This is a genomic window from Pikeienuella piscinae, assembly GCF_011044155.1.
In the GTDB taxonomy this organism is placed as follows: Bacteria; Pseudomonadota; Alphaproteobacteria; order Rhodobacterales; family Rhodobacteraceae; genus Pikeienuella; species Pikeienuella piscinae.
Genome location: NZ_CP049056.1, coordinates 1632638 through 1688579 on the forward strand (window position 1 = coordinate 1632638; position 55942 = coordinate 1688579).

54 protein-coding genes and 1 riboswitch (2 of these 55 cut by a window edge) are annotated in these 55942 nt (G+C 67.1%); of the genes, 19 read left to right on the forward strand and 35 right to left on the reverse strand.

Annotation, left to right across the window (positions count from 1 at the left end; all coding sequences use genetic code 11):
- On the reverse strand, positions 1-960 hold the 5' portion of the coding sequence (locus tag G5B40_RS07885) for a capsular polysaccharide export protein, LipB/KpsS family (RefSeq protein WP_165097223.1). The gene continues 549 nt to the left of window position 1, outside the view; 960 of the gene's 1509 nt are visible here — the first part of the coding sequence; its start codon is at positions 958-960; its stop codon lies off the left edge, out of view.
- Positions 961-1207: 247 nt separating this feature from the next.
- Between G5B40_RS07885 and fliF the strand changes: the two genes are divergently transcribed.
- The 5 genes from fliF (at position 1208) to G5B40_RS07910 (ending at position 5631) form a co-directional block, all read left to right on the forward strand.
- Entirely contained in the window at positions 1208-2767 is a 1560-nt protein-coding gene (gene fliF / locus G5B40_RS07890; RefSeq protein WP_246209755.1) for a flagellar basal-body MS-ring/collar protein FliF, read from the forward strand.
- Complete coding sequence (locus G5B40_RS07895) at positions 2764-3387, forward strand: hypothetical protein (protein WP_165097227.1); 624 nt, start codon at positions 2764-2766, stop codon at positions 3385-3387. Before fliF ends, G5B40_RS07895 begins: the two co-directional genes overlap by 4 nt.
- A gap of 149 nt (positions 3388-3536) precedes the next feature.
- Complete coding sequence (locus tag G5B40_RS21160) at positions 3537-3773, forward strand: FliM/FliN family flagellar motor switch protein (RefSeq protein ID WP_246209834.1); 237 nt, start codon at positions 3537-3539, stop codon at positions 3771-3773.
- 5 nt (positions 3774-3778) lie between these two features.
- Positions 3779-4525 (forward strand): flagellar type III secretion system pore protein FliP, encoded by a 747-nt coding sequence (gene fliP / locus G5B40_RS07905; RefSeq protein ID WP_165097231.1) that lies wholly within the window; start codon positions 3779-3781, stop codon positions 4523-4525.
- The gene (locus G5B40_RS07910; protein WP_165097233.1) at positions 4522-5631 is read left to right on the forward strand and encodes a FliG C-terminal domain-containing protein; all 1110 of its coding nucleotides are present in this window, start codon (positions 4522-4524) and stop codon (positions 5629-5631) included. Before fliP ends, G5B40_RS07910 begins: the two co-directional genes overlap by 4 nt.
- 160 nt (positions 5632-5791) lie before the next feature.
- Here the strand turns inward: G5B40_RS07910 and G5B40_RS07915 are convergent, their stop codons facing one another.
- The 5 genes from G5B40_RS07915 to G5B40_RS07935 form a co-directional block, all read right to left on the reverse strand.
- A complete protein-coding gene (locus G5B40_RS07915) occupies positions 5792-6856 on the reverse strand; it encodes a flagellar basal body P-ring protein FlgI (protein ID WP_165103389.1) in 1065 nt (354 codons plus the stop codon).
- A 41-nt stretch (positions 6857-6897) separates the two neighbouring features.
- Complete coding sequence (locus G5B40_RS07920) at positions 6898-7905, reverse strand: flagellin (RefSeq protein ID WP_165097235.1); 1008 nt, start codon at positions 7903-7905, stop codon at positions 6898-6900.
- A 26-nt stretch (positions 7906-7931) separates the two neighbouring features.
- Positions 7932-9386 carry a flagellar hook-associated protein FlgK gene (flgK, locus tag G5B40_RS07925; protein WP_165097237.1) on the reverse strand — a complete coding sequence of 485 codons (1455 nt, stop codon included), beginning with the start codon at positions 9384-9386 and terminating at the stop codon, positions 7932-7934.
- A 52-nt stretch (positions 9387-9438) separates the two neighbouring features.
- Entirely contained in the window at positions 9439-10749 is a 1311-nt protein-coding gene (locus G5B40_RS07930; RefSeq protein WP_165097239.1) for a flagellar hook protein FlgE, read from the reverse strand.
- Positions 10750-10915: 166 nt separating this feature from the next.
- Positions 10916-11773 (reverse strand): flagellar motor protein MotB, encoded by an 858-nt coding sequence (locus tag G5B40_RS07935; protein WP_246209757.1) that lies wholly within the window; start codon positions 11771-11773, stop codon positions 10916-10918.
- A gap of 134 nt (positions 11774-11907) precedes the next feature.
- Between G5B40_RS07935 and G5B40_RS07940 the strand changes: the two genes are divergently transcribed.
- From G5B40_RS07940 to pheS, 5 genes are all read left to right on the forward strand, one after another.
- Positions 11908-12888 carry a FliM/FliN family flagellar motor switch protein gene (locus G5B40_RS07940; RefSeq protein WP_165097241.1) on the forward strand — a complete coding sequence of 327 codons (981 nt, stop codon included), beginning with the start codon at positions 11908-11910 and terminating at the stop codon, positions 12886-12888.
- Positions 12889-13011: 123 nt separating this feature from the next.
- On the forward strand, positions 13012-13209 hold the full coding sequence (rpmI, locus tag G5B40_RS07945) for a 50S ribosomal protein L35 (protein ID WP_165097243.1): 198 nt from the start codon (positions 13012-13014) through the stop codon (positions 13207-13209).
- A gap of 17 nt (positions 13210-13226) precedes the next feature.
- Positions 13227-13589, forward strand: coding sequence for a 50S ribosomal protein L20 (rplT, locus tag G5B40_RS07950; protein ID WP_165097245.1), 363 nt, complete (start codon positions 13227-13229; stop codon positions 13587-13589).
- 113 nt (positions 13590-13702) lie between these two features.
- A complete protein-coding gene (locus tag G5B40_RS07955) occupies positions 13703-15145 on the forward strand; it encodes an NAD-dependent succinate-semialdehyde dehydrogenase (RefSeq protein ID WP_165097247.1) in 1443 nt (480 codons plus the stop codon).
- A gap of 86 nt (positions 15146-15231) precedes the next feature.
- Entirely contained in the window at positions 15232-16302 is a 1071-nt protein-coding gene (gene pheS / locus G5B40_RS07960) for a phenylalanine--tRNA ligase subunit alpha (protein ID WP_165103395.1), read from the forward strand.
- 28 nt (positions 16303-16330) lie between these two features.
- Here the strand turns inward: pheS and G5B40_RS07965 are convergent, their stop codons facing one another.
- On the reverse strand, positions 16331-17551 hold the full coding sequence (locus tag G5B40_RS07965) for a D-amino acid dehydrogenase (protein WP_165097249.1): 1221 nt from the start codon (positions 17549-17551) through the stop codon (positions 16331-16333).
- A gap of 35 nt (positions 17552-17586) precedes the next feature.
- Positions 17587-17692: riboswitch (glycine riboswitch) on the reverse strand.
- A 224-nt stretch (positions 17693-17916) separates the two neighbouring features.
- Between G5B40_RS07965 and leuB the strand changes: the two genes are divergently transcribed.
- Positions 17917-19020 (forward strand): 3-isopropylmalate dehydrogenase, encoded by a 1104-nt coding sequence (gene leuB, locus G5B40_RS07970; RefSeq protein ID WP_165097251.1) that lies wholly within the window; start codon positions 17917-17919, stop codon positions 19018-19020.
- 31 nt (positions 19021-19051) lie between these two features.
- Positions 19052-19609: a GNAT family N-acetyltransferase gene (locus G5B40_RS07975; protein WP_165097254.1), complete on the forward strand. Its 558-nt coding sequence runs from the start codon at positions 19052-19054 to the stop codon at positions 19607-19609.
- 36 nt (positions 19610-19645) lie between these two features.
- On the opposite strand, the gene G5B40_RS07980 is transcribed toward G5B40_RS07975, so the two are convergent.
- Positions 19646-20404, reverse strand: coding sequence for an SDR family NAD(P)-dependent oxidoreductase (locus G5B40_RS07980; protein ID WP_179961606.1), 759 nt, complete (start codon positions 20402-20404; stop codon positions 19646-19648).
- Positions 20405-20655: 251 nt separating this feature from the next.
- On the opposite strand from G5B40_RS07980, the gene G5B40_RS07985 reads away from it, so the two are divergent.
- Positions 20656-21534: an SMP-30/gluconolactonase/LRE family protein gene (locus tag G5B40_RS07985; protein ID WP_165097257.1), complete on the forward strand. Its 879-nt coding sequence runs from the start codon at positions 20656-20658 to the stop codon at positions 21532-21534.
- Between the two features lie 3 nt (positions 21535-21537).
- Here the strand turns inward: G5B40_RS07985 and G5B40_RS07990 are convergent, their stop codons facing one another.
- The 6 genes from G5B40_RS07990 to G5B40_RS08015 form a co-directional block, all read right to left on the reverse strand.
- Complete coding sequence (locus G5B40_RS07990) at positions 21538-22107, reverse strand: cytochrome b (protein WP_165097260.1); 570 nt, start codon at positions 22105-22107, stop codon at positions 21538-21540.
- 9 nt (positions 22108-22116) lie between these two features.
- Positions 22117-22686 carry a YceI family protein gene (locus G5B40_RS07995; RefSeq protein WP_165097263.1) on the reverse strand — a complete coding sequence of 190 codons (570 nt, stop codon included), beginning with the start codon at positions 22684-22686 and terminating at the stop codon, positions 22117-22119.
- 21 nt (positions 22687-22707) lie between these two features.
- Complete coding sequence (locus G5B40_RS08000) at positions 22708-23289, reverse strand: YceI family protein (protein WP_165097266.1); 582 nt, start codon at positions 23287-23289, stop codon at positions 22708-22710.
- 119 nt (positions 23290-23408) lie between these two features.
- Positions 23409-23987, reverse strand: a complete 579-nt coding sequence (locus G5B40_RS08005) for a YceI family protein (RefSeq protein WP_165097269.1) — start codon at positions 23985-23987, stop codon at positions 23409-23411.
- Between the two features lie 104 nt (positions 23988-24091).
- Complete coding sequence (locus G5B40_RS08010) at positions 24092-24967, reverse strand: 3-hydroxybutyryl-CoA dehydrogenase (RefSeq protein WP_165097271.1); 876 nt, start codon at positions 24965-24967, stop codon at positions 24092-24094.
- 106 nt (positions 24968-25073) lie between these two features.
- Positions 25074-25484, reverse strand: coding sequence for a DUF1330 domain-containing protein (locus G5B40_RS08015; protein WP_165097273.1), 411 nt, complete (start codon positions 25482-25484; stop codon positions 25074-25076).
- Between the two features lie 145 nt (positions 25485-25629).
- On the opposite strand from G5B40_RS08015, the gene G5B40_RS08020 reads away from it, so the two are divergent.
- A complete protein-coding gene (locus G5B40_RS08020; RefSeq protein ID WP_246209760.1) occupies positions 25630-26055 on the forward strand; it encodes a group III truncated hemoglobin in 426 nt (141 codons plus the stop codon).
- Between the two features lie 45 nt (positions 26056-26100).
- Here the strand turns inward: G5B40_RS08020 and G5B40_RS08025 are convergent, their stop codons facing one another.
- The 9 genes from G5B40_RS08025 to G5B40_RS08065 form a co-directional block, all read right to left on the reverse strand.
- Positions 26101-27030: an electron transfer flavoprotein subunit alpha/FixB family protein gene (locus G5B40_RS08025; protein ID WP_165097275.1), complete on the reverse strand. Its 930-nt coding sequence runs from the start codon at positions 27028-27030 to the stop codon at positions 26101-26103.
- Entirely contained in the window at positions 27030-27791 is a 762-nt protein-coding gene (locus G5B40_RS08030) for an electron transfer flavoprotein subunit beta/FixA family protein (protein WP_165097277.1), read from the reverse strand. The genes G5B40_RS08025 and G5B40_RS08030 overlap by 1 nt, the downstream gene beginning before the upstream one ends.
- Positions 27792-27976: 185 nt before the next feature.
- A complete protein-coding gene (locus tag G5B40_RS08035; RefSeq protein WP_165097280.1) occupies positions 27977-30298 on the reverse strand; it encodes a mechanosensitive ion channel domain-containing protein in 2322 nt (773 codons plus the stop codon).
- Between the two features lie 73 nt (positions 30299-30371).
- A complete protein-coding gene (locus G5B40_RS08040) occupies positions 30372-31313 on the reverse strand; it encodes a DMT family transporter (protein ID WP_165097283.1) in 942 nt (313 codons plus the stop codon).
- Positions 31310-32122: an alpha/beta fold hydrolase gene (locus tag G5B40_RS08045; RefSeq protein ID WP_165097287.1), complete on the reverse strand. Its 813-nt coding sequence runs from the start codon at positions 32120-32122 to the stop codon at positions 31310-31312. Before G5B40_RS08045 ends, G5B40_RS08040 begins: the two co-directional genes overlap by 4 nt.
- Positions 32123-32166: 44 nt before the next feature.
- Complete coding sequence (locus G5B40_RS08050; RefSeq protein ID WP_165097290.1) at positions 32167-32739, reverse strand: cob(I)yrinic acid a,c-diamide adenosyltransferase; 573 nt, start codon at positions 32737-32739, stop codon at positions 32167-32169.
- A 3-nt stretch (positions 32740-32742) separates the two neighbouring features.
- Positions 32743-32946, reverse strand: a complete 204-nt coding sequence (locus G5B40_RS08055) for a twin transmembrane helix small protein (protein WP_165097293.1) — start codon at positions 32944-32946, stop codon at positions 32743-32745.
- A 10-nt stretch (positions 32947-32956) separates the two neighbouring features.
- Positions 32957-33814, reverse strand: coding sequence for a transglutaminase-like domain-containing protein (locus G5B40_RS08060; RefSeq protein ID WP_165097296.1), 858 nt, complete (start codon positions 33812-33814; stop codon positions 32957-32959).
- Positions 33815-33919: 105 nt separating this feature from the next.
- Positions 33920-35335, reverse strand: coding sequence for a Glu/Leu/Phe/Val family dehydrogenase (locus G5B40_RS08065; RefSeq protein WP_165103404.1), 1416 nt, complete (start codon positions 35333-35335; stop codon positions 33920-33922).
- Positions 35336-35457: 122 nt separating this feature from the next.
- On the opposite strand from G5B40_RS08065, the gene G5B40_RS08070 reads away from it, so the two are divergent.
- Positions 35458-37743, forward strand: coding sequence for an adenylate/guanylate cyclase domain-containing protein (locus tag G5B40_RS08070; RefSeq protein WP_165097299.1), 2286 nt, complete (start codon positions 35458-35460; stop codon positions 37741-37743).
- A gap of 162 nt (positions 37744-37905) precedes the next feature.
- Here the strand turns inward: G5B40_RS08070 and yczE are convergent, their stop codons facing one another.
- The 7 genes from yczE to G5B40_RS08105 form a co-directional block, all read right to left on the reverse strand.
- On the reverse strand, positions 37906-38499 hold the full coding sequence (gene yczE, locus G5B40_RS08075) for a membrane protein YczE (RefSeq protein WP_246209761.1): 594 nt from the start codon (positions 38497-38499) through the stop codon (positions 37906-37908).
- Between the two features lie 408 nt (positions 38500-38907).
- Positions 38908-40089 (reverse strand): ABC transporter substrate binding protein, encoded by a 1182-nt coding sequence (locus G5B40_RS08080; RefSeq protein WP_165097305.1) that lies wholly within the window; start codon positions 40087-40089, stop codon positions 38908-38910.
- A 1-nt stretch (position 40090) separates the two neighbouring features.
- Positions 40091-42400: an MFS transporter gene (locus G5B40_RS08085; RefSeq protein WP_165097308.1), complete on the reverse strand. Its 2310-nt coding sequence runs from the start codon at positions 42398-42400 to the stop codon at positions 40091-40093.
- A gap of 41 nt (positions 42401-42441) precedes the next feature.
- Positions 42442-43611, reverse strand: coding sequence for a D-alanine--D-alanine ligase family protein (locus G5B40_RS08090; RefSeq protein ID WP_211907433.1), 1170 nt, complete (start codon positions 43609-43611; stop codon positions 42442-42444).
- 145 nt (positions 43612-43756) lie between these two features.
- Positions 43757-44920 carry an endonuclease/exonuclease/phosphatase family protein gene (locus tag G5B40_RS08095; RefSeq protein WP_165097311.1) on the reverse strand — a complete coding sequence of 388 codons (1164 nt, stop codon included), beginning with the start codon at positions 44918-44920 and terminating at the stop codon, positions 43757-43759.
- A 33-nt stretch (positions 44921-44953) separates the two neighbouring features.
- On the reverse strand, positions 44954-45568 hold the full coding sequence (gene leuD / locus G5B40_RS08100; protein ID WP_165097313.1) for a 3-isopropylmalate dehydratase small subunit: 615 nt from the start codon (positions 45566-45568) through the stop codon (positions 44954-44956).
- Positions 45569-45603: 35 nt separating this feature from the next.
- Positions 45604-46128 carry an HdeD family acid-resistance protein gene (locus G5B40_RS08105; RefSeq protein WP_165097315.1) on the reverse strand — a complete coding sequence of 175 codons (525 nt, stop codon included), beginning with the start codon at positions 46126-46128 and terminating at the stop codon, positions 45604-45606.
- Positions 46129-46306: 178 nt separating this feature from the next.
- On the opposite strand from G5B40_RS08105, the gene G5B40_RS08110 reads away from it, so the two are divergent.
- Together G5B40_RS08110 and G5B40_RS08115 are read left to right on the forward strand one after the other, a co-directional pair.
- Complete coding sequence (locus tag G5B40_RS08110) at positions 46307-46591, forward strand: hypothetical protein (RefSeq protein ID WP_165097317.1); 285 nt, start codon at positions 46307-46309, stop codon at positions 46589-46591.
- 87 nt (positions 46592-46678) lie between these two features.
- Positions 46679-47905, forward strand: coding sequence for an MFS transporter (locus G5B40_RS08115; RefSeq protein ID WP_165097320.1), 1227 nt, complete (start codon positions 46679-46681; stop codon positions 47903-47905).
- Positions 47906-47959: 54 nt separating this feature from the next.
- On the opposite strand, the gene leuC is transcribed toward G5B40_RS08115, so the two are convergent.
- The 4 genes from leuC to zapE all read right to left on the reverse strand — a co-directional run bounded on the left by leuC (position 47960) and on the right by zapE (position 52990).
- Positions 47960-49369: a 3-isopropylmalate dehydratase large subunit gene (gene leuC / locus G5B40_RS08120; protein WP_165097322.1), complete on the reverse strand. Its 1410-nt coding sequence runs from the start codon at positions 49367-49369 to the stop codon at positions 47960-47962.
- A gap of 282 nt (positions 49370-49651) precedes the next feature.
- Entirely contained in the window at positions 49652-50410 is a 759-nt protein-coding gene (locus tag G5B40_RS08125; RefSeq protein WP_165097324.1) for a sulfite exporter TauE/SafE family protein, read from the reverse strand.
- Between the two features lie 102 nt (positions 50411-50512).
- On the reverse strand, positions 50513-51748 hold the full coding sequence (locus G5B40_RS08130) for an MFS transporter (protein ID WP_246209762.1): 1236 nt from the start codon (positions 51746-51748) through the stop codon (positions 50513-50515).
- Positions 51749-51880: 132 nt separating this feature from the next.
- Positions 51881-52990, reverse strand: a complete 1110-nt coding sequence (gene zapE, locus G5B40_RS08135; protein ID WP_165097326.1) for a cell division protein ZapE — start codon at positions 52988-52990, stop codon at positions 51881-51883.
- 158 nt (positions 52991-53148) lie between these two features.
- Between zapE and G5B40_RS08140 the strand changes: the two genes are divergently transcribed.
- The gene (locus G5B40_RS08140) at positions 53149-54387 is read left to right on the forward strand and encodes an MFS transporter (protein WP_165097328.1); all 1239 of its coding nucleotides are present in this window, start codon (positions 53149-53151) and stop codon (positions 54385-54387) included.
- Here the strand turns inward: G5B40_RS08140 and G5B40_RS08145 are convergent.
- Entirely contained in the window at positions 54384-55082 is a 699-nt protein-coding gene (locus G5B40_RS08145) for an SDR family NAD(P)-dependent oxidoreductase (protein ID WP_165097330.1), read from the reverse strand. The genes G5B40_RS08140 and G5B40_RS08145 overlap by 4 nt on opposite strands.
- 238 nt (positions 55083-55320) lie before the next feature.
- Here G5B40_RS08145 and ffh point away from each other — a divergent pair, with 238 nt between their 5' ends.
- Positions 55321-55942, forward strand: partial view of a signal recognition particle protein gene (gene ffh, locus G5B40_RS08150; protein WP_165097332.1) — the beginning only. Its footprint extends 866 nt past the window's final position; 622 of the gene's 1488 nt are visible here — the first part of the coding sequence; it begins with the start codon at positions 55321-55323; the stop codon falls past the right edge of the window.

Sequence of the window (55942 nt, forward strand, 5' to 3'; positions counted from 1 at the left end):
CGCGTAGAACGGCGCGCCAAAACAGATCACTTTCTTGCCGGCAAACAGCGCCTCGAACCCGACCTGGCTGGAGCCGACATAGACGGTATCGACGAGATCGAAGAGCGCGAAAGGGTTGATCGCCTCGCGAATCACCCGAATCCGGCCCTCGTCGCGCAGTTGGGCGAAATACGCTGCGCGGCGCCGGTTCTTCGACCATATCGTGTCGGGATGTGTCTTCACGATGATCGCGGCGTCAGGGTTCTCGGCGCAGGCCGCCCGAAGCATGGCGTCGAACGAATCCGCGTCCAGCCGCCCGAAATGCACCGAGGCGTCGCCGACGGTCTGGTCCGCGACCAGGACGGCCCTCGCGTATCCCGTCGGCATGGACGGCCCCTTCAGCGACTGGGCGTTGTATTTGGTGATCCGCGACGAAACGATCCGCCGCATCGACGCGCGCGCCATCTCCCGCGCCGCGATCGAGAGGGTCTGACGCTCGTTCAGATGCGCGATCAGACGGCTCGGGTAATCCGTCATGTAGTAGAATGCGCGGTCGTCATAGACCGTTCCCAGGCAGCCCGCGACATCCGGCGCCTCGCTGAATTTCAGGTGGCTGTGGGTGGAGGCGATAAAGGCGGTTTCGGCAAAGAGGATTTCGCTTTCCCCAAGCCCGCGCTTCATCGCCAGCATGGCGCCGGGATGCGACATTTTCGGCTCAGGCAGAATGGCGCCGAAGAGGATCTTCGTCGCCGGCGCTGCGTATTCCCTGCTCTCCACCGACACGGCGCCGGGAAAGAGCGGCTGAACCGGCTGAATGAAGCCCCGCCGGAGCGCCGCCGTCCGCACGCAGAGCGTCATCGGCTCTCCACGGGCCGCCAGGACGCGCGCGCGCGGAGCAGCGTCCGCCAGGGGGCGCGCCTGCGCTGCGCTGAGGACCGACATGAAGCGGCCGTAGTATTCACGGCCTTCGTCGTCTTTCATCGCGCAGCCGCCTCCCGCCGCCATTCCACCCGCCGGCGCGAGTCCTGTTCCGGCGCGCCGCGACATCTCGCGCCAGGCGATCGACACCGACAGTTAGAGCAATGCGGCCCGCCGGTCCATCGGGGGGAGTCTCCGGCGGCGCGCGAAAACTCTCCGGCGCAATTCTTTGCGACTAACCTAAAATTAAGCGACAGCGGCGCATCGTCCCCCTGCTCCCAGAATGGCGAGTGGCGGGAATGGTCGCGACGTGAACACGATTCTATCCAGATTGACGCTGTCATGGGGGGCGATGGAGCCTCGTCGCCGCGCCATGCTGGCGGTTGGCGCGATCGCGCTCGTCATCGTGCTCGGGCTTTTCGCCCGCATCGTCTCGCAGCCGACCATGGCGCTTCTCTATTCCGGGCTCGACAGCGCGGCGGCGAGCGGCGTGATCGAGGGCTTGGAGCGGCAGGGCGTTTCCTACGAAGTGCGCGGCGATGCGATCTACGTCGCCTCCGACGTCCGGGACCGGGTGCGAATTACGCTTGCCGGCGAGGGCCTGCCGGCCGCCGGCGAGGCGGGCTACGAGCTTCTCGACGGGCTCTCGGGTTTCGGCACGACGGCTGAAATGTTCGACGCCGCCTATTGGCGCGCAAAGGAAGGAGAACTCGCGCGGACGATTCTCGCGTCGCACCGGGTGATCCGCGCCCGCGTCCATATCGCGCAAGCCAAGCGCCGCCCGTTCGAGCGCGAGAAACCGGTGACCGCCTCCGCCACCGTCACGACCTCCAGCGGCGCGCTCGGACGCAAGCAGGCGGAGGCGATCCGCTATCTCGTCGCTTCGGCCGTGTCCGGACTTTCGATCCAGAATGTCGCCGTGATCGACCAGGAGAACGGTGTGATCCTGCGCTCCGGAGAAACCGAATCCGACGCCGGGGACGATACCGACGCGCGCGCGCGCGCCCTGCAGGAAAGCGTCACAAGGTTGCTCGAAGCGCGCGTCGGGGCGGGCGGCGCCATCGTGGAGGTGGCGCTGGAGACCCAGCGCGCGAGCGAGACCCTGCGCGAACGGCTGCTCGACCCCGAGAGCCGGGTCGCGATCCACACGGACACCGAGGAGAGCACCGACAGCGCGAACGGCGCCGCCGGCGCGGTCACCGTCGCCTCCAACCTGCCGGACGGCGATGTCGAGGGGGGCGACGACAAATCGACGCGCGAATCGGCGAAAACCCGCGAGCGCGTGAATTTCGAGGTCTCAGAAACCGTGCGCGAAACCGTGCGCCCGGCGGGCGCCGTCAGCCGAATCACCGTCGCGGTCATGGTGGACGGGGTGCGCTCGGACGACGGTTGGGAGCCGCGCCCGGCCGAGGAGCTCGATGCGTTGCGCGATCTCGTCGAAAGCGCCGTCGGTTACGACGAGGCGCGCGGCGACCGGGTGACGATCGAAAGCATGGAGTTCGTCGAAACGGCGCCGCTTGGCACGGTCGCCGAGGCCGGGATCACCGACGTTCTGGCCGCGAACGCGATGTCGCTGATCCAGATCGCGACGCTCGCGCTCGTCGCCCTGATGCTCGGCCTGTTCGTCGTCAGGCCGATCCTCTCCGTCGCCGGCCCGGTGCGCGGCGAGGACGAGGACTTCCCGCTGCTCTCGGTCGGCCAGCCAGGCGAAGCCCTGTCGATTCCACCGGGTGAAATGATCGACGCCGACGCACTGAGCGTCGACGGGCGCGCGCTCCTCGAAAGCGTGGTCGCGGAAAAGCCTGAAGAAGCGATCCGGCTTCTCGGCCTATGGCTCGACGACGATTCGACCGCGACTGAGGGCGCATGAGCGCGCGCGCAGTCCGATACGAGGATTTCGCCGACGGCGCCGCCCTGCGGAAGCGCCGCGCAAGCGACCGACCGGAGGAGGCGGTGGAGATCATGCTCGCGCGCGCCCGCGGCCAGGCCCGCGCCGATGGTTTCGCCGATGGCGTGACGCAGACCGAAGCGCGGATCGACCGTGAACTTGAAGCCCGGATCGACGCGGTGCTGGCCGCGCTCGACGAAGCGCGCGCTGCGCGGGCCGCGGCGAAGCGGGAAGCCGCCGAAGAAGCGACGACGATCCTCAAGACCTTCCTCGACGCCGTCGCGCCGCGGCTCGCCGAGTTTAACCTCGCACGAGAGATCGTCGCCGCGCTGGACGCCGCGTTCGCCGCCGCGCCCGAAATCTGCCCCAAGGTCGAGATCGCGCCGGCGCGGCGCGATCAACTCACGGTCGAGCTCGGGCCCCGCGCGGCCGATATCGAAATCGTCGCCGCGCCCGATCTTGGCGAATCCGAAGCCAGGGTCTCATGGCGCGGCGGATTCGACCTGATCGACACCGCCGCCGCCATCCGCCGCGCGCTCGATGTTCTCGACGCCCATCTCGCCGCCGCTGAGCGGCCCTCGTCGGCCGAAACCATGGAGTAGAACCGATGAACGACCAGCCAGAACCACGGACCGAGGCCCCCCGGAAATCCGACGCGCGGACGCACTCCACCCCCGATGTCGGCGATCTCGTGCCGCTCGCCGAACCGGACGCCCCCGCCCCCCCCGCCGACCGGCGGCGCAAGGCGGTCCTGAGCGTCCCGATCGAGGTGGTGATCTCCGTCGGCAAGGCGCGCCCGCTCCTGAGCGATCTGGTCGCCCTGCGCCGCGACAGCGTCATCGCGCTGGACAGCAAGGTCGAGGACCCGGTCGAGATCATGATCGGCGATCGCGTCATCGCCCGCGGCGAGTTGCAGGAGATCGACGGGGAAACCGGCCGGCTCGGCGTCAGGCTGACCGAAGTCGCCGACCTCTCGCAATCGCTCTGAACGCGATGACCCTGCGCCGCCTCAGCATCTTCGCCACCGCCTTCCTCGGCGCGGCCGGCTTCGCCGGGGCGGCGGCGGCGCAGGCGCTGAGCGTCGATCTCGGCGGCGAAGGGGCGCTGACGCTCCAGGTCGTGCAACTCTTCCTGATGCTGACCGTGCTCAGCCTCGCGCCGGGCATCGCCATCATGGTGACGTGCTTTCCGTTCATGGTCACCGTGCTTTCGATCCTGCGCCAGGCGGTCGGCGTGCAGCAGGCGCCGCCGAACATGCTGATCGTCAGCCTCGCGCTCTTTCTCACCTATTTCGTCATGGCGCCGACATTCGACGCCGCCTGGCGCGGCGGCGTCGGCCCGTTTCTCGACGGCGAGCTGACCGCCGAAGCGGCCTTCACCGAGACGCTCACCCCGTTTCGCGGCTTCATGGAGGGCCGCGTCGACCCGATGACGATCGACGCGCTCCGCGAAGCGGCGCCGATGCGGGCCGAAACCGCGCCGCCGGAGACCGAAACGCCGCTCTCGCTCCTCATTCCGAGCTTCCTGCTGAGCGAGATTAAGCGTGCGTTCGAGATCGGCTTCCTCATCTTCATCCCTTTTCTCATCATCGACCTCGTCGTCGCCTCGATCCTCATGGCCATGGGCATGATGATGGTGCCGCCGGCGATCGTCTCGCTGCCATTCAAGCTCGCCTTCTTCGTCCTCGCCGATGGCTGGACGCTGCTGGCGGGCGCGCTCGTGAGGGGCTACGGAACATGACCGAAACGGAGACCGCGCTCGCGACAGTCGCGCCCGGCGCGATTGCGAAATCCACCGGGACCGCGCTTACCGCAGCGGGCGCCGATCACGCCGGCGCCCACCCGGCCGACCGGCTGGAGCAGGCGGAGAAAGCGGCGATCGTTCTCGTCGCGCTCGGCCCCGAGACCGCCGCGCGGCTTCTCGCCGGTATCGGCGAGCGCCGGCTCCACCGGTTCGCGCGCATCGTCAACGGGCTCTCCGAAGTGCCTGCGGACGTGGTCGAACGGGTGATCGCGGAGTTCCTGCACAAGATCGAGGACACGCGCTCGGTCGGCGGCGGCGCGGTCGAGGCGCGGCGCTTCCTTTCTGAAGTGCTGGACAAGGATCAGGTCAACCGGATCATGGGCGATCTCAACACGAAGGGCCGCTCTGTCTGGAGCATGCTCGGCGACGTGCCGGACGTGCGCATCGCGAACTGGCTCCGCTCGGAGCATCCCCAGGTGGCGGCGATCGCGCTCTCGCGGCTCTCACCGGTAAAGGCCGCGCGCGTGCTGGAGCGGCTCGGCCAGGCGGAGGCGGAGGATATCGTCATGCGGATGGGTCCGGCGGCGATCGCCGATCCCGGCGTCACGGCGCGGATCGGCGACGTGATCGCACGCGATTTCCTGCCTGCGGCGATCTCACAGCGGAACCGGCCGGAACCGGCCGACCTGATCGCCGGGGTGATGAACCATGTCTCCGCCGCGGTACGCGACCGGCTCCTGGCGGCGATGGTCGACGCCGCGCCAAAACTCGCGGAAGCGGTGAGAAAGGTGATGTTCACGTTCGAGCATATCCCAGAGCGGATCAATCCGCGCGATGTCGGCCTGATCACCAAGTCTGTCGATGAGGCGGTGCTTCTTCGCGCGTTGAAAGCCGGCGGCGAACGCGGCCGCGCGACCGCCGATTTCATCTTCGCCAATATTTCGAAACGCCTCGCAGAGCGCCTGCGTGAGGATCTGGAGGCGCTGCCGCAGCCCACCCGCAAGGAGGGCGAAGAGGCGCAGACCGCGCTGGTCGCCGCCATCGTCGATCTGCGCGAAAGCGGGGCGCTGAAGATAATCGTGACCGAGTCCGGCGAGGATTGACGCCGGCGCGCCCCGTCCCCCCCCCGATCGAGCGAAGGGCGCAACCCGCACGGCCATGCGATAGCTTGTCTGGTGCTCGTCGAACCGTCCTGCGCGCCGAAGCGTCTCGGCAAGGATCGCTTTCGCGCCGACCCTCGATGCGCAACCGGCGAAGCGCGCGCTATTGCAGCACGAACTCGGCGTGCAACGCGCCGGCGGCCTTCACGGCGCTCAGAATGTCGATCATCTGGCGCGTTGAGACGCCGAGCGCGTTAAGCCCCTCGACCAGGTTGGCGAGCGAGATCGATTCCGGCACGATCGCCATGCGATCGACCTGCTCCTCGATGCCGACCTCGGTGCGAGGAACCACCACCGTCTCGCCGTCGCCGAACGGGCTCGGCTGCGAGACGACAGGCGTCTCACGCACCCGGAGCGTCAGATCCCCCTGAGCGATGGCGACGCGGCTGATGCGCACGTCATCGCCAAGAACGATGGTGCCGGAGCGCTGGTCGATCACCACGCGGGCCTTCTGCTCCTTGTCGATGCGGATATTCTCGATCCGCGCGATGGTTTGCGCCGCGCCCGCAACCGCGACCTGCGAGGAGTCGATCAGCACGGTGCCGGAATCCTGCATCCGCGCCACATTGGCGCCGAGCTTGCGATTGATGCTCCGCGCGATGCGCGAGGCGGTGGTGAAATCCGGGTCGCGCAGTGCGAGGCGCAGGTCGTTCAACGCCTCCATCTCGAAATCGATCTCCAGTTCGACCCGCGCGCCATCGGGGATCACCCCGCCGGTTGGCACGCCGCGCGTGATCGAGGCGGCGTCGCCCTCGACGGTGACGCCGCCGGCCAGCACCGGCCCCTGAGCGACAGCGTAGATCCTGCCGTCGGCGGCGTTGAGCGGCGTCATGATCAGCGTGCCGCCCCTGAGCGACTCCGCGTCGCCGATGGCGGAGACGGAAACGTCGATCCGGCGTCCCGCGCGGGCGAAGGCCGGCAGTTCCGCCGTCACCAGCACCGCCGCCACGTTCTTCGGCCGGATCTGCTCGCCATTGATGTTGATGCCGAGCCGCTCGAGGAGGTTCGCCAGCGCCTCTTCCGTGAAGGGCGAGTTCCGGATGCCGTCGCCGGTACCCGGCAGGCCGACGACCAGCCCGTAACCCACCAGATCGTTGCCGCGCACGCCATCGAACTCCACCAGATCCTTGATCCGTACATCGGCGTTCGCGGCCTGCGCCGCCAGCATCAGTGCGGACAAGCCGGTGAGAATCGCGCGCACAAAGCCGCTCACAGGAAGTTCGTCAGATTGAGCGACGAGAGCCGCGCCGTGACCGACAGGATCGTCTCGAGCTGCGTCTCCAGCGAGGTGAAGGCGACCGCCGCCTCGAACGGATCCTTGGCGATGACCGCGTTGCGCGACTCCTGCAGAAAGGTCCGCTCCGAGGATATGCGGATCTTGGCGGTTTCGAGCCGCGCCTCCGCGATGCCGATCTCGCCCCTCAGGCTGACCACCTCGTCGATCGCAGAGAGACCGCGCTGCGCCGCCTCGCCCATCACGATCATCCGGTTCTCGTTCGTCGCGCCCGGGTATCCGCCCTCCACGCCGATCACGCCGAGCGCGAGCGCGGTCAGCGCCTGGACGATCTCCTCCCGGTCGGCCCGTAGCGCGAAATCGACGCGCTGGCCGGTTTCGACCTCGGCCGCGGCGGCGTCGGTGAGCGAGCCGAGATAACCCGTCGCGGCGAAACCGGCAGGGTCGCTGAAATAGTCGTCGACCGCGGCGATCGCGCCGGCCGCGTCGGTCGCCGGGGCCACGCGGGCGGCGATCTGAGCCAGAATTTCATCCCCCGGCGCCAGCGCCGCGCCATCGGTCGCGGCGCCGGAAAACAGCATCCTGTCGCCGAATCTCGTGTTGAGGGCGGACACGGCCTCTTCGAATGCGCCGCGCGCGGCCCCAGCCTCCTGCTCGGCCGAGGCCACATCGCCGATAGAGACCGCCGCCGCCAGACGCACGCCGACCGTGCCGGTGGCGTTCTGCAGCCGCTCCAGCGCGGTCTGCGTCGCCCCGATACGCCCGATCGCGACATCGATCGAGATCGCGCGCTCCGCGTTCAGCGCCAGTTCGCGCTCCAGCGCATAGAGCTTGATCGGATCGCCACCCGAAGCCTCGATGACATCGGCCTTCCGGCCGGTGGTCACCTCCTCGGAGGCGCGGGCGAAATCGGTCTGGACCTGCGCCAGAAGCCGCGCGCTTCTCAAATTCGACATCAGGTCGGGCGTTCCGGTGGCGTACATGGGCGGCGCTCCTTGCTGGAGGAAGGTCAGAGATTGATCAGGCGTGCGAGAAGCTCATCGACGACCGAGATCACCCGCGCATTGGCCGCGAACGCCTGCTCGACCACCAGAAGCCGCGCCAGTTCCTGATCGGTATCGACCCCGGTTCGCGCGAGCTGGGCGTCGGAGAATTCGTCCGCCCGACCGCGCTGATAGACGGCCTCGCTTTCGGCGGAGGCGGCGCGCGTGAGCAACTGCGCGCTGATCTCGGCGGCGAAACCGGCGGCGCTGCGCGAGCCGCTGAGCCCGGAACCCGACGGCGCCGCCACCTGAGCGACCAGCGCGTCCTGCAGGCCGCGCAGGACCGCCGACGCGCCGACGTCGCCCTCGGTCGCCGCGCCGATCCCGTCGCGGAGCCGAAAGAGCTCCCCGCCCCGATCGGGGTCGACCGCCGGATTGACGTCAAGACGCAGGGCTACACCGATCAGGTCGGCGGGGTCGTAGGCCGCGCCGCCATCGGTGAAGAGCCCCGCGTCGCCCGGCGCCAGCGTCGGATCGGCCGCCAGCCCCTGCGTCCGCTGGATCAGGTCGGCGGCCAGATCGTCCAACCCTGCGGCGATGCCCGGAATGATCCGGTCGCGCAGCTCGAACGCCGCGCTGAGCGTGCCGCCATCCATCAAGCCGGTTCCGTCGCCCTCGCCGATGCGCACCGGCAGGCCGTTGACGACCAGCCCGGAGACGCCGCCATTCGCGATGGTTCGGTCCGGCGTGACCAGCACCGTGGTCTGGAAGCTGAGTTCGAAAATCTTGCCGTCGAGCAGTTGCGCGCCGTTCCGCGCGAAAAGCGCGATGGCGCCGTTATCGCGTTGCACGACCTTCAGCGGCACCATGTCGGAAATGGTGCGGACCAGCCCGTCGCGCCGGTCTTCCAGCGTCGAGATGTCCCCACCGGCGACCACGCGTGAGCGGATCTCCTGGTTCAGCGCCTCGATCCGCCTGATTGCATCGTTGATCGCCGCCACCTGCCGGGCGATCGAGGCGTCGGCGTCGGTCCTGAGCGCCATCGTCTCGCCGGCGGTCTCGTTGATCTTTCCGGCGTATTCATCCGCGGCGACGAACGCGGCGGAGATCAGCTGGGCGCTCTCCGGCGTGTTGGCGGCGGCCGCGAACGCGGCGTCGAGCGCGTCGGCGGCGGTCGCCAGCGCGCCCTCGGCGCCCGGCTCGCCGATCGCGGCGGCGATCCGCGTCAGCGCGTCGGCGCGGCTGCCGGCGTCTCCGGCGACGGCTCCGGCAAGCCTGAGCGCGTCCGTGATCGCCGGCGCGATGGCGCGGGTCACGCCCTCCACCCGGACTCCGCCGATGGCGGAGGCGGAAACCGCGACATCGCGGCGCGCATAGTCTTCGCTCAGCGCGTTCGAGACATTGTTCGAGATCACCTCGGTCTGCGCGGTCGTCGCGCGCAGACCGGTCACCGCGTTCGAGAGAGCCAAAGAGAGGGTCATCGTTCCAGCTTCCCTTGTTCAGACCGCCGCGCTCATCCGCCGCCGGCGCGCCTCATCGCTTGATGTTCGTTGTTTCCTGCAACATCTCGTCCACAGTGCGGATCACCGTGGCGTTGGAGGAATAAGCGCGCTGCGTGGTGATTAGCGATGTCAGCTCCGCCGCGATGTCGGAGGCGGAGCCTTCCTGCGCGAAGCTCACCACCGAGCCGGTCGGCCCGTCGCCAGCGTCCCAGAGATACATCGCACCGCTTTCCAGCGAAGCGATGAAAGACTGCCCGTCAGCCGCCTTCAGCCCGTTGAGATTGGGGAAATCGGCCAGCGGAATCTGGTAGAGCGTTCGCGTGAATCCACCCTCGAACACGCCCTGGACGAGCCCGTTCTCATCTACGCTGACATCCGTGAGCACGCCGACGGGCGAGCCATTCTTGCTCACCCCGGTCGGCCCGAACGCGGTCGCCAATTGGGTGAGACCAGCGTTATCTCCCGGCGTCCCGATATCGAGATCGATCGGGCCTCCGCCGGTGCTGAAGGTGAAGATGCCGGTCGCCGCGTCATAGGCGCCGCCGGCCGCCCCCGTCACCGTGGCGATGGACCCGCCCGCAGCGGCGGTGGTGTCGAAGCCGACGACGAAGCTCGCCACAGGGTTGGACGCCGGATCGGTTTGCGAATCACTGATCTCCACCGTCCATTCGTTGGAGGCGCCCGCTGCGGGAATCGTCGGCGTGAAGGTGAGGTCGAGCGACTGCGACGCGCTCAGATTGTCGAAATACTCGATCGTGAGCGGAATTGGATCGCCGCTCGCCCCGGCCTGCGCCTCCGCCGCCGGGAGGTTGACGCCGAGGCCGATCTCAGTCGTCGGCGAGCCGAAGAGCGCACCGGTGTTGATCTGCACCGGCGACAGCGCGCTGGTCGAATCGCGCGGGAAACTCGGCACCGCTCCGTCGCGGTTCGCCGGCCAGCCGAGCAACGCGAACCCCGAGGCGGTGGTCATGAAGCCGTTCTCGTCCACCCGGAAAGAGCCGGTGGAGACGAACCGCGTCGGTGTCGCGCCATCGGGATTGTCGAGCGACGATATCGTCGTCACGGGTATCAGGCCGCGGCCGCCGATCGCAATGTCGGTGGCGTTGTCGGTGGAGATCAGCCCACCCTTCTCGTCCACCAGGCGAAACGAGGTCGAGGTGACGCCGCCAGCGGCGTATTTGCCGGCGCCCGATTCGGAGATGACGAGCGAAGCGAACTCGGTTCCGGCCCGCTTGTATCCGGCGGTCTGCGAATTCGCGATATTGTCGGAGATCGTGCCAAGCTTGCTCGCGTTGACATTGAGTCCCGCCACGCCGGCGTTCAGTGAGGATGAAAGCGTCATCGCCGTTCCTTCTTCGGTGAAGCGCCATGATGGCGCGCCGCGCTATCCGCCCATACGCGCCGTTCGGGCGCGGAGTGGGCCGGGGCCTTGCTGACCTCATCCGACTTTGCGCCCGGATTTCTTTCGCTCGCGTAAAGTGTTGCGTTCAATTTGAACGAATTGCGCGCTACCTGTCGGAGCGCAGAAGCGTCACCGTCACCCGGCGGTTTCGCGGGTCGAGCGGTGCGTTCGGCAGCGCCAGGTCGCGATCCGCCTCGCCGGTGATCCGCAGGAACCGCGCCGGCTCCACCTCCGCCGCCAGCAGCGCGCGCCGCGCCGAATCGGCGCGTGCGGAGGAAAGCCGCCAGTTGTCGTTGGCGGCGTCGGGGCCGGCGTCCGCAAACGGGGCGGCGTCGGTATGGCCGCTGATCGTGATGGCGTTCGAGACCAACCCGATCACGTCGCCGATCATCGCGAGAATCGCCCGCATCCGCGCCGTCGGCAGGTCGGAGCCGCTGGCGAAGAGCGGCCTCCCCTCCTTGGCGAAAATATCGATCACCAGCCCCTCGTCGGTCACGCGCGTGACGATATGGCTGAGCAGATCGTCCGCGACCTCGCTTTCGCCGGACTTGCCAAGAAGAAGCGATTCGAGCTCCGCCAGCGGTTTCTCGGCCTCGGCCGGCGCGCCGCCGGATTTCGTCTCGCGGCCCTTGTCGACGGGAACGACGCCCACCGCGCCGCCAAGCCCGTCCCGCGCCAGCGTATCCTTCGCGAGCATTGTATCGCCCTCCAGCACCCCGTCGCCGCCGCCGGAGATCGGGGAGATCGGGATGCTCGGGGTGAAATAGTCGGCGATGCCCTTGCGCTGGCTCTCCGTCGTCGCGTTGAGCAGCCACATCAACAGGAAGAACGCCATCATCGCGGTCACGAAATCGGCATAGGCGACCTTCCACGCCCCGCCGTGATGACCGTCGGCCGCGACAACCTTCTTGCGCTTGATGATCGGCCGCGCCTCTTTCGTACCGTCCGCCATCGCGTCCTCCATCGCCGTTCCTTCGTCTTATGGCCGGTTCACGCCTAAGAAAGGGTTTCGGTGGGACGCGGGCGGGCGCGGTTAAAGGAATGGCAATAAGCGGCGGCGATAGATCGCCCTGAACACGGCGACGGGAGCGGAACGAGATGCGCGGAGTTTCCCATGCAACCCTCAGACGGAAGATCGAGGAGGCGCGCGTCAGCCACCCGCCGCTTCGCGATCCGGAATTCGTCGGCGACCTTTTCGCGCGGCTGCTGGAGGAACGCCTGCGCGTCGCTTTTCGCAGCCCCGTCGCAGCCAGCGTCGGTGCGGCCCGGATGGCGAAACTCTCGGACGCGCTGAGAGAGGCCGAAAACCCGGCGCTTTACGGCGTGGCGGAGACTCCGGCCGGTCAACTGGGCGGCGTCCTGACGCTGACCGCGCCGCTCGTTCACGAATCGATAGAGGCGATGACCGGCGCGCACGGAGCCGAAGCAGCGCCTGACCGCATGCCGACCGCGATCGACGAGGCGCTTGTCGCCGGCTTCGCGGAGGATGTGATCGATTGTTTCGAGCACGCGGTGATCTCCGGGCCGCGGCCCGGGCGCGGCGTCGCCATGGGCTTCGCCCGGTTCACGCGCAAGGCCTCCGCGCTGGCGGAAGCGCCCGACGCGATCGATACGCTGGCGTTCCGGCTTTCGCTGAGCATCGGCGACGGCGGGCCCGCGCCGCTCTCCTTCATCGTTCCGCTCGGCGTACTCGACATGTATCGGGCGGCGGAAAAGGCGGAAAGCGCGAAACGGCCGCTGATCGCCGGGCCCTCGGCGCCGGAGGCGATCTGGACGTCGACCATGCTCGCCGCGGTGCAGATGGCGGAGTTCCGGCTTATCGCCGTCCTCAATGAAATGACCCTGACGGTGAGCGAGATCGGCGAACTGGTTCCCGGCTCGATCATCCCGCTGCCGGTCGAACAACGCATGGAGGTCGGCCTCCGGCTCGATACGCGCAAGGGCGTCGCCGGCGCGCCCGAGATCGCCGCCGGCGCGCTCGGCGTCGCAGGCGGACGGCGCGCGGTGAAGATCGGCACACCGCCGGAGCACGCCTTCATCGAAAACCTGCGGCCCTATGCGACCGCGCCTGCCAGCTGAGCCGCCGCCGCGAGACTTGCGCCCCGGCGCGCCTTCACCTATAGCCCCATCCTTCGAGCGGAACCGCCGGCGAAAGGGCTGCCGAGGGGTTCCTGAACGCTCTTCACCAGAGAGGAGACCGAAATGCCCAAGATGAAGACCAAGTCGAGCGTCAAGAAACGCTTCAGGCTCACGGCCAGCGGCCTCGTCCGCGGCCAGCAGGCGGGCAAACGCCACGGGATGATCAAGCGGACGAACAAGTTCCTCCGCAATGCGCGCGGAACGACGATCCTGTCGGAGCCGGATGCGAAGATCGTCAAGAAAATGATGCCCTACGGCTGACACGGGAGCGCTGAGACATGTCACGAGTAAAACGCGGCGTCACCACGCACGCCCGCCACGCCAAGATCCGCAAGGCCGCCGCCGGTTATTACGGTCGGCGCAGCAACGTCATCCGCGTCGCCAAGCAGGCGGTGGACAAGGCGCAGGAATACGCGACGCGCGACCGCAAGGTCCGCAAGCGGAACTTCCGCGCGCTCTGGATCCAGCGGATCAACGCCGCCGTCCGCGCGCATGACGACAGCTTGACCTATTCGCGCTTCATCAACGGCCTCGCGATCGCGGGGATCGAGGTGGACCGCAAGGTGCTTGCCGATCTCGCGGTGCACGAGCCGGCGGCGTTCAACACCATCGTCGATCAGGCGAAGGCCGCGCTGGCCTGACGTCTTTCGGAATCGCAGACAGGGCGCCCGCGACGGAACTCCGTCGCGGGCGTTTTCTTTTCCGGCGCGGCGGATAGGGTCAGGCGCAAACGATTCGGAAAAGGAGCCCCAACATGGCCTATGAAACAATCGAGATGCTGATCGACGGCGCCTGGCGGGGAAAGGATGGCGGCGACGGCGGCGGCGAAGACATCATCAACCCGGCGACCGGCGAAGTTCTCGGCGTCTGCCCGCACGCCTCCGCCGCCGAACTCGACATGGCGCTGGCGGCGGCCGAAAAAGGCTTCGAGATCTGGCGCAACACCAGCCCTCTCGCGCGGCAGAAGGTGATGGAGGGCGCGGCGCGCATCCTCGAGGACCGGATCGACGCGGTCGCCGAGACGCTGACCCGCGAACAGGGCAAACCCTTCGGCGAATCGAAGTTGGAGGTCGGCTTCGTTATCGACATGTTCCGCTGGTATGGGGAGGAGGGAAAGCGCGTCTACGGACGCATCGTTCCCAGTCGCGTCCCCGGCGCGCGGCAGATGGTGGTGAGGGAGCCCGTGGGCCCGGTGGCCGCATTCGTCGCCTGGAACTTCCCCGGCACCAATGTCATCCGCAAGATTTCCGGGGCGCTCGGCGCCGGCTGTTCGATCATCATCAAGCCCTCAGAGGAAACCCCCGGGACCGCCGTCGCCATCGCCCGCGCGCTGCAGGACGCGGGCCTGCCTGACGGCGTTCTCAACATGGTGTTCGGCGTTCCCGACACGGTCTCCCGGCATCTTCTGGCGTCCCCGGTCTGCAAGAAACTCTCCTTCACCGGCTCCGTTCCGGTCGGCAAACACCTGCAAAAGCTCGCCGCCGACACGCTGAAGCGCTGCACGATGGAACTCGGCGGCCACGCGCCGGTCGTGGTTTTCGACGACGCCGACGTGGAGAAGGCCGTGAAGACCATGGGCGGCTTCAAGTTCCGCAACGCCGGGCAGGTTTGCATCTCGCCGACCCGCTTCTTCGTGCAGGAGAAGGTCTATCCGCATTTCGTCGAAGGTCTGACCGAAGTCGCCAAATCACTGAAGGTCGGCAACGGCATGGACAAGGGCGTCGAGATGGGTCCGCTGATCGCCGAACGCCGGATCGAGGTGATGGAGACCTTCCTCAACGACGCGCGCGAGCACGGCGCCAGGATCACCACCGGCGCCGAACGGATCGGCAATGTCGGCTCCTTCTTCGCACCGACCGTGCTTTCCGATGTGCCGGACGACGCGATGATCATGAACGAGGAGCCTTTCGGCCCGCTCGCCCCGGTCGCTCCCTTCAAGGGGATCGACGACGTGCTGGAGCGCGCGAACGCCCTGTCCTTCGGCCTCGCCTCCTATGTCTGGACCTCGAACGGAGCGACGGCGCGGGCGATGTCGGACGGGCTGAATTCCGGCATGGTCGGCGTCAACAACCCGGCCGTCTCCACCCCCGAAACCCCGTTCGGCGGCGTCAACGAGAGCGGCTACGGCTCCGAGGGCGGAATCGAGGGGCTCGAAGCCTATCAGCGGGTGAAGTTCGTCACCGAAGTCGGCGTCTGACGCCTTGCGGCCGGGGCGCCCTTGCGCGCCCCGGCCCGGCCCGGTAACTCCGCGTCGAAACCTGACGAGAGGGCATGATGGACCGGCTGGACGATCTGCGCGAAAAATATCTCGGTCGGATCGCCGCCGCCGGCGACGAAGCGGAGCTGGAGGAGGCGCGCCTCGCCGCGCTCGGCAAGAAGGGAGAGATCAGCCTCGCGATGCGCGCGCTCGGCGCGATGTCGCCAGAGGAGCGCAAGACCGCCGGCCCCGCCCTCAATGCGCTGAAGGACGAGATCGCCGCCGCGATCGCCGCCGGCCGCGCCGCCCTCGCCGACGCCGCGCTGGCCGAGCGGCTCAGGACGGAATGGCTCGACGTCACCCTCCCCCCCCGCCCCGCCCCGCAGGGTTCGATCCACCCCGTCAGCCAGGTCACCGAGGAAGTCACTGCGATCTTCGCCGAACTTGGTTTCGCGGTCGAGGAAGGCCCGCAGATCGAAACCGACTGGCACAATTTCGACGCGCTCAACATCCCGCCCGAGCACCCGACCCGGACCGAGATGGACACCTTCTACATGGCGCGAGCGGAGGGCGACGAGCGGCCGCCGCATGTCCTCAGGACCCACACCTCGCCGGTGCAGATCCGCGGGCTGCTGGAGGGCGGCGCCCCGGCGCGGTTCATCTGCCCGGGCCGGGTCTACCGCGCCGATTACGACCAGACCCACACGCCCATGTTCCATCAACTCGAAGGTCTGGCGATCGATCGCGACATCTCGATGGCGAACCTGAAATGGTGCCTCGAGGAATTCTTCTCCGCCTTCTTCGGCGCGTCGGTGAAGACGCGCTTTCGGGCCTCCCATTTCCCGTTCACCGAACCCTCGGCCGAAGTCGACATCCAGTGCTCATGGGCCGGCGGCCAGCTCCGCATCGGCGAGGGCGACGACTGGATGGAGGTTCTCGGCTCCGGCATGATCCACCCGCATGTCCTGCGGTCAGGCGGAATCGATCCGGATGCGTGGCAGGGCTTCGCCTTCGGCATGGGCATCGACCGGCTGGCGATGCTGAAATACGGCGTGCCCGATCTCCGCGCCTTCTTCGACAGCGATCTCAGATGGCTCCGTCATTTCGGCTTCGCCGCGCTCGACATCCCGACCGCGCATGGCGGGCTGAGCGCCTGAGCGTCAGCGCCGCCGGCGCACGCCGCCCTCAGTTCGTCTTCGGGTAAGCCCCCGCCACTGCTTCGGCGACGATCCGCGCCGTCGCCGACGAGAGCGTCCAGCCGAGATGGCCGTGGCCGGTGTTGAAGAAGACGCCCTTCACCTTTCCGGCCCCGACACGCGGCAGCATCGACGGCATCATCGGCCTGAGCCCCGCCCAGGGCTTCACATGCTCGGTCGAGACGCCGGGAAAGTAGGCCTCGGTCCATTTCGTCAGCGGCGCGATCCGGTCGGCGCGGATATCGCGGTTGTAGCCATTGAACTCGGCCGTCCCGGCGATGCGCAGCCGCCCCTCGCCCAGCCGGCTGGCGACGATCTTCGCGCGGTCGTCCAGCAGGCTGACCCACGGCGCGGCGGCTCGGCTCTGCTCGTCGTCGAGCGGAATGGTGATCGAATAGCCCTTCACCGGATAGATATTCACCTCGTCGCCCAGCGATTTTGCGAATTCCGGGCTGGAGACGCCGGCGCAGATCACCACCCCGTCGAAACGATGGATCTCTCCCGTTCGCGTCGTGAACCGCAGGCCGCCGCCGTCGCGTCTGGCGTCGGTCACCGTCGTCTCGAAGCGAAAGGTCACGCCGGCCTTCTCGCAGGCGCGCGCAAGGCCCATGGTGAAGTCGTGCACGTCGCCGGTGCTGTCGGACGGGGTGAAGAAACCGCCGATGAAATCGCCCGCGAGCGCCGGCTCGATCTGCCGCAATTCATGTCCAGCCAGCTGGCGGCGCTCCAGCCCGCCCTCGGCCAGCATCAGGTCGACCTTCTTCGCATGGGCGAAATCGGCCTCGGTCGAATAGAAATGCAGGATGCCGCGCTTTTCCAGGTTGAAGTCGATTCCTTCGCGCTCCGCCGTCTCGAAAAGCGCCTCGCGGGCCTTCAGCGCCAGGCGCACGGTCTCGATCGTGTTCGCGCGATAGTTCGGGATCTGCCCGAGAAACGCCGCCATCCATTTCAGCTTCCGCCATTCCGGCTTCGGGTTGACGAGGAGCGGCGCATCGCGCCGGAGCATCCATTTCAGCCCCTTCAGCACCGTCCCCCATTGCGTCCATGTCTCGGCGTTGGAGGCGGAAAGCTGGGCGCCGTTGGCGAAACTGCTCTCCATCGCGGCGTAGCGCTGACGGTCGAACACCGTCACCTCGAAACCGAGTCGGGAAAGCTCGTAAGCAGTGGTCACGCCGGTCACGCCGGCGCCGATCACGGCGATATGCGTCATATTGAGACTCCTCGGGCATCAGCGGCCTCCGGCCGCCCGCCCCCTCCGTCTTCGGGCCTGAGAGTTTGCCCCGCGGACGGCCCATGCCGGTCGGGGATGCTCCTTCGGCGGGCCTTTCGGCCACTCTTCGGAGTGTTGACGCCGCGCCGGTCCCTGGCGCCTGAGAGATTCCGGGGCGGTTGCTCCTTCGGCGGCGGGCCACCGCCCGCTCTCTCCCGTCGCGACGTGTCTGCGCGGCCCGGATACGCGAGGGCGCGAAGTTTCGCAATGAAAATTCCGCCTCGGGGGTGGGGCGCCGTCCCTCGCCTTGACCTCGTCCGAGGGGGCGGCTAGGCGATCTGCAATCCCAATCAGAGGAAGCCCCAATGTCCAAACCCTCCCTTCTCATCCTGCCCGGCGACGGGATCGGCCCCGAAGTGATGACCGAGGTCCGCCGCGTGATCGACTGGCTGGAAAAGGAAAAGGACATCAGCTTCGACGTCACCGAGGATATCGTCGGCGGCGCCGCCTATGACGCGCACGGAACGCCGCTCCATGACGACACGATGGCGAAAGCGCAGGAGGTGGACGCCGTCCTCCTCGGCGCGGTCGGCGGCCCGAAATACGACGCGCTCGATTTCAACGTGAAGCCGGAGCGCGGGCTCTTGCGGCTCAGGAAGGAGATGGACCTCTTCGCCAATCTCCGTCCCGCCGTCTGTTTCGACGCGCTCGCCGCCGCCTCCTCGCTCAAGCATGACGTGATCGCCGGGCTCGACATCATGATCGTGCGCGAGCTGACCTCCGGCGTCTATTTCGGCGAGCCGCGCGGCGTCTTCACCGAAGGCAATGAGCGGGTCGGGATCAACACCCAGCGCTACACCACCTCCGAGATCCAGCGCGTCGCCCGCGCCGCTTTCGAGCTGGCGAAGAAACGCAACGGCAAGCTCTGCTCGATGGAGAAGGCCAATGTGATGGAATCGGGCGTTCTCTGGCGCGAGGAGGTGCAGAAGATCGCCGATGCCGAATATCCGGAGATCGAGACCAGCCACATGTACGCCGACGCCGGCGCCATGCAGCTCGTGCGCGCCCCGAAGCAGTTCGACGTGATCGTGACCGACAATCTCTTCGGCGATCTTCTCTCCGACATCGCGGCGATGCTCACCGGCTCGCTCGGCATGCTGCCCTCGGCTTCGCTCGGCCTGCCGATGGCGAACGGGCGTCCCAAGGCGCTTTACGAGCCGGTGCACGGCTCGGCGCCCGACATCGCCGGTCAGGGCCTCGCCAACCCGATCGCCTGCATCCTCTCCTTCGCGATGGCGCTGCGCTATTCCTTCGACATGGGCGAGGCGGCGGCGCTGGTCGAGGGCGCGGTCGAGGCGGCGCTCGCCGACGGGCTGCGCACGCCCGACCTGATGACCGTCGAGGGCGGAACGAAGGTCGGCACGACCGAGATGACTGACGCCATTCTCGCGAAGATGGCCGCCGCCTGATCCGGTGACGACGCCCAGGCTACGCGTCGGCTTGCCTGAAGCGTTGCGGGCGGAGGCGGCGCGGCTCTTCTTTCAGGGCTTCGCGCCGATGCTCGGCCCGGCGCTCGGGCGTGACGCGCGGGCGGAAAGCTTCCTCGCGCGCGTCATCCGCCCCGCTTACGGCGTCGCGGCGCTGGACGAGGCGGGCGGGCTTCTCGGTCTCGCTGGCTTCCAGGACGGAACCGGCGGGCTCTTCGGCGGCGAAACCGACGATTTCTGGACGATCTACGGGCCTGGCGCGCTATGGCGCGCGCCGCTCTTCCAGCTTTTCGCGCGACCGGTGGGTCCGGGGCGCTTTCTTCTCGACGGGATCGTCGTGCGCGCCGACGCGCGCGGTCACGGGATCGGCGCCGCGCTGATCGAACGCGTTGCGGCGCTGGCGCGTGAGCGTGGGGCGCGCGAACTTCTTCTCGACGTCGCGCTCGGCAACGATCGCGCGCGCGCGCTCTACGAGCGGCGCGGCTTTCGCGTCGTCGGGATGCGCGGCGGCGTCCTGGCGTCGGTCTTTCTCGGCCCGCCGCGCGCGGCGGTGATGGCGCGTGCGGTCTGAACCGGTTCGACCCGGCGCCTCCCGGAGCGGCGCGGCTCAGATCGTCCCCGCATCGACGATGAAATCCTGCGCCGTGCAGCCCGCCGCAGCATCGGAGGCGAGAAACAGCGCCATCGCCGCGACATGGCCGCCGTTCAACTCGAGCGGCAGGCATTGCCGCGCGACCACCGCGTCGATCGCGGCCTGATCCCGAAACCAGAGTTTTCGCTGCCGCTCGGTCAGGATCGCGCCCGGCAGGATGCTGTTGACGCGCACGCCAAACCCGCCGAGATCGCGCGCGAGCGAGCGGGTCAATCCCCGCACCCCCGCCTTGCAGATATTATAGACGGCGAGGTCGGGAACCATCGCCTCCGGCGCAATGGATGCGAAATTGACGATCACGCCGCGCCCGCGCGCCTTCATCCAGGGCGCGGCGGTCTGCGCCGCGACGAATTGATGGCGAAGATTCACATCGACCGCGCGCCGCCATGTTTCGGCGTCGACTTCCTCCAGCTTGCGGCGGGTGTCGTTGGCCGCATTGTTGATCAGAACGTCGAGGCCGCCACCCTCCTCCGCCGCCTCCAGCGCCGCCTTGAGCGCCGCTTCGTCGGTGACGTCGCATTCGGTGAAACGCGGCGGCGCGCCATTTGCGGCCAGCGCATCACACAACCGCTCGCCCGCCGCGCGGTCGATATCGACGAAAAACACCTCCGCCCCCTGCCCGTGGAAGGCGGCGACCAGATCGGCGCCGATGCCCGTCGCCCCACCGGAGATGAACACGGTGCGGCCCGCGAGATCCTCATAGCGCGCGCTCACTTGGCGCCCCCGGCCGCAGACGCGTCGCCAGCGGTCTTCGATGGCTTTGTTTCGGCGCTTCGCTCCACATCTGACATCCGGCGATCTCCTCCTGGCGAACTGTATCGCACCCTAACGCATGATGCGCGCGACCTCCGCGCATGAAATTCTTCAGAATATAGTATGGCGCGCGCGGCGGCCCGGAACGGGTGGCGGACGTCGCCGACAAGGCTATTCTGTCGAAATCATTCTCGGAGAAAGCCGGAGCGGGCATGAAAGCGGAACTTCTGGTCGATGCGAAATGCGTTCTCGGCGAGGGCGTGCAATGGAACCCGGACCACGCCCGCATCTGGTGGACCGACATACAGGGCCACGCGCTCTGGTCCTGCGACGCGGATGGCGGGTCGGTCGAGCGGATCGAAACGCATGAGCGGCTCGGCAGCTTCGCCTTCGACCCCGAGAACCGCATCCTCGCCGCGTTCGAGAGCGGCCTTTTCGCTTGGGACACCGAGCGCAACCGGCTGGAGCGGCTGACGGAGTTCGAGCCGGATCACAAGAGCAGCCGCCTCAATGACGGGCGCTGCGACCGACAGGGCCGCTTCATTGTCGGCGGGATGGACGAGGGCGGGATGAAGCCGACCTCTTCGCTGATCCGCTATGACGGCGCGGTCGGGGTGCTGGAAACCGGAATCGGCGTCTCCAATTCGATCTGCTTCTCGCCGGACGGGCGCTGGATGTATTTCGCCGACACGCCGACGAAGATCATCCGCCGCTATCCCTATGACCCGGAGAGCGGCGCGCTCGGCCCCGCCGAGACCTTCTTCACCTGCCAGGATCGGTCCGGCTTCCCCGACGGCTCCTGCGTCGACGCCGAGGGCGCGCTCTGGAACGCCCGGTTCTGGGGCGGACGGGTGCAGCGGATCATGCCGGACGGGACCGAGGGCGCGCGCATCGACGTACCGGCGCCGCAGGTCACCCTCGCCTGCTTCGGCGGCGAGAAGCTCGACCGGCTCTACATCACAACCGCGCGCGAAAACCTTAGCGATGCGCAGGCGCGCGAAGCGCCGCTCTCCGGCGGGCTGTTCATCGCCGAGCCGGGGGTTACGGGCCTTCCCGAAGATCGCTACGCGAAACGGCTGTTTCCCGACTGAACGTCAACGCCCGCTGATCATCCGGGTCAGCACATTGTCGCGGTCGATGAAATGGTGCTTCAGCGCCGCGCCCGCATGGCCGATCAGCATGATGGTGAGCGCGAGCGCGCACCAGAAATGAACCGCTCTCAGCCACTCTTCCAGCGTCTTGTCGCCGGGCTGGAACGGATCCGGCAATTCGAAGAGGCCGAAAACCATGTTGCGGATGCCGTACATCTCCTGCAGCTCGGAGGCGGAAGCCATCAACCAGCCCGATAGCGGCAACGCGAGCATCAGCGCGTAGAGGGCGTAGTGACCGAGACGCGCGAATGTCCTCTCCGCGGCGCCGGCATGCGGTGGCGCGTCCGGCGTGCGGTTCATCAGCCGCCAGACGATCCGGATCAGCACGAGCACGAAAACCGTGAAGCCCCAGCTCTTGTGGAGCTGCACCAGCGCGAACTGCTCGTAGATGTCGGAGACGAGCTCGGCCATGTAGAATCCGAGCCCGAGCATGAAGAAGATCAGCGCCGCAATCGCCCAATGCAACAGCCGCGCAGGCCAGCCCCAGGCTGTAGCGGTGTTGCGAAGCGACATGCGCTCTCCTCACTTCACCGGGTGTGCGATCAGGTCGTATTCGACCGCGACCGTGTCGCCCACATCGACAAACAAGGCGGTGAAACCCACGCCGACGCCATAAAGACTGCGCGCGAACTCCGCCCCGCCGGCGGCTTCGGCGACGCCCGCGGAAAAGGCGACGGTCAGTTCGCCCACGACCGTGTGCTCCACGCCGCGCATCGTAAGCCGCCCGGTCGCCCGGTATTGACCCTCGCCGACCGGCTCCATCCGGTCCAGCACATATCTTCCTGTCGGATATTCGGACACGAAGAACCAGTCGACCGTCTTGACGATGGCGGTGCCGAATGGATCCCCGACATCGACGCTGGCCATGTCGATCTCCAGCTCCATCTCGGCCGACTCCGGATCGTCGGCGTCAAGGCGCGCCCACCCCGTGAATCGTCCGATTTCGCCCCGGCGCGGCGCGCCGTTGATCAGATAGGTGATGGCGAGTCGCGAGGCGTCCGCGTCGATCCGCCAGGCCCTGGGCTCCGCCTCGCCCGGCCCGCCCGCCAGCACGTAGGCGAGCGGAAACAGCGCGGCGACAGGCCGGATCATCGCCGCGCTCCCGCCATTTCGTCACCCCGCCGGGCTGATTTCCGTGTCGATACGGATCGGAATCGTCGCGCCGATCGCCGGCGCGCCGAAATCGACGCCGTATTCCGTCCTGTCGATCTCACCCTCGATGGCGAGACCGGCGATCTGAATATCCGGGTTGAACGGCGAAGGGCCGATGCGCCGAAGCGTGGCGACGAAAGTCTCTTCGCGCGTCTCGCCCTTGATCGTGACGTCCCCGGTGATTTCCGCCGTGTTCGGCCCGGTCAACCGCACCTGTTTCGAGGTGAAGGTGATTTCCGGATGCGCCTCCACGTCGAGGAAATCGCCGCTCCTGAGGTGCTTGTCGCGGGCCTCCCAGAAGGTATCCACGCTCGCCGCGCGAATGGTGAAGGAGACAGACGCCGTCTCCATATTCTCGGGGTCGAAATCGACCGTCGCGTCGAACTCGCGGAAAACGCCGTTCACCAGGGAAAACCCGAGATGGTCGACGCTGAATGCGACGGCCGTATGGGCCTTGTCGATCGTCCAGGGCGCGGCCGCGAGCGGCGCGGCAGTCAGCGTAAGCGCCGCGGCGAAGGCGGTGGCGATGGAAGATGCTCGCATACTGAAGCTCCGGTTCCTGTCACTGTCAGCATTGGACATGGGGCCGCTTGCCGGCATGACAATGACCCCGCCGCAAACAGATTGTCCACTGCCGGTCGTCCATTCGGGGAGCCGGGCGATCACGATTCCGGATTCATCTGGATGTCGATGCGGATCGGAACCTTGGCGCCAATCGCCGGCACGCCGTAGGAGACGCCGTAATCGGTGCGGTCCAGTTCGCCTTCGACATAAAAACCGGCGATCGTGTCCTCTGCGTTGAAGGGCGACGGGCCGATACGGACGAGATGCGCGGTGAACACCTCCTCTTGCGTCACGCCCTTCATCGACATCTCGCCGGTGATCTCCGCCGTCCGGTCGTCGACAAGACGCACCTTCGTGGAGCGGAAGACGATCTCGGGGAAGTTCTTGACGTCTAGGAACTCCTTGCTCTTCACATGATTGTCACGCGATTTTGAATTGGTGTCGACGCTATCGGACTTGAGCGTGAAGGTGACCGAGGCGGCCTCGATATTCTCGGGGTCGAAATCGATCTCGGCGTCGAAATCACGGAACTGGCCCTGCGTTGTGGAAAAGCCGATATTGTCCACCGTGAACGTGACATGGACATGATCCTTGTCGAGCTTCCACGGTTCCGCCGCGAGCGGCGCCGCCGTCAGCAGAGTCGCCGCGCCCACCACGCTGAGTATCGTTCTCATCATCGGCCATCTCCAAAATCGAAAGAGACATCCCGCACGATTCAACCGGCCCGCGCAACCCCCTGGAGCGGGTCGCGCTGGCGGAGGCCGTTCGCCGAGAAACGCCGTCAGCGGGTGGGAACCGGGTGCTCGCCCCTGTAATCGTAGAAGCCGCGGCTCGTCTTGCGGCCCAGCCACCCGGCCTCGACATATTTGGTCAGCAGCGGACAGGGCCGATATTTCGTATCCGCCAACCCCTCATGCAGCACGTTCATGATCGCGAGGCAGATGTCGAGTCCGATGAAATCCGCAAGCGCCAGCGGCCCCATCGGGTGATTGGCGCCGAGCTTGAGCGAGGTGTCGATGCTCTCCACCGTGCCGACGCCCTCATAAAGCGTGTAGATCGCCTCGTTGATCATCGGCATCAGGATGCGATTGACGATGAACGCGGGGAAATCCTCCGCCGTCGCGTAGGTCTTGCCGAGCGTATCAACGACGCCTTTCAGCGTTTCGAAAGTCTGCTCGTCGGTGGCGATGCCTCGGATAAGTTCGACCAGTTGCATCAGCGGGACCGGATTCATGAAATGAAAGCCCATGAACCGCTCGGGCCGGTCCGTGCCGGAGGCGAGCCGGGTGATCGAGATCGAGGACGTGTTGGTGGTGAGGATCGTCTCCGGCTTCAGGTCCGGCAGCAGCGTCTTGAAGATCTCGCGCTTCACGGCCTCGTTCTCGGTCGCGGCCTCGATCACCAGGTCGGTGCGGGCGATGTCGCCAAGCGCCTCGACAGGCGTGATACGCGCCAGCGCCGCCTCCCGGTCGGCCTCCTCGATCAGGCCCTTGCCGACCTGGCGGCCGAGATTCTCACCAATGAAAGTGACCGCATTCCGTGCGACCTCAGGGTCGATATCGTTGAGTAGAACCTCATATCCGGCGAGGGCGAATACATGGGCGATGCCATTGCCCATCTGCCCGGCCCCGATCACGCCGACCGTCTTGATCGTCATCCATATCCCCTGCGCGGGCCGCAGCGCCCGCCTGTGCTTATATTGCGCTGCGACAAACTAGGCGCGACGGCCGACCGGGGCAAGGGGCGCTGCGCGCCCCGCGCGTTCATCCGAAGCCGCCGCCGCCCGCGAGATCGCCCATGCGGATCAGCCTGCTGTCCTCAACCGCCGCCTGCCGATGGATCACCGCTTTCTGATAGTCCGGGTCGGTGACCATGGCGAGGAAGGCGCCGGCGGTCGGATACCGGGCGATGAAGGCGATATGCCAGGTCTCCGTCTCCGGCCCGATCAGCATGCATTCCGGCGCGCCGCGCCAGATGATCTCGCCGCCGACCTTCGCCAGGACCGGCTTGCTCTCGCGGCCATAGGCGGCGTAGGCCACGGCGCCCGTCGCGGCGCGCCCGTCCGCATAGCGCGCTTTCTCGCGCAGTTTCACCAGGTTGAGCATGTTCACCGGGCGGTTGCGCGGCAGCACCTTGAAGGCTTCGAACTGCGGTCGTGTCGGGTCGATATTCATCGGGCTTATCCTCTTCTTCGCGCCAGTCTAACGGCGCGCGCCCCCGAGCGTAAGGCGCGGTCAGGCGTCCCTGCGACGAAAACACCGCTTTCAATCGGCGCCTCGGCGCTCCGATAGTCGGGGGCAAGGTTTCAATGGGGACCACATGAGCGCGCCAAAACCCTCGAAAGCCGGTATCACGCGGGAAGATATCCGCCGCCTGATCGAACCGTTCTACAAGCGCGTCCGGGCCGATGCGCGTCTCGGCCCGATCTTCGAGGGCGAGATCGGCGTAACCGATGAGGAATGGGCGGCGCATCTGGACAAGATCGAGGCGTTCTGGGCCAACGTGATGCTCCATGAACGAAGCTACCAGGGTAACCCGATGCAGGCGCATCTGGCGGTGCCGGAGATACAGGGCGAGGATTTCGCCATCTGGCTCGATCATTTCGAAAAGACGGCGAGGCGGGTTCTGCCCGAAGAGAAGGCCGACGCCTTCGCGTTTCTGTCGCGGCGAATCGGCGCCAGCCTCAGGATGGGTATCGAACAGGCCCGCGGCGGCGTTCCGCGTCTGCGCGCCTGGGCCAGATGAGATGAAGAAGGCCGCCCCCGGAAGGGCGGCTTCCAATGCCCCGTCTCAGTCGAGCGCCGCCTCAAGTTCCGGCACCGCCTTGAAGAGATCGGCGACAAGCCCGTAATCGGCGACCTGGAAGATCGGCGCCTCCTCGTCCTTGTTGATCGCCACGATCACCTTCGAATCCTTCATCCCCGCGAGATGCTGGATCGCGCCGGAGATGCCGACCGCGATGTAAAGCTCTGGCGCGACGACCTTGCCGGTCTGCCCGACCTGCCAGTCATTCGGCGCATAGCCCGAATCGACCGCGGCGCGCGAGGCGCCGACGGCGGCGCCGAGCTTGTCCGCGACCTTCTCGATGATCGCGAAATTCTCTTTCGAGCCGATGCCGCGCCCGCCGGAGATGATGACCTTCGCCGAGGTCAGTTCCGGCCGGTCGGATGACGCGACGGTGTCCTCGACCCATTCGGACAGGCACGGATTCTCGGCGGCGGAGACCGTCTCGACCGAAGCCGAGCCACCGGTTCCGGCCGCATCGAAAGCCGAGGTGCGGATCGAGACGACCTTCTTGGCGTCGCCCGATTTCACCGTCTGGACCGCGTTTCCGGCGTAGATCGGCCGCTCGAACGTCTCGTTATCGACGATTGCGGAGACATCGGAAATCACCATCACATCGAGGAGCGCGGCGACGCGCGGCAGGATGTTCTTGGCGTCGGTCGTCGCCGGGGCGCAGATATGCTCGTAATCATCGGCGAGAGAGACGATCAGCGCCGCTGTCGACTCCGCGAGACGATGGCCGAGCGAGTCGTCCTCCGCCACCAGCACTTTCGCGACGCCATCGATCGTCGCCGCCGTTTCGCCCGCCTTCGCGGCGCTGGCGCCGGCGCAAAGCAGCGTGACGTCGCCGAGCGATTTCACCGCGGTCACCGCTTTCGCGGTGGCGTCGACGCCCAGTTCTCCGCCGGTCACTTCCGCGAGAAGAAGAACAGCCATCAAATCACCCCCGCTTCATTTTTCAGTTTCGAGACAAGTTCGGCGACATCGGCGACCATCACGCCGGCCTTGCGCGCTTCGGGCTCCACCGTCTTCACCACGGTGAGGCGCGGCGAGACGTCAACGCCGTAATCCTCCGGCGTCTTCTGGTCCATCGGCTTCTTCTTCGCCTTCATGATGTTCGGCAGCGAAGCGTAGCGCGGCTCGTTCAGCCGCAGGTCTACGGTGACGATGGTCGGCATCTTCACCTTGATGGTCTGCAACCCGCCATCGACCTCGCGCGTCACGTTCGCGCTGTCGCCCTCGATCTCCAGCTTGGAGGCGAAGGTCGCTTGGCTCCAGCCAAGGAGCGCGGCGAGCATCTGCCCGGTCGCGTTCATGTCGTTGTCGATCGCCTGCTTTCCGCAGAGGACGAGGCCGGGTTTCTCCTCATCGACCACCGCCTTCAACAGCTTGGCGACAGCGAGCGGCTCAATATCTGTATTCACGTCCTCCGAAGCGACGATCAGAATCGCACGGTCGGCGCCCATGGCGAGCGCGGTGCGAAGGGTCTCCTGCGCCTGTTTCACGCCGATGGAGACGGCGACGATCTCGTCCGCCTGTCCGGCCTCCTTCAGCCGGATCGCCTGTTCGACGGCGATCTCGTCAAAGGGGTTCATCGACATCTTCACATTTGCGAGATCGACGCCCGTGCCATCCGCCTTCACACGGACCTTCACGTTATAGTCGATCACGCGTTTGACAGGCACCAGCACTTTCATTGCGCGTCTCTCCGTTCTTGCTGTTCCCGGGCCGACGCAATGCGACGGACCCGGAGCGATTCACGTCCGGCCGGTTCTACGCTCGATCGGCGGCCGGGTCATCGCCTGATTGCGACCTCCCGGCCTCCGAATCGCCGCAACGGGGCGCGTACGGCCAAAATGCTGACGTTAACGTAAAGGTTAATTCAGCGCTCGTCACCCCCATCAGGCGAATCCGGAACGTCATAATCCAGCGATTTCTCGGCACGGACGGTCTGCTCCGTTTTTTCCGCCGGCGCGCCGTCATCAACATGCGGCGCGCTGGACGCGATATGCAGGGGCGGCGCGTCGCCCTTCTTGTCCACGCCGAAGAAGATCGTCTGGTGCGGGAACGGTATCTCGATCCCGCGCTCGTCGAAGATCCGCTTGACGATCTCGTTATACGCGCGCCCGACGCCCCATTGCGTGCCCGGCGCGCATTTGATCCGCGCGCGCAGCACCACGGCGCTGTCCGCGAGGGCCTGCAAGCCGAACCATTCCAGCGGGCCGAGGATGTTGGCGCCATGCCCCTCCATCGCCTTCAACTCGTCGAAGGCGTCGTGCATCGCCGCCTTCGCCTCGGACACGTCCTCGCGATAAGCGATGCCCATGTCGCAGACGAAGTTCCCGTACTCGCGGGTGTAATTGGAGACCATCTCCACCGACGAGAACGGGATGATGTGAAAGCAGCCCTCGACATCGCGAAGGCTGACCGAGCGGATCGTGAGCTTCTCGACCACGCCGGTCGTCCCGTTCAGCGTCACCACGTCGCCGACATTCAGCGCGTTCTCGAACTGGATGAAGACGCCGGTGATGATGTCCTGGACCATCTTCTGCGCGCCAAAACCGATGGCGAGGCCGAACACCCCGGCCGAAGCGATCAGCGGCGCGATGTTCACCCCGATCTCCGAAAGGATGAACATCATCGTCATGACGATGATTAGGATCGTCACGGCGTTCTTCAGGAGGGAGAGCAGGGTCTGCTCGCGCGCCGTCGCCGCGACGCCGCGCACCGGGCTCAGCCTGAAATCGACCCATGAGGCGAGCGCGATCCAGACCGAAAACGCGAGAAGGGCGATGAGCGTGATCGTAATCAGCACCTGCACCACGTCGCCGCCCGCGCCGCTCGCCAGCCATCCGCCCACGTCGAAAGCCCCAAGCGCGTCGAGGGAGAAGCCGATCACCACAACGACGATCAGCACGCGCACGATGGTCAACGCGCGCGGCACGAACCGGTTAAGCCGCCGCTCCAGCATCGGCAGGCGTTTGCTGACCGACTCCGGCAGCGTGACGCCGCGCGCGCTCGACCGGGTGATGACGCCCGAAAGGACAACCCCCGCGATGATCGCCGCCAGCACCTCGGCCGAGCGGATCATCACCGGCCAGAACACCCCATCGGGCCGCGTCGCCACGATGACGAAAAGTCCGATTAGATAAAGCAGAACCGGAATGAACCAGTTCGAGTAGAGAAACCCGATAAACCCGCCGGTCTCGGCGTCCCCCGCAAGCCACCGCGCGACGGGGCGGCGGCCATAGAGCGTCAGCCCCGCGGCGATCAGGATCGCGACCAGCGCCAGCAGGATCGAAACGCCCTCTCCCGCCTGCGACGAGATCTGCCGCGACACGATCGGCGTGATGAGAAGCTGGCCGTAACCGAGCACCCCGACGATCAGGCCGAACCAGAGCGCCATGATCCGCGCCCCGCGATCCGGGATCGAGACGAGGCGCAGCTCCGCCGCGTTCGGCGAGAGAATCGCGCGAATGGCCACCCGGATCAGCCCGACGACCACGAAAGCGTTGAGATAGAGCGCCTGGCGGACGCCGATTCCACCCGGCGCGGCGTCAAAAAGCAGCGCGGTGAGATACCCCGCGGCCGCGGCGACCAGCACCCCGCAGGCGTCCAGCGCCACCGACGCGGCGACGATGGCGATGGCGCGCGCCATCGAATCGCCGCGCATCCGCGCGCCCAGCCGCACATAATACCACTTCAGCCAGAACCGCAGCGCCGCGAAGACCACCATGGTGACGACGATCACCAGCGCGAGATCCCGGAGCGCCTCGACGATGCCGTCGATCGCTTCCGGCGAGAGGTTGGAGATCGCGGCCGGCGCAGCGAGGGTCTGATCGCGGAGCGCGACGACCGTCTCGACGGCGCCGTCGACCACCGATTTGCTGACCTCGGCGACGCGGGCTCCGAGGGCGCGCGAAGCCTCCTCCTCTTCGGTCTCCGCCTCGCCGGTCCCATCGCCGCCGGCGCGTTCGAGCTGCGCGATCAGCGCCGCGCGCTTTTCGTCATCCTTCAGAAGATCGGCGAGAAGCTTCGCCTCGTCAGGCGGCAATTCGCTCGACGCCTCCTCCTCGGCCGGCGCCGTCGGCGCGAATTGCGCGCTGGCGGAAAGCGGCGAGAGAACCGGCGCCGCCACCATCGCGAGCGCCATGATGAGCGCCGCGAAGCGAACGAAACGTTGCGGGAAGGTTTCAGAGGTCAAAGGCGATCCTTCTTTTCCGAACTGGCCGCGCAACCTATCGGAGACCCGGCGCGGTTTCCAGTTTCGGCCCCGCTCATCCCGCCTCGGCGCCTTTCAGCGCCGCAGCGAGGCGCGGCCAGAAAATCTCGACGAAGACCGATCCGGTCACGACCAGGATCGCGAGCATCTGCAGAAGCGTCGGCTCTTCGGCCAGGATCAGGACAGCGAGCACCGCCGCAATCACCGGCTTCAGGAAAAAGAGATAGGAGGCGCGGGTGATGTCCGGCGCCGCCGCCAGCCCGCCGAACCACAGCACCTGCGTGATGGTGGTGTTGAGGATCGCCAGCGCCAGAAGCGACCACATCGCCAGCGGCGGCATCGCGGTCAGCTGAAGAGGGTCGACCCATGTCCCCCAGCCGAGCCCGACGATGACGAAAAGCCCCGCCGCCCCGATCAGAAGCGCGAGCGTGGTGATGCGAATCCCGCCATGGCGCGCCATATAGGGCTTCGCCAGCACCGCGTATCCTGAGCCGAGCGCGGCGCAGCAGATCGCGAGCATCACGCCGTAGATCGTCCTGCCGTCGCCCGCCAGCGCGCCGAGATAACCGTCGGTCAGAAGAAAGGCGACGCCGGCCACCGCCATCGCGCCGGTGATCATCTTGACGGTGGAGATCCGCTCGCCGCTGACCACGCGGTTTATCAGGCCGATGAAGATCGGCATCGTCGTCACCACGGTCGCGACCTGGATCACGGTGGCGAAATCCAGCGCCCAGTGAAAGGCGAGATAGGCGCCCGAGACACCGACCAGCGCCAGCGGAACGAAGCCGCGCCATTCCGCCTTCAGCGGCGACCAGAGATCGCGGGTCTCCGGCAGCGCGAGCGCGAACAGGAGGAGCCCGAACGCCCCGATCATGTAGCGCCAGACCGAGACCTCCGGTCCCGAGACACCCGAAAGCACCGCGAAGAACTCCGACGACGCGTGGCCGCATACGCCGATAAAGACCGCGAGATAGGCCCACCGCGCCGATATGTTCACGCTTCGATTTCCCGGGCGAACCGGATCAGGCTTTCCCCCAGCCGCTCCGGCCGCTCCAGCGGGACGAGATGGCCGCAATCGTCCCAGTCCTCCCGCCGCGCGTCGGGCAGAAGGGCGAAAAGCTCGTCGATCACCTCCGGGTCGCGGAACACCCGGTCATGCTCCCCCGTGATCGAGAGGACGGGCAGGTCGAGGCTCGCCCAGTCGAAATCCCAGTCGGCGGCGGGCGAGTTGCGCATGAGGTTCATGTGCCCGTGCGCCGGGTCGATCGGCTGATAGCCGCCCTTGAGGAAACTCGGCCGCGCGGCGGCGGCGAATTCCGGGTTCACGATCAGCGGAAAGGTCGCGTCCATGAACATCTGCACGCCGCCCTCCGCAACGACTGTCGGCAGCGCGTCGTTGATCCAGGCGATGCGCGGGCCGATCCGTCGCAGCGTGTTGAGAAACACCAGCCCGGCGGCGTCCAGCCCTTTCGCCCGCGCCTGCGCCGCGAAAAGCCCGCCGATGGAAAGCCCGACAAGGATCGGCGTCGAAGGCTTCAACGCCCCGTAAAGCGTCAGGATATCCTCGACAATCACCTCGTTGGTCAGTTCCAGCGACGGCGCGAACGCGCTTCCGGTCTGACCGCGAAAATTGTAGCTGAGCGTGCCGAAGCCGGCATCCCTGAGCGCCGGGGCGACCGCGGCCTCCCAGTGATCGGTCGAGCCGGTGAGCGCGTTGACGAAAAAGAAGGTCGGCGCGCCCTCTCTCGCCGGCGGTTCGTAAAGATGAAACAGGCTGTTCTCGGCGTCGATCTGGTAAACGGTCATGTGTCGGCGTTCCTCGAAAATGGGGCGCGAATGGCGACCGGCCCTCAGCGGTTCGCGCCGGGAACCCAGAGCACGTCGTCGGCGCCGTTACCGTTGGCGACCCGGCCGGCGACGAAAAACCAGTCGGAAAGACGGTTCAGGTATTTCAACGCCGCCGGATTCACTTCCTCCAGCGTCGCCAGTTCGGTCGCGCCGCGCTCCGCCCTCCGGCAGGTCGTGCGGCAAAGATGGAGATACGCGGCCAACGCCGTCCCCCCCGGCAGAATGAAGCTTCGCAGCGGCGCCAGCGCGCGGTTCATCTCGTCGATTTCCGCCTCCAGCCGGGCGACCTGCGCGGCGTTCATCCGAAGGCGCGGATATTCCGCGTCGGCGTCGGACGCCATGTCGGGCACGCAAAGATCGGCCCCGAGATCGAAGAGATCGTTCTGGATGCGCGCCAGAGCCGCATCCATCTCGCCTTCGGCATGCAGCCGCGCCAGCCCGATCGCAGCATTGGTCTCGTCCGACGCGCCATAGGCGGCGACGCGCGGCGCGTGTTTTGGAACCCTCGCGCCGTCGCCCAGCGCCGTGTCACCGCCGTCGCCGGTGCGGGTGTAGATCTTGTTGAGGACGACCACGCCCTACCCCCCCATTTTCGCCGCCAGCACCGCGGCCAGGATCAGAATCACTGCGATGGCCTGCGTCAGGATGCGCAACCGCATGATCTTATTGGCGTATTTTCGATTGAATTCCCCGCCGCGCGCAAACGAGAAGATGCCGAACGCGAGCACCGCGAGGACCACAAGGCAAGCGACGATCGCCGCGTAGAAGAGAAGTTCCGACATGAACGAATGTCTATCGCGCCGCCGCCGCCATGACCAGCGTCGCGGCGGGCGCCGCGCTGCGAATGGCGATCTCGTCGATCCAGACGAGGAATGCGGTCAGTTCGTTCGGCCCGAAGGTATGCGTCAACGGCGCGTCGGCCGCGTCCCGGCCCTGCGCGATCAGCACGCGGCCGACGCGCCTGGAGTTGTTGCGCGGGTCGAAAACATGCCAGCGCCCGCCGAGATAAACTTCCATCCACGCCGCGAAATCCACCGACTCATCGGTCTCGCCCAGACCGATATCGCTGATATAGCCGGTGCAATAGCGCGCGGGGATGTTCATGCAGCGGCAGAAGGCGATGGCGAGATGGGCGAAGTCGCGGCAGACTCCGCGCGCCTCCTGGCAGGCTTCGGCCGCGGTCCGCGTCGGGCGCGAATGCTCGTAGCCGAATTCGATGTGCTCATGGACGAAATCGCAGATCGCCTGCACCCGCGCCCAGCCTTCGGGCGCGCCGCCGAAAAGCCGCCAGGCGTCGTCTGAAAGCTGATCGGTCTCGCAATAGCGGCCGCCCAGCAGATAGACCAGCGAATCCGGCGGCAGCTCCGCCACATCACGTTGCGACGACTCCGGCTCAAGCGGGTCGAGCGCGCCATTGTCGCGAAGCACGCCATCGGTCCTCAGCGTGAACGCGCCCGCCGGCGCGAGCAGCCGGCAACAGCGGTTGCCGAAGCCATCCGCGTACTCCTCGACCGGAACGATCGGGTCAGTGACGACGGTGTCGGGCGCCTCCAGGTCCGGGCGCCGCGACGGATGCACGTTCAGCATCACGATCATCGGCGTCGGGGCTGGAAGGCGATTGGTCAGTTCGCAACCCAATCCGATCCGCATGTCGCGCGCCTTTCCGGGGAGGCCGGCCCCAACATACGGGCCGTCTCCGTCTTACGCGGGTAACCGGCTTTGGTTGCCCTGCGACCATGCCGTGGCGGCGCGGGCTCAGAGGCCGAGCGACCGGTACGCGCCCGCGATCCGCCCGATGGAGACGAGGTAAGCCGCGGTGCGGAGGTCGCCAGCCTCGGGGCGGGAGCGCCAGACTTCGGCCATCGACTGATAGGCCCCGCGCATCGTGTCTTCCAGGCCGGAGCGCACCAGCGTCAACTCGTCCGCGCCCTGCGTGTATTTCTCTGCGAAAGAGCGTGAAACCTCATTACCGGTCAGGCGCTCCAGCTCCTCGATCAGGAGCCGGTTCCGCGCCTCCTCCTGCCGGCGCTGCATCCGTCCGAAGCGGATATGGCTGAGGTTCTTGACCCATTCGAAATAAGACACCGTCACGCCGCCCGCGTTGGCGTACATGTCGGGAATGATAACGCAGCCTTTCTTGCGCAGGATCTCATCCGCGCCCGCGGTGACCGGCCCGTTCGCCGCCTCAATGATCAGCGCCGCCTGAATCCGCCGGGCGTTCGAGAGGTTGATCGCCGCCTCGAAAGCCGCCGGGATCAGGATGTCGCAATCCCCTTCCAGCAACGACGCGCCGTCGGCGATGTATTTGGCGCCCGGAAACCCCCTGACGCCGCCATGCTCCATCATGTGCTGGCGCACCCGCTCGATCGGCAGGCCGTTCGGATCATGGATCGCGCCGTCGCGCTCGATGACGCCGACGATCTTGCAGTCGTCCTCCTCCCCCAGGAATTTCGCCGCGTGATAGCCGACATTGCCGAGGCCCTGAACGATCACCCGCTTTCCGGAGAGCCCGCCCGTCAGGCTCGATTTCGCCACATCCTCGGGATGGCGGAAAAACTCCTGCAGCGCATATTGCACGCCGCGCCCCGTGGCCTCGACCCGGCCGGCGATGCCGTGGGCCGAGAGCGGTTTCCCCGTGACGCAGGCGCGGGCGTCGATCTCGGTAGTGTTCATCCGGTTGAACTGGTCGGCGATCCAGGCCATCTCGCGCTCGCCGGTGCCCATGTCGGGGGCGGGCACGTTCTGGCTCGGGTGGATCAGGTCGCGTTTGATCAACTCGAACGCGAAGCGCCGGGTGATCCGCTCAAGCTCGTCCTCCTCCCATTCCGAGGGGTTAATCCGAAGACCGCCCTTGGAGCCGCCAAACGGCGCCTCGACCAGCGCGCATTTGTAGCTCATCAGCGCGGCGAGCGCCTCCACCTCGTCCTGATTCACGCTCATCGCATAGCGGATGCCGCCCTTCACCGGCTCCATATGCTCGGAATGGACGGAGCGGTAGCCGGTGAAGGTGTGAATGCTCCCACGGAGCTTCACGCCGAAGCGCACCGTGTAAGTCGAGTTACAGACACGGATTTTTTCCTCCAGCCCCGGCGAGAGGTCCATCAGCGACACCGCGCGCGTGAACATCATGTCGACAGACTGGCGGAATGTCGGCTCGGTCGTGGACTGCAGCATATCTGATATCCCTTTACCTGCGGGCCCGCATCTCATGGCGACGCCTCGCCGACACTAGAACACAAGTGCATCGCATTTTTGAAGGGGCGGCCGGCGCAACTATTGAGAGAAAACCGTGAATGCGTTACACCAAAAGAAAATATTGCTGTTTACTTCGCTTTCCGATCCGGCGAACGGTTGGCGCGAAATTCATCGAGAGGGCGTTCGGCGGGCAAGCCGATTGGGGGCGGTGTGAGACGATGACCGATACGGCGAAGCCCGCGCGAAAAAGGGGCCGCGTGTCGCTGCGCGTGAGCCTGATCGCAATCATGCTCGGCACCGTAGCGCTGACCTCGGCCGCGGTGCATATCCCGTGGCTGCTGGTCAGCAGGCAGAATGTCGCCGACATCGCCGGTCAGCTCAACGCGGAGATCATCGGCGGCGTCAACCGCGAAGTCTCGTCGATGCTCGATTCAGCCATCGCGGCGCAGAGCGCGCTGCATGACACGCTCATCGCCGGCGGCGTCGACTTCGAGGACAAGTCGACCCGCGACCGCCTGCTTTTCGCGTTCCTGAAGGCGCATCCGCATTTCTCCTGGGTCAGCTTCGGGGCGCCGAACGGCGATTTCTTCGGCGCGCAGCGGCGCGACGACATCCATCTGCGCCTGGTCGAGAGCCGTTGGAACGAAGCGCTGGGCGAGGCCGCACGCACCGAGGTCATGTATCTCAAGGATGGCGCGGAATTTACGCGGACCGGCGCGGAACTGAAGCAGAACAAGTATTATGCGCCTGATCGCGCCTGGTACAAGCGCGCGGTCTGGGCGCCCGGCCACCATGTGTGGACCGACATCTACATTTTCAGCGACTCGCGCAAGCCTGGCCTCAACTCCGCGATAACCCTGGAAAACCTCGTGACCGGCGAACTCCTCGGGGTCATAACCATAGCGATCGAGCTTGAACAGATCTCGCTCTATCTCTCGGAACTGTCGTCGGTCAGAAGCGGCGCCGCCTTCATCATCGACAGAAGCGGAGACCTGATCGCGTTCTCCGATCCCGGGGAACTGGTCCAGCGCAGTCGACTCTATGACGAATCGGACCTTCAGCCGTTGGCGCAGAGCCGGCATCCCATGCTTCAGCTGGCCCAGGCCGGGTTCGTGGAGAACGGGGTCGAGACCGACAACGTCACCGGCCGTCAGCAAATGACGGTGAAGGCGGCGAATGGCGAGCGCTATTTCCTGACCGTAGCGCCGACGGTGCGCGAAGGATGGTTGCTCGGCACGCTCATACCCGAAGCGGATTTCATGGGTGCGATCGAGGCCAACTACATCCGGCTGGCGCTGATCGTGGCGGCTGCGCTCTTCGTCGTCGGGCTGATCGCGCTCCTCGTCTCCCGCCATCTTCTCGTCCGCCCGCTCCAGCGGCTGGCGGTCGAGACCGGCAAGATCGCCGGTTTCAATCTTGACGACGTGCGCATGATCAGCAGTCCCCTGATCGAGATTCAGGCGCTCGCCGACGCCGTCGAGCAGATGAGTCACGGGCTCCGCTCTTTCCGGCGCTACATCCCGACCGATCTGGTCAGGACCCTGCTGCAACACGGCGGCGCCGCGGAGATCGGCGGCGAGCGGCGGACGATGACCATCGTATTCATGGATCTTCAGGGCTTCACCACGGTCTCCGAACGTCTGGGACACCGCGTGCTGCCAGTTCTCGGCGACTATTTCGGCGCCATGACCACCGCGATCCGGGCGCAGCGCGGCACCATCGACAAGTTCATCGGCGACGGCGTGATGGCGTTCTGGGGCGCCCCGGCCCATGAGGAGGATCACCCGGCTCTGGCCTGCCGCGCCGCGCTCGACTGTCAGGCCGCGATGGACAAGCTCCGCGCCGAATGGACCGAACGCGGCCTGCCGCAGCTTCATCTCAGGATCGGCGTGAATTCCGGCCGGGTCGTGGTCGGCAATGTCGGCAGCGAGGAACGCCTGAACTACACGGTGATCGGCGACCCGGTGAACCTCGCCGCACGGCTGGAGGGGATGAACCGGCAGTTCGGCACCGGGATCCTCATCAGCCAGTACACCTACGAGATGGTCAAGTACGACATGCTCGCGCGCCCGCTCGAAAGCGTGCGGGTGAAGGGCAAGGAAGAAGCGGTGATGGTCTACGAGCTTCTCGCCGCGCGCGACGACGATGGCGTGGTGGCCGGCTTTGAATGGGTCCAGCATTACGAGGCCGGCTTCAAACGCTACGCCGAGGGCGACTGGTCGGAAGCCGCCCGTCATTTCCGTCTCGCCATCGAGCAGCGCGGCGGCGACACCGTCAGCGAAGATTACCTTGAGCGGACCGAGCACCACATGGCGGTCGATCCCGCCCCCCGCATTCTCGCCATCGGCAGCGATAGTGGCGACGGGGAAAGGGAGCCGGACTAGCGCGCCCGGCCGGCGCGCGGCCCATCATTTCCGAAGATCAAATGGCGCCGACGCGAAATCGGGTCGCCCTTGGACGAAGCGCCGCTCCCGGTAGGAACGACGACGGTCGTTTCCGGCCAGGCGAACCCTACGCGCTGCGGCGCAGGGGCGGGCCGGCGGAGGTCAGTGCGCGGCGTTGCGATATTGCAGGGCCTGCATGCCGATCGCCATCGCCGGCCCGATGCCCACTGCAAAGAAGATCGTGCCGAGGCCAAGCGTGCCGCCCAGCGCCCAACCGATGGCGACAACACCCACCTCAAGACACATGCGCACGAGCGCGACGGGCTGATCGGTGACCGCCTGAAGCCCGGTCATGAGGCCGTCTCGGGGCCCGGGGCCAAGATTCGCGATCAGGTATATCGCCCCGCCGAAACCGGTCACCATCACGCCTGTCAACGCCAGAAGGATGTTGGCGGCGTAACTCTCGAATGACGGCAGAAGCGGCAGCACGTACTCCAGCACCAACGCGATCACGATCGCGTTGAGGATCGTGCCCATGCCGGGCGTCTGCCTGAGTGGGATCCACAACAGCAGGACGGATACGCTGATAACGAAGGTCGCGCCGCCCAGGCTCCAGCCTGTGACGTTGGTCAGGCCTTGCGCGAAGACGGTCCATGGACTTACGCCCACGCTTGCGGTGACGAGCAACGCCTCTCCCAGGCCGAATACGATCAGGCCGACGATGAGGAAGAAAAGAGACGCCAAAGGCGGCTTCATGGTGAAAGCCTTTGGCGAACTCCATTTGAGCTTTGGAACCGACTTGATCGACAGAAAACTCAAAGCGGAACCCGGTTGAAAGGGTTGGTTTGCTGGAGTTCGCGACGGCTTGACGAGTGCACGGATATCCCAGCCTTACGATTGAGCAAGCCTGCAAACCAGGGTGGAGCGGTCGGCGTTCATCCGAACCTAATGGCTCTTACTCTTCGGGCTGGAGCGTCGCAACCCGGCGGCGGCGATCAGGCGGAACATGCCGTAATTCGCGGAATCGAGCCGAAGCGGCCACCCGAAACTTTCCGTAAGTCTCCGGCTACGCCCCGCGCGACGAATGTCCACCGGGCCGCTTCGTCCCGCGCATGGCCCCGGGCCGAACGCGCACGAACCCGCTCCAGCCGGATGGGTTCCGCCTCAGTCGCCCCCGCGCGCCACGTCGCGCCCGTTGACCCGCGCCAGCGCGCCCTTCGCGTCATAGACATATGACGCCGTCTCGAAGAACGAGAACGGCACTTTCATCCCGACCGCCCGGGCGCGGAGGAAATTCACCGCGATGTCGGGCGGCGAGACGAGGCCGACCGGCAGCTCCGCCGCCGCGCGCCGCCCGGAAAGGATCTCCGCCCCGTAGACCGCCGCCAGCTGCGCGTTGGATTCGAAGCTCACCCCGATCGAGAGAAGCGCGCTCGCGGCCCCCTCCTGAACCACGTCGGGCACGACGGAGAGCACCGGCGCCCGGTCGCTATGCGCGTTGATTTCGGCGATCTCGGTGAAGACGCTGGTCGAGCCGGTGATCCAGAATAGGCTGTTCTCCAGCGTCGGGTCGGTCAGCCGCATCCGGGCCACCGCCGCGGGCGTCAGCGCCGCGAGCTCATCGCGGGCCTTCGCCGCGTCGGTCACCGCAACCTCGAACGCGTTGACGCCGGCCGCGCGCATCGCCGCCTCGATCGGCCGCGCCTGGGTCTCCACCGCGCTGGTGTTGCCGGCATCCACCAGGATCGCGAGGTTCTTCAACCCCGGCTTCAACTCGCGCAGGTATTCGACCTGCACGTCGATGCGGAGGTTGAGCGAGGTGAAGGCGATCGAATCGCCGCTCCCGGAGGTGTAATCCGGCATCTGGCCAAGCTGCACCGGGTCCTTCGCGCAGACCGTCACCACCGGCGTCCGAAGATCGCCGCGCAGCCCGTTGATCCACTCGACGGTTTCGGAGCCCATCGCGTAAACCAGCGCGTAGCCCTCGCGCGCCGCCTCCGCCAGCAGCGCGTCGCCGCGCGCCGGATCCTGCCTGAAATTCACCGCGACAAATTCGAGATCGAGCGCCCGGTTCGCGAATTCGTCGAGCAGCGTCGTCATGGCGACGTCATAGGCGCTGGAGCGGCGCGGATAGATCACCATCACCCGGCGCGCATCCGCCGAACCCGGCGCCTTCGGGCGGATCAGGATGCGGCCGTCCGCGTCGGGCGGCTCGACCCGCCACTCGGCCAGCGCGGCCGCGCCAAGGTCGAACCAGTCGGCGATTCGGTCCTGCGCGTCATCGCCTCCGCGCGCCGGCCCGGCGGCGACGATGAGGCAGGCGGCGAGCATGATCAGCGTCCGCATCTCACCCCTCCTCCGCTCTGCGCCGGCCCGGTCCGGGCGCGCCGAAAAGCAGCGTGAAAACCAGCAGCAGCCCGCCGATCCAGAGGAACGCCATCCCCCCGCCCCCAGCGGCGGTGAAGATCAGGCCGACAAGCACCGGGCCGGCGACATGGCCGATCCTCTCCATCAGCCGATAGATCGCGGTCGCCGCCGGGCGGCCAAGCTTCTCCGCCGCGTCGGTGTCGCCGATGTGAGAGACGATCGGCGCGTTGACGCAGCCATGGGCGAGCCCGGTGATGAAGACCCCGCCCGCCGCGATGGCGAACTCCACCGGCGGCGCCAGCCCCGCGAAGCTGCTTCCACCGATCATCGCCAGCCCGAGCGCGGAGCCGACGCCGCCGAGCATCAGGACGCCCCGGCTGTCCCCGGTCCGGTCGACATGGCGCGACGCCGCCCCCGTCGATAGCAGGACGCCCGAGGCGTAGAGCATAATGATCTGGCCGATATCCTCGGCCGTCCAGCCCTGATTGCTGAGAAAGAGCGGCGCGGCGAAGACGATCACGCCGGTCAGCACCGCTTTCGCCGGCGCGCCGACCAGAAGGAATGCGCGCATGAAACCGAAGCTGCCGATGGCGCGGGCGCCGTGGCGGAGAAGGCCGACGAAGCTGGCCGCTCCCTCGCCTTCCGGCGCGCCTCCCCGGATCAGACGCGCCGCGTAGAGCGCCAGCAGCAACGCCGCGAGAGACGAAAGCGCGAAAACTCCCTCCGCCGTCAGGTCGTCGACCAGGAGCGAGCCGATCGCCGCGCCGGAGATCATCCCGCCATTGAAGCCAATGACGATGATCGCCGTGGCGCGGGTCCGCTCGCGCGCCGACGCGTTGGCGAGAATGGCGCTCTGCACCCCGATCAGCAGCAGCCCTTGCCCGATTCCGGCCAGCGCCCGCGACGCGACCAGCGTCTGAAACTCCATCGTCAGCGCCGGCAGCGCGCCGGCGGCGGCGACCAGCACCGCGCCTGTCACCACCGGCGCGCGCGGCCCGCGTCGCTCCACCCACACGCTGGCCGGCAGCAGCGCGGCGACGAATGTCGCGAAATAGGCGGTGAAGGCCAGCGACGTCGCGCTCTGGCCCAGTCCCAGCGCCGCCGCCTCGTCGCGCAGAAGTTGCGGCAGAAATCCCGCCGAAAGGAAATCCGCGAAAATCGCGACGAAGAAGATCGGCCGCATCAGCGTCAGCATCCGCGCCCCCGCGCTCGTGGCCCCGCCGCCGAGCGAACGCGCGACATTGAGAAACACCGCCGCGAAAAACCCCGACGCGAGCAAGAGCGCCGCGAAATTCTTGACGCTCCGCCCGACCGCCTTCCAGACCACCTCCGCCGGGAGCGCGACGCCGACCTGAATCTCCTCGCCCGCCCCCGCGGGGTTTACTTTCACGATGAATTCATAGGCGCCCGGCGCCGCCCGCCAAGGCGCCCCCATCATCGCCGGATCGGTATGGACGGAGACCAAGCCGTCGCGCATCAGCCCGACGGCGGCGATATCACTGTTGCGCCGTTCATAATCCGCCAGCACCCGGTCCAGCCCGTCGACATCGTCCAGCGTCAGCCCGTAGTCGAGCAACGGTCGGATACGCTGCGCGAGTGAATCGGAGATCGCCTCGGCCTTCGCCTGCGCGCCTTCGGCGTAGAGCGAGACCAGACTGGCCGCGACCGCGGTCGCGGCGATGACGAAGACCAGCCCATAGACGCCGACGGTGCGCGCCGCGAGCCCGCCGCGCGCCGCACGCGGCGCGGCCCAGAAGGCGAAACCGCCGAACGCGAGGACAAGCCCGCCGGCCAGCGCGATCAGCGCCGGCAGCATCGCGTCGATCCGCGCATCGATGACGGCGCGGGCCATCGTCACCTCGAGTTGCCCGACCCGCTCGAAACGATTGCGCATCGCCAAAGCGACCTGCACCCAGCCGTCCTGCTGGCTCAGCGCGAAGCGCGCGTCCGCCTCCGGACCGGGCGGGCGGGGAACCGCCGCCTCACCGACGCTGAAGACCGCCGCCCCGTCCGCCCCCCGCACGACGATGGCGGCGACGGTCGGGTCGGCCACACGGATCGGCTCCGCGATGCGTCGGAAGCCGGGAAACTCCCCGACCGGCAGGCCGGCGCGCAAATGCCCGTCCATCGCGCTCTGCACGATCTCGCCTTGCGCCGCCAGCTTGTCGAAAATGAACTTCGGATAGGTCCGCTTCGCCTCGCCCCAGCCGACGAACACCAGAAGCGCGAGCGAGAGCGCCGCGACGAGACTCAGGAGCAGCGCGCTTCGCAACCTCGCGCCCATGCTCATCAGATCGGCCTCATCAGCGCCACCTCATCGGATCGTCCGCATCAGAGCAGCGCCGCGATATGCTGGACGACGGTCGGGCGGTGCCTGAGATAATGCCCGAGCCGGTCGAGAAGAAGCGAGAGCAGCAGATCCTCGTAGCACATGCCCTCTGCTTCCAGCCCGGCGCAGACCAGGCTGATCTTCTCGCCGTCCGGTCGCTTCAGATCCGGTTTCGGATTGGCTTCGAGGATCGAAAGCCGCCCGTCGGTATCGGCGCGGATGTCGAGCCGCACCAGCGCGCGCAACTGAAAATCGTCATGGACCCGGCGCGCCAGATCGACCAGCCCGGCATGGGCGGGGTCGTCCGCCGTCAAGAGCCGCACCCGGTCCGCGGTGATCGGCCGGATATCCATCGAGGTAAAGATCGGCTCGCCATCGTCGACCAGCCGCTCCAGCACCGAAAACGCGAACGGCGCTTTGAGCAACGACGGCGCCCCGTCCCGAACGACGAGCGGGCCGGAGATGGCGACGCAATATTCCGGCCCGCCCATGAACGTCTCGATCTGAACCTGATCGAGCGATTCGGCGTAGACCCGGTCGACGATCTCGGAAAGCCCGGCGCGATCGGGAACGAAGAACACGTTCTGCGAGGCTCGGCCGACGACCGGCTTGACCACATAGGCGCCCTGATGGCCCCCGAAGATCGCCTGAAAGCGCGGGTCGGTTTCCGGCTCCAGCCGCCCGCGCACGCCATCCCAGACCATGAAAGGCGGCGTGGGCAGCCCGACCGCCTGGCATTCGCGCTTGAATACATGTTTGGAATCAAGGGTCAGAGACAGAAGCGGACGATGGCCGATATAGGGCACCCCGCTCAGCTCCAGCATCGACGGCGTGTGCGCGATGGCGTCATAGCCCTGCACCCCGGCGGTGTTGAGCCAGGCGAGGTCGATCTCCTCCTCGCGCAGCCGTCCGGGCAGCGTCAGATCGTCCGGCAGCAGACTCACCCGCCGGAACCCGGCTTGCCGGAGACCGGCGGCGATGTCCTCCGCGACATATTTGTAGGATTTCTCGGAGCGGAGATTCCGGCCCTCATGGATCACCGCGCCCGGCTGCGTCCGGTCGCCGTTATAGATGACGCCGACATGCACGCGCTCTCTGATCCGGTCGAGCCCGGCGCAAAGGCGATCGAAATCCACCCGCCGCCGCGCCTGCACGTCCGCTTGTTGATTCATCGCCGACCCCCTCCGCGCATTTAACAGCCTTCCGGGCCAAACAACAAACGCTCAGGTTGCATGGCGCCTGCTCCACTATAGCTGCGGGTTAGGCTTTCAGACGGTAAACGCCGGCGATCTTCGTCGCCCCCCCCCGCCCCGAAATTCACTTCAGATCGACCCAGACCAGACGATGGTCGGAGCTCGCGTCGCCGCCCTCGCCGACCAGGTCGCGAAGCGGGTCGCCCTTCGGCGGCCAGAAGACCCCCGCCCCGGTCACGGTCCACGCTTTCGAAGGCAGGACGTAATCGACCCGCAAATTCCCCGGCCCGCCCGCATCGCGCCAGTCGGCGGTGTGCGTCGCCGGGTCGCCCGTTTTGCGCGGGCCGGGGGCCCTGGCGCCCCCCGCGCTCCGGGGCGCGGTGTCGCCGGTCAGCGCAAGAAGCGCAAGAAGCGCGCCGCGCCGCGCATCGCCATCCGCCGGATCGGCGTTGAGATCGCCGAGCACGACAAATCCCGCGTCCGGCGGCAGGCCGCCGGCGCGGCCGGAATCGTCCACCATCCAACCCGCGCCAGACGCGTAATCGACCCAGAACCGGACCTCGTCATGGTTGCGCCGCCCGTTGGCGTCCTCCGGCCCGTCGAAAACCGGCGGCGTCGGGTGCGACGCGAGCAGATGCAGGACGCGCCCGTCCGGCAGCGTCACCGGAACGTCCCAATGGCTCTTGGAGGAAAGCCGGAGCGTCGGGGCTGCGTCGCTGAAATGCGCCGTCGGCATCAGGTTGTCCGGCATCGCCGCCCAGAGCTGACGTTGAAAGGTGCGGATCGCGCCCTCGTCGAGCGGCGGGCGGGAAAGCACCGCCATACCGTATTGCCCCTCGAACCAGCCGAAACCGAAAGCGTCACGCGGGCCGTCCATCCGCCCGTCGCCGTCCAGATCGAAGCCGGAGGCGACGCCGGTGTTAACCGGCGCGGTGAAGAGATGCGGATAATAGATCCCCGCAGCGCCGCCCCGCCCTTCCTTCAGGAAATCGCGAAACAGCGCCGCCGCGACGCCGCGGCGGTCATGGTCGATCTCGTTGATCAGGATCACGTCGGGCCGGACGCGCTGGATGATCTCCGCCACCGCGGCGAGCTGCTCCGACCCGCCGAGCCGCAGCTCCTGCGCCAGTTGGCCCGGATGACGCCGGCTGAGAGCGGCGTTGAACGTCGCGACGCGGATGGCGCCTTCGACGGGCGGCCGCAGATCAGCCACCGCGCCGGGCGCCCAGAGCGTCAGCGCCGCCGCGAGCATCCGCGCCCGTCGCCATCCCTCGGGCAGAAGCTTCATCGCGCGCGTCCGGCGGCGCGTCCCGGCGGGGACTCAGGCGCCGGCGAGCCAGGGCTGGCGCTCGGCGCGCGCGGCCTCGAACGCGTCGATCGCCGACTCCTTCTCCATCGTCAGGCCGATATCGTCGAGACCGTTGATGAGACAGTGCTTGCGAAACGCATCCACATCGAAGGCGATCTCGCCGCCATCCGGCCCGGTGATGACCTGCCGCTCCAGATCGACAGTGACGACCGCGTTCGCCCCGCGCGAGGCGTCGTCGAGCAGCTTGTCGACCTCTTCCTGCGGCAAGGCGATCGGCAGAATGCCGTTCTTGAAGCAGTTGTTGAAGAAGATATCGGCGAAAGAGGGCGCGATCACGCAGCGGATGCCGAAGTCCAGCAGCGCCCAGGGCGCGTGTTCCCGGCTGGAGCCGCAGCCGAAATTATCGCCGGCGATAAGGATCTTCGCCTCGCGGTAGGCGGGCTTGTTCAGCACGAAATCCGGGTTCTCGGCCCCGTCGTCGGCATAGCGCATCTCGTCGAAAAGGTTCTTGCCGAGCCCGGTACGCTTGATCGTCTTCAGGAACTGCTTGGGGATAATCATGTCGGTGTCGATATTGATCAGCGGCAGCGGCGCCGCGACCCCGGTCAGCGTGGTGAACTTGTCCATTGGAAGTCCCTTTCAGATGCGCGGCCGGCGGCCCGTCATTTGCCGTCCGCGGCGGTGCGGATGAAGAATGCGAGAACGATCATCGCAAGACCGTCGAGGATCATCTCGATCCCCATCAGGATGCCGAGGAGAGACCCGGAAACGGCGGCGAAATTCGCGATGATGTAGAGCGCGAGCAGCACCGAAAGCCCGCCCGAGATCAACATCGACCAGAAGAGCGGCGTCGCCTTCATCCGATAGGCGAGGATCAGCCGCACGACCCCGCTCACGGCGAGGATGATGGTGACGATCGAGACCAGCGAGAGTATGCCGTGGAGCGGATTGACGAGAAACGAAAGCCCGAGGAACGCCGCCAGCGCGCCCAGCGCGATGGCGCTCACCTTGGACCAGAACCGCTCTTCACGGAACGCGACGACGATCTGAACGACGCCGATCAGCAGAAAGAGCACGCCGACGACCTGCTCGATGGCGAGCGAGGCCGCGAACGGGTTCGCCAGCACGAAAAGCCCGAATGCGACGGAAAGAACGCCGAGACCGAGCCATTTGTACCATTTACGCATTGTCGCCTCCGCTCGCGCGATACACCGGTTGATAGGCGGCGCCGGCGGCGCCTAACGCCCGCGACATGCGAACGACCGGGCGCGGCGAGATAAAGCACGGCGCATGCGGACGCGCAAGTTCGCCATTGCCAACAGACGGGCGAGAGGGACATCCTGTTCCGATTGTCAGAGGGATGTCATGCCGTCGAGATGGGTTCTGGCTGCGGCGTTCGTCGTCGCGCCGGCGAGCGCCGAGACGCCCTACCCGCAAAAGCACCCGCCCCGCGCCGAACGCGCCGGGCCGGTGAGCGCGGGGGCGAAGCTGGACGTGGTGAAAGCGCCTGCGGCCGCGGCGACGGTCGGCGCACGCAGCGGGGGCGGCGCGTCCGGCCGGGCCCAACCGCTTCATGCGAAGGACGGACGGAGCGACTATGGCTATTCGGGCGAGCGGCCGCGCGCGGCGCCAGTCGGGAGCGGCGAATGACGCGCCAGTCGCGCCGAGGCCCCGCAGCGACGGTCTTCGTCGCATCGTGATGAACTCGGGGGCCGGCGCTCCGGCCGGGGGCGGAACATGAGCTTCGCAAATTTCCTGCGCGTGGAGGCGCCCTGGCTCGGCGGCGGAGCGTTGATGGCGCTCTCCTCCAGCTTCGGCCAGACCTATTTCATCGCCATCTACGCCGGCGTCTGGCGCGCGGAATTCGGCCTCAGCCACGGCGAATGGGGCGCAATCTACATGACCGCGACCCTGGCTTCCGCCGCCGTGCTGACGCAGGCTGGGCGGCTCGCCGACGTGATGCCGGCGCGCCGGCTGGCGCTCATCGTTCTCTTCGGCTTCGCACTCGTCGCGATCGGCGTCTCCAACGCCCCCTCCTGGCAGGCGCTGGCGGCGCTGGTCTTCGGGCTCAGGTTCTGCGGTCAGGGCATGATGACCCATATCGCCATGACCTCGATGGGGAAGTGGTACCGCGCCCAGCGCGCGCGGGCTGTCGCCATCGCCACGCTCGGCACCGCCACCGGCGAGGCGGCGGCGCCCGCCATCGGTCTCGCGGTGATCGCGCTGATCGGCTGGCGGGCGAGCTGGTTGGTCATCGCCGCCGTGATCGTCCTCGTCATCGCGCCGCTCCTGGCGTTCCTTCTCCGGCGCGAGCGCGCGCCGCGTTCGGCCGGCGAGGCGGAATTCGCGCCGGGCATGGAGGGGCGGCACTGGACCCGCAGCGAGATGACGCGCCACTGGCTCTTCTGGGCGCTGATCCCGGGCCTGATCGGCCCCTCGTGGATCGGCACGGTGATCTTCTTCCAGACCGTCCATCTGGCCGAGATCAAGGACTGGGACCTCGTCGCCTACGCCGGGCTCGCCTTTCCGGTCTTCTCCGCCGTGGCGATCGGGTCCAGCTTCCTCTTCGGCTGGGCGGCCGACCGGTTCGGCGTCCTGCGGCTTCTGCCCGTCTTCCTTCTCGGGACCGGGTGCGGCGCGGTCCTGCTCGGGCTCGCCGCCTCGCTTCCCGCCGGGGTCGTCGCGCTCGGAGTTTCCGGGCTCGGCTCCGGCGGCACTTCGGTGGTGATGGGCGCGCTTTTCGCGGAGCTGTATGGCGCCCGCTGGCTCGGCTCGATCCGCTCGATCATCGCCGCAATCACCGTCCTCGCCTCGGCGCTCGGTCCGGGCGCAAGCGGCGCGATGCTCGACGCCGGGATCGGGATCGAGACGCAATGCCTGGTGATGGGCGCCTATCTTCTGGCGGTCAGCCTCTGGTTCGTCATCGTCTCGCGCCGGGCGCTGACGCTGACGACCCGCGCCTGAGCGGAACGAAAACGCCGGCGCGCGGGGGTGCGTTCCCCTCGCGCCGGCGCCCGTTCATCCGATCTCGCGCACGTCCGCCAGCCGCCCGGTCAGCGCCGCCGCCGCCGCCATCGCCGGGCTCATCAGGTGGGTCCGGCCGCCCTTGCCCTGCCGGCCCTCGAAATTGCGGTTCGAGGTGGAGGCGCAGCGCTCGCCTGCATCCAGCTTGTCGGCGTTCATCCCGAGGCACATCGAGCAGCCCGGCTCACGCCAGTCGAACCCGGCGGATTTGAGGATATCCGCGATCCCCTCCTCCTCCGCCATCGCCTTCACGAGGCCGGAGCCCGGAACGATCATCGCCCGAAGCCCGTCCTTCACACGCTTGCCTTCGACGATCTTCGCGACTTCACGCAGATCCTCGATCCGGCCATTGGTGCATGACCCGATGAAGACCGTGTCGACGACGACGTCGCGCAGCGGCGTGCCAGGCTTCAGACCCATGTATTCGAGGCTCCGCGCCGCCGCCGCCTGCTTGCCGGGATCGGCGAAGCTGGACGGGTCCGGCACCGAGGCGGTGATCGGCAGCACATCCTCCGGGCTGGTGCCCCAGGTGACGACGGGCGCGATGTCGCCGGCCTTCAGCACCAGCTCCTTGTCGAAATGCGCGCCCTCGTCGGAATAAAGCTCCTTCCACTCGGCCAGCGCCATTTCGAAAGCGGCGCCCTTGGGCGCATGCGGGCGTCCCTTGACGTAAGCGAAGGTCTTTTCGTCCGGCGCGATCAGCCCGGCGCGCGCGCCGCCCTCGATCGCCATGTTGCAGACCGTCATCCGCCCTTCCATGGAGAGCGCGCGGATCGCCTCGCCGCAATATTCGATGACATGGCCGGTACCGCCGGCGGTTCCGGTCGCGCCGATGACCGAAAGCGTGATGTCCTTCGCGGTGACGCCGGGCGGAAGCGCGCCGGTCACCTCCACCTTCATGTTCTTCGACTTGCGCGCGATCAGCGTCTGGGTCGCCAACACATGCTCCACCTCGGACGTGCCGATGCCATGCGCGAGCGCGCCGAAGGCGCCGTGGGTCGCGGTGTGGCTGTCGCCGCAGACGATGGTCATGCCCGGCAGCGTCCAACCCAGCTCAGGGCCGATGATGTGAACGATGCCCTGCCGGATATCGGTCAGGTCGTAATAGGTGATGCCGAACTCCTCGGCGTTCCTTTTCAGAAGCTCGACCTGGATGCGGCTCTCCTCGTCCGCGATGCCGGCGGCGCGGTCGCTCGTCGGGACGTTATGGTCCGGCACGGCGACCGTCATGCCGGGCTGGCGCACGGTGCGGCCGGTCATCCGCAGCCCCTCGAAGGCCTGCGGGCTGGTCACTTCATGGACGAGGTGACGATCGACATAGAGCAGGCAGGTGCCGTCCTCCCCTTCGTGGGCGAGATGGGCGTCCCAGATCTTGTCGTAGAGAGTTCTTGGCGCGGTGGACATGTGCGTGTCTCTTCCATTGGAATTCGATGCGGCTTGAATTCGGGGCGCGCGCGCCCGGCGGCGGCCCCTGCGGCTGGCCTATAGCGCAGCAGCGCGCGCCTTCAGCTCGGCGAAGAAACGCCAGGGCATGCGGGCCCGGTCGGCGATGTTCACGATCCGCTTCATCGCTGCGGTTTAGCTCCAAACCGGGGTGCGGGCAAGCCGTGTCGCGGCGCGGTCCGGGCGGTTTTCGGCGCCGGCGAACCACCTTCCGCGCCCGGCGCGGCGGATCGCGAACCCGCGCTAGCCGGCCACGCTGCGGATCACGATGGCGACGCCGGACGCGAACAGCAGACAAAGCACCACCCTGCGGAACGCCGCTTCACTGACCCCCGCATAGGTTCTGACGCCGATCCACGCGCCGAGCAGCGTCGTCGGGACGATCGCCGCGCCGATGAGCGCCACGTCGGCCCCGATCAGGCCGCCGGCCGCCATGCCGATCCCGGCGAGCGTGAGGATGATGAAATTGAACGGCTGATAGACCGCCCGCTGCGCCACGCTCGGCCCGCCGCGCAACTGCAGCCAGATGACCGGCGCCGGCCCGGAAAGGCCGGAGAACCCGCCGAGAAACCCACCCGCGAGCCCGATGAACGCATCCGCCGCCCGTCCGCCCCAGGCGCCGATCGTCGCGCGCCCGGCTCCGGCCAGTTGCCAGGCGGCGTAGGCGACGAGGAAAATTCCGACCGACAGCCGCAGGCTCGACGGCGAAGCGACGGTCAGCGCATAGACGCCAAGCGGAATCCCCAGCACCCCGCCGCCGAGATAGGGCGCCGCCCGGCGCCACTCGAACGCCGCCCGGACCGAGAAGAAACCTACCGTATGCCCGGCGACGGCCGCGACCACCACCAGGGGCGGCACCATCGCCGCCGGCAGCGCGAAGAACCAGAAACCGGCGGCGACCAGCGCCGCGCCGAAGCCCGCGAAGCCGGTCGTGAACCCCGCCGCCAGCGCGCCGCCGAGCACGACGCCCCAGCCGATCGGGTCCAGCGCGATATCAAACATGCGATGCGGCCCCTCCAAACCGGCCCGCGCCGCGCGGCGCCCTCGGCTCCGCGCCCGCTTGCCGCCCGGGCGCCGCCATGTCAATCGCACCGCGCCGCGGCGTCACGTCTCCACGTCCCGGTCGATCTTCAGACGCCGCGCCGTCAGGACGAGTGCGCCGAAACAGAGGGCGCCGCCTAGGATGCACCAGCCGAGCACCCGCCGGATGTCCGCGTAAGCCATCTCGCCCTCGCCGGATGTCGAAAGCGACGCCAGGAACAGCGTCGCCGCGAAAAGCAACCGGCCGCAGAAACTCTGGAGCGAGATATAGGTCGCCCGGCTCTCATTGCTCAGCATCGGCTGGATCCGCGCCATGATGAACGGCCGCGAAAGCGAATCCGGAACCATGCGCAGAAACAGAAACGCGATGGCCACCGCCGAATCGGTCAATGCGAGCACGCCGCAAAGGCCGATCTGCATCGCGAACGCGAGAAGCAAAAGCGCCGGCAGGCCCAGCCGCCGCCGAAGCTTCGGCGCGAATAGCGAAGTGGCTACGGAAAACATCATCATCAGCGCCGAGACAAGCCCGCTGACAAGCCCCGCCTCCCCCGCCAGCGCCGAGCCCTCAAGCGCCTCGAGAATGAAGGGTTGGCCGAAGGCGAAGGGAATATGACTGAACATATACATCAATATGCTGAGCATGAAGAGCCAGATCAGCACCGGCGAGGTCAGGACGGATTGCAACGAACCGAACCGCAGGATCTCCGCCCCTTCCGCAAAATCGACGCCGGCCCGCGGCGGCTCGGTGAACCGGAGCGCGATGACCAGCGCCGCAATGAACGCCGCCCCGCCGGCGAGAAACGGCAGCGCCGGGAAGCGCAGCGCGATCGCGCCGCCGGCGACCGCCGAAAGCGCGAGCGCGCAGAAGGAGAACCGCCAGGCCCGCACTTCCTGCCGCTCGATCTCCGCCCGCCGCCCCGCCGCCGTCAGGGATTCATAGAGGAGAGCGCTGTCGGTCCCGGAGGCGAGGGCGGCGCTCGCCCCGAGCAACGCCTGTCCGAGCGCGAACACCTCGAAGCTCCCGCCCAGCGCCAGCAGCATCGCCGCGCCAAACCCGGCCGCGGCGGAGGCGCAGAGCGTGAACCGCCGCCCGAGCCGGTCGGACATGTAGCCGGAGGGAACTTCGAGCGCTGTCGTGCCGATATCGTAGATCGCATAGAGGAGTATGGCGTCCGAAGCCGAGAGCGTGTTCTGGAAATAGAGGAACCAGATCGCCTGCCAGAAGACGAGGCCCTGACAGAATCTGAACCAGGGATAGACTGCGATGTTCTTCGCCATGCCGGACATGCGTCGCGTCACTCCGCCCTCGCACTCTCACCCCCGATCAGTGCGGCTCCCGCCCCTTTTTCCGGCCGCGTCGGAACACGCAATTTATAATTTCTTATATATATCAAATTCTTGACCCCCTTATCGCGTGCGATAACGCACCGGTCAAACGGCCTCCAGCCATTGCTCCGAGCGCATCTCCGCAAGCCGCGACGCGGTGCGTTCAAACTCGAACGCGCCTGTCCCTTCGGGATAGAGCGCCTCCGGCTCGGCCGCGGCCGAACAGATCAGCCGCGCCTTCGCCTCGTAGAGCGCGTCGATCAGGGTGACGAAACGCTTCGCTTCGTTCGCATTCGCGAGGCCGAGCCGCGGCACGCGGTCCAGCATCAGCGTCCGCACCTCCGCCGCTATGGCGAGGTAATCGCCCGGCCCGAGCGGGCGGGCGCAAAGATCGGCGAAGCTCCCCCTTCCGACGCCGGCGTGAAAGCATGGAACGACAACTTCCCGCCCGTTCACCTCCAGCGTCAGCGGTTCGCCCTCACGCCCGCCGGTCAACTCGTCCCATGTCGCGTCCATCGCCGCGTCCGCGTCCGGCCCGAGCGGCGTGTGATAGACTTCCCGCCCCCGCAGACGGGACTGGCGGTAATCAGTCGGGCTTTCGAGGAGATGAAGGTCCAGCTTCTCCTTCAGCATTGCGATGAAGGGGAGGAAGATCTGCCGGTTCAGCCCGTTCTTGTAGAGATCGTCCGGTGGCCGGTTGGAGGTGGCGACGATCACCGTGCCGCGCTTGAAGAGCTTCTCGAAAAGCCGCCCGACGATCATTGCGTCGGTGATGTCGGTGATCTGCATCTCGTCAAAGCAGAGCAGCACCGTATCCCGCGAGATCGCCTTTGCCACGGTCTTGATCGGGTCGTCGTCGCCCGCCTGCCGGGCGTTGTGGATTCCGCGATGCGCCTCCTGCATGAAGGCGTGGAAATGGACGCGGCGCTTCTTCTCGACCGGCGCGGCGTCGAAAAAGAGATCCATCAGCATCGACTTGCCGCGCCCGACGCCGCCATAGATGTAGAGGCCGTTCAGATCGGCGTCCTTCTTCGCCCCCTCGCGCCCCCAGCCGAAGAACCCGCGCGCGACGCGCTTGCCTTTCCAGGGGTCGTAATCCTTCAGCCGATTGTGGAGGAGCTGCAGTTTCTCAAGCGCCAGGCGCTGCGCGACATCATCCTCGAGCGCGCCCGAAGCGATCATTTCGCGGTAGCGCGCGAGCGGCCCGTCCGACATGAAACCCCCCTTTTTCCGGCCCAGATATGCGCCGATCCGGCGGGGCGAGGCAAGTCGCGCGCCCGACATCAGAATTCGTGATCCGAAGCGCAACGAGAACACGGTTGACGGATCGGGTTTCCCAACCGAACACATGGGCTCCGCCGCAGGAGAGCCTCATGGCCGCCTCTCGTCTTTTCACGCCTGTGCTGATCGCGGCCTCCGCGATCATCATCGTCAGCTTCGCCGTCCGGGCGTCATTCGGGGTCTTTCAGCTTCCGGTCGCGAACGAATTCGGCTGGCCGCGGATCGAGTTTTCCCTCGCCATCGCGATTCAGAACCTCGCATGGGGGATCGGCCAGCCGCTCTTCGCCGCGTTCGCGGAGCGCTATGGCGACCGGCTGGCGCTGCTGCTCGGCGCCCTGACCTATTGCGCTGGGATGGTTCTCTCCGCCTTCGCTACGACGCCGGAGGCGCATCAGGCGCTCGCCTGGCTCGTCGGCTTCGGCATCGCCGGCACCGGGTTCGGCGTCATTCTCGGCGTCGTCGGGCGCGCGGCGACGGCGGAACGACGCTCATTCGCGCTCGGCGTCGCCACCGCCGCCGGCTCTGTCGGCCAGATGATCGGCCCGCCGATCGCCGCCGCGCTGCTGGTCGACCTGCATTGGTCGCAGGTCTTCATTGTCTTCGGCGTCGCCGTCCTCGCGGTGATGGCCGTCCTCCCGTTCATCAGGGAAACCGGCGCCGCCACGAATGAGGAAGCGAAGGAGACGATGCGCGCGCTGCTCGGCCGCGCGGTCCGCGACCCGTCATTCACGCTGATCTTCCTCGGCTTCTTCTCGTGCGGCTATCAGCTCGCCTTCATCACCGCGCATTTTCCGGCGATGGTGACCGAGCTTTGCGGCCCGGTCGCGCCGGGAAGCATCATCTCCGGACTCGGCGTCACCACGACCGCGCAGCTCGGCGCCTGGGCGATCGGCCTGATCGGCCTGGCGAATATCGGTGGAACCCTGCTCGCCGGGCGGCTCGGGCAACGCTGGTCGAAGAAATATCTTCTCGCCGTGATCTACACCGGGCGCACGATCGTGGCGGCGGTGTTCATCCTAGCGCCGATCACGCCGGAAAGCGTGCTGATCTTCTCCGTCGTGATGGGCGCGCTCTGGCTCGCGACCGTGCCGCTGACCTCAGGGCTGATCGCGCAGATCTATGGCATCCGCTACATGGGCACGCTCTTCGGCGTCGTCTTTCTCAGCCATCAGATCGGCGGCTTCATGGGCGTCTGGCTCGGCGGCGCGATGTATGACGCCTATGGCGGCTATGAGCTGGTCTGGTGGATCGGCGTCGGAGTCGGCGCCTTTTCGGCTCTCGTCCATCTGCCGATCCGCGAGCGGCCGATGCGGGCCGCGCTCGCAGCCTAGAAGCGCTCCAACGCCGGCCGAAGCTCCACCTCCCAGGACCAGCAGGAAGGATGCTGATCGAGGAGATTGAGATATTCGGAGGCGATGGCGTCCGGGTCGAGCCTCGAATCCGGAGTGTCCGCCGGCCCCTCGCGATCCGGCCGATTCGGGTTCCCGATGCCGCCGTCGATCACGAAATGACCGACATGCACGCCCTTCGGATGCAGCTCCCGCGCCAGGCTCTGCGCGAGCCCGCGCAGCGCGAACTTTCCCATCGCGAAGGCGGCGGAGCCGGCGAAACCCTTCACCCCAGCCGTCGCGCCGGTCAGCAGGATCGCCCCCTTGCCGACGGGAACCATGCGGCGCGCAGCCTCCTGAGCGGCATGAAAGGCGCCGAGCGCAGTGACCGCGACCGCCGCCTCGACCGCCGCGCCGTCGATCTCCGTGATCGGGCCGGATACGCGCGCGGAGGGGTTGTAGACCACGACATCCGGCGCGCCCCTCATATCCACGATCTCGAAGAGCCGCCGGATATCCGCCGCCTGCGCGGCGTCGCAGCGATGGGTCGCCGCGCCGGTCTCGTCCGCGAGCGGCGTCAGATCCCCGGTCGAGCGCGCAGCCAGCACGACGCTCATCCCCCGGGACGCGAAGCGGCGGGCGAGCGAAGCGGAAAGCCCGGCGCCGGCGCCGATGATAAGCGCGCGTTCATATGTCATGATCTGCGTCTCCTCGACATGATCTGCGTCTCCTCGATTGGCATAGAGTCGGCGTTCCGAGCGGCAATAATTGACACTAGCGCACCGCGGGGCTAAGTCCCGCGCGAATTCTCCGGAAGCCGCATTGCTTCCGGTCCCTGCGCGAGCGCGGGGATCGCCCCCGGTCAGCGCGTCGCGCCCGCCGGGGCGCAGGTGGTTTTCGCGGCGACGCGGGCGAGAGACGGAAGGGAGACGCGAAATGTTCGAAGGACTGTCCGAACGCCTTTCCGGCGTGTTCGACCGACTGACCCGACAGGGCGCGCTTTCCGAGGCCGACGTCGCGACTGCGCTCCGCGAGGTCCGCGTCGCGCTGCTGGAGGCTGACGTTTCGCTGCCCGTCGCGCGGGATTTCATCGCGAAGGTTCAGGAAAAGGCGACCGGCCAGGCGGTGACGAAATCCGTCACCCCGGGCCAGCAGGTGGTGAAGATCGTCAATGACGAGCTGACCGCGATGCTGGCCGGGGACGACGCCGAGGCCGGACGGCTCCGCGTCGACAGCCCGCCGGCGCCGATCCTGATGGTCGGGCTTCAGGGCTCCGGCAAGACGACGACGACCGCGAAGATCGCGAAGCGCCTGACGGAGCGCGAAGGCAAGCGCGTCCTGATGGCCTCGCTCGACGTCAATCGCCCGGCGGCGATGGAGCAGCTCGGCATCCTCGGCATGCGGACCGGCGTCGACGTGCTGCCGATCGTCAAGGGCCAGGACCCGATCGCCATCGCCCGCCGCGCAAAGCAGCAGGCGACGATGGGCGGCTATGACGTCTATCTTCTCGACACCGCCGGCCGGCTCCATATCGATCAGGAGCTGATGGCGCAGGTCG

Excerpts from the sequence above, each read along its gene's own strand:
- G5B40_RS07895 (WP_165097227.1), top strand. The coding sequence starts at position 2,764 with ATGAGCGCGCGCGCAGTCCGATACGAGGATTTCGCCGACGGCGCCGCC.
- fliP (WP_165097231.1), top strand. The coding sequence starts at position 3,779 with ATGACCCTGCGCCGCCTCAGCATCTTCGCCACCGCCTTCCTCGGCGCG.
- G5B40_RS07910 (WP_165097233.1), top strand. The coding sequence starts at position 4,522 with ATGACCGAAACGGAGACCGCGCTCGCGACAGTCGCGCCCGGCGCGATT.
- G5B40_RS07915 (WP_165103389.1), bottom strand. The coding sequence starts at position 6,856 with ATGCTGGCGGCGCAGGCCGCGAACGCCGATGTACGGATCAAGGATCTG.
- G5B40_RS07920 (WP_165097235.1), bottom strand. The coding sequence starts at position 7,905 with ATGTACGCCACCGGAACGCCCGACCTGATGTCGAATTTGAGAAGCGCG.
- flgK (WP_165097237.1), bottom strand. The coding sequence starts at position 9,386 with ATGACCCTCTCTTTGGCTCTCTCGAACGCGGTGACCGGTCTGCGCGCG.
- G5B40_RS07930 (WP_165097239.1), bottom strand. The coding sequence starts at position 10,749 with ATGACGCTTTCATCCTCACTGAACGCCGGCGTGGCGGGACTCAATGTC.
- G5B40_RS07935 (WP_246209757.1), bottom strand. The coding sequence starts at position 11,773 with ATGGAGGACGCGATGGCGGACGGTACGAAAGAGGCGCGGCCGATCATC.
- G5B40_RS07940 (WP_165097241.1), top strand. The coding sequence starts at position 11,908 with ATGCGCGGAGTTTCCCATGCAACCCTCAGACGGAAGATCGAGGAGGCG.
- rpmI (WP_165097243.1), top strand. The coding sequence starts at position 13,012 with ATGCCCAAGATGAAGACCAAGTCGAGCGTCAAGAAACGCTTCAGGCTC.
- rplT (WP_165097245.1), top strand. The coding sequence starts at position 13,227 with ATGTCACGAGTAAAACGCGGCGTCACCACGCACGCCCGCCACGCCAAG.
- G5B40_RS07955 (WP_165097247.1), top strand. The coding sequence starts at position 13,703 with ATGGCCTATGAAACAATCGAGATGCTGATCGACGGCGCCTGGCGGGGA.
- G5B40_RS07965 (WP_165097249.1), bottom strand. The coding sequence starts at position 17,551 with ATGACGCATATCGCCGTGATCGGCGCCGGCGTGACCGGCGTGACCACT.
- leuB (WP_165097251.1), top strand. The coding sequence starts at position 17,917 with ATGTCCAAACCCTCCCTTCTCATCCTGCCCGGCGACGGGATCGGCCCC.
- G5B40_RS07985 (WP_165097257.1), top strand. The coding sequence starts at position 20,656 with ATGAAAGCGGAACTTCTGGTCGATGCGAAATGCGTTCTCGGCGAGGGC.
- G5B40_RS07990 (WP_165097260.1), bottom strand. The coding sequence starts at position 22,107 with ATGTCGCTTCGCAACACCGCTACAGCCTGGGGCTGGCCTGCGCGGCTG.
- G5B40_RS07995 (WP_165097263.1), bottom strand. The coding sequence starts at position 22,686 with ATGATCCGGCCTGTCGCCGCGCTGTTTCCGCTCGCCTACGTGCTGGCG.
- G5B40_RS08000 (WP_165097266.1), bottom strand. The coding sequence starts at position 23,289 with ATGCGAGCATCTTCCATCGCCACCGCCTTCGCCGCGGCGCTTACGCTG.
- G5B40_RS08005 (WP_165097269.1), bottom strand. The coding sequence starts at position 23,987 with ATGATGAGAACGATACTCAGCGTGGTGGGCGCGGCGACTCTGCTGACG.
- G5B40_RS08010 (WP_165097271.1), bottom strand. The coding sequence starts at position 24,967 with ATGACGATCAAGACGGTCGGCGTGATCGGGGCCGGGCAGATGGGCAAT.
- G5B40_RS08015 (WP_165097273.1), bottom strand. The coding sequence starts at position 25,484 with ATGAATATCGACCCGACACGACCGCAGTTCGAAGCCTTCAAGGTGCTG.
- G5B40_RS08020 (WP_246209760.1), top strand. The coding sequence starts at position 25,630 with ATGAGCGCGCCAAAACCCTCGAAAGCCGGTATCACGCGGGAAGATATC.
- G5B40_RS08025 (WP_165097275.1), bottom strand. The coding sequence starts at position 27,030 with ATGGCTGTTCTTCTTCTCGCGGAAGTGACCGGCGGAGAACTGGGCGTC.
- G5B40_RS08030 (WP_165097277.1), bottom strand. The coding sequence starts at position 27,791 with ATGAAAGTGCTGGTGCCTGTCAAACGCGTGATCGACTATAACGTGAAG.
- G5B40_RS08045 (WP_165097287.1), bottom strand. The coding sequence starts at position 32,122 with ATGACCGTTTACCAGATCGACGCCGAGAACAGCCTGTTTCATCTTTAC.
- G5B40_RS08055 (WP_165097293.1), bottom strand. The coding sequence starts at position 32,946 with ATGTCGGAACTTCTCTTCTACGCGGCGATCGTCGCTTGCCTTGTGGTC.
- G5B40_RS08060 (WP_165097296.1), bottom strand. The coding sequence starts at position 33,814 with ATGCGGATCGGATTGGGTTGCGAACTGACCAATCGCCTTCCAGCCCCG.
- G5B40_RS08070 (WP_165097299.1), top strand. The coding sequence starts at position 35,458 with ATGCGTTACACCAAAAGAAAATATTGCTGTTTACTTCGCTTTCCGATC.
- yczE (WP_246209761.1), bottom strand. The coding sequence starts at position 38,499 with ATGAAGCCGCCTTTGGCGTCTCTTTTCTTCCTCATCGTCGGCCTGATC.
- G5B40_RS08080 (WP_165097305.1), bottom strand. The coding sequence starts at position 40,089 with ATGCGGACGCTGATCATGCTCGCCGCCTGCCTCATCGTCGCCGCCGGG.
- G5B40_RS08085 (WP_165097308.1), bottom strand. The coding sequence starts at position 42,400 with ATGAGCATGGGCGCGAGGTTGCGAAGCGCGCTGCTCCTGAGTCTCGTC.
- G5B40_RS08090 (WP_211907433.1), bottom strand. The coding sequence starts at position 43,611 with ATGAATCAACAAGCGGACGTGCAGGCGCGGCGGCGGGTGGATTTCGAT.
- G5B40_RS08095 (WP_165097311.1), bottom strand. The coding sequence starts at position 44,920 with ATGAAGCTTCTGCCCGAGGGATGGCGACGGGCGCGGATGCTCGCGGCG.
- leuD (WP_165097313.1), bottom strand. The coding sequence starts at position 45,568 with ATGGACAAGTTCACCACGCTGACCGGGGTCGCGGCGCCGCTGCCGCTG.
- G5B40_RS08105 (WP_165097315.1), bottom strand. The coding sequence starts at position 46,128 with ATGCGTAAATGGTACAAATGGCTCGGTCTCGGCGTTCTTTCCGTCGCA.
- G5B40_RS08110 (WP_165097317.1), top strand. The coding sequence starts at position 46,307 with ATGCCGTCGAGATGGGTTCTGGCTGCGGCGTTCGTCGTCGCGCCGGCG.
- G5B40_RS08115 (WP_165097320.1), top strand. The coding sequence starts at position 46,679 with ATGAGCTTCGCAAATTTCCTGCGCGTGGAGGCGCCCTGGCTCGGCGGC.
- leuC (WP_165097322.1), bottom strand. The coding sequence starts at position 49,369 with ATGTCCACCGCGCCAAGAACTCTCTACGACAAGATCTGGGACGCCCAT.
- G5B40_RS08125 (WP_165097324.1), bottom strand. The coding sequence starts at position 50,410 with ATGTTTGATATCGCGCTGGACCCGATCGGCTGGGGCGTCGTGCTCGGC.
- zapE (WP_165097326.1), bottom strand. The coding sequence starts at position 52,990 with ATGTCGGACGGGCCGCTCGCGCGCTACCGCGAAATGATCGCTTCGGGC.
- G5B40_RS08140 (WP_165097328.1), top strand. The coding sequence starts at position 53,149 with ATGGCCGCCTCTCGTCTTTTCACGCCTGTGCTGATCGCGGCCTCCGCG.
- G5B40_RS08145 (WP_165097330.1), bottom strand. The coding sequence starts at position 55,082 with ATGACATATGAACGCGCGCTTATCATCGGCGCCGGCGCCGGGCTTTCC.